Annotated in this window: 62 protein-coding genes and 3 pseudogenes (2 of these 65 only partly in view); 20 read left to right on the top strand and 45 right to left on the bottom strand. The window is 33.7% G+C overall.

Translation table 11 applies throughout. The features are described 5' to 3' along the window. The 3 genes from bla2 to ACXY7N_RS10950 all read right to left on the bottom strand — a co-directional run. On the bottom strand, positions 1-567 hold the 5' portion of the coding sequence (gene bla2, locus ACXY7N_RS10960; RefSeq protein WP_016135049.1) for a BcII family subclass B1 metallo-beta-lactamase. The gene continues 207 nt to the left of window position 1, outside the view; 567 of the gene's 774 nt are visible here — the first part of the coding sequence; the start codon lies at positions 565-567; its stop codon lies off the left edge, out of view. Between the two features lie 137 nt (positions 568-704). Next, positions 705-1,442 (bottom strand): glycoside hydrolase family 25 protein, encoded by a 738-nt coding sequence (locus ACXY7N_RS10955; protein ID WP_098985905.1) that lies wholly within the window; start codon positions 1,440-1,442, stop codon positions 705-707. Positions 1,443-1,476: 34 nt separating this feature from the next. Beyond that, entirely contained in the window at positions 1,477-1,758 is a 282-nt protein-coding gene (locus ACXY7N_RS10950; protein WP_001028127.1) for a MazG nucleotide pyrophosphohydrolase domain-containing protein, read from the bottom strand. 117 nt (positions 1,759-1,875) lie between these two features. Between ACXY7N_RS10950 and ACXY7N_RS10945 the strand changes: the two genes are divergently transcribed. Beyond that, positions 1,876-2,166, top strand: a complete 291-nt coding sequence (locus ACXY7N_RS10945; protein WP_098486115.1) for a DUF3784 domain-containing protein — start codon at positions 1,876-1,878, stop codon at positions 2,164-2,166. Between the two features lie 29 nt (positions 2,167-2,195). Here ACXY7N_RS10945 and ACXY7N_RS10940 read toward each other — a convergent pair whose 3' ends face one another. Then, positions 2,196-2,477 carry a hypothetical protein gene (locus tag ACXY7N_RS10940; RefSeq protein WP_016086961.1) on the bottom strand — a complete coding sequence of 94 codons (282 nt, stop codon included), beginning with the start codon at positions 2,475-2,477 and terminating at the stop codon, positions 2,196-2,198. 133 nt (positions 2,478-2,610) lie between these two features. Here ACXY7N_RS10940 and ACXY7N_RS10935 point away from each other — a divergent pair, with 133 nt between their 5' ends. Beyond that, positions 2,611-2,805: a hypothetical protein gene (locus ACXY7N_RS10935; protein ID WP_000819667.1), complete on the top strand. Its 195-nt coding sequence runs from the start codon at positions 2,611-2,613 to the stop codon at positions 2,803-2,805. Between the two features lie 111 nt (positions 2,806-2,916). Beyond that, positions 2,917-3,940: pseudogene (locus ACXY7N_RS10930) on the top strand (serine hydrolase domain-containing protein). Positions 3,941-3,976: 36 nt separating this feature from the next. On the opposite strand, the gene ACXY7N_RS10925 reads toward ACXY7N_RS10930, so the two are convergent. The 3 genes from ACXY7N_RS10925 to ACXY7N_RS10915 form a co-directional block, all read right to left on the bottom strand. Beyond that, positions 3,977-4,225, bottom strand: coding sequence for a hypothetical protein (locus ACXY7N_RS10925; protein ID WP_000666944.1), 249 nt, complete (start codon positions 4,223-4,225; stop codon positions 3,977-3,979). Positions 4,226-4,614: 389 nt separating this feature from the next. Continuing rightward, on the bottom strand, positions 4,615-4,968 hold the full coding sequence (locus ACXY7N_RS10920; protein WP_088084038.1) for a glyoxalase superfamily protein: 354 nt from the start codon (positions 4,966-4,968) through the stop codon (positions 4,615-4,617). Positions 4,969-4,981: 13 nt separating this feature from the next. Continuing rightward, on the bottom strand, positions 4,982-5,674 hold the full coding sequence (locus ACXY7N_RS10915) for a cyclic nucleotide-binding domain-containing protein (RefSeq protein WP_000754838.1): 693 nt from the start codon (positions 5,672-5,674) through the stop codon (positions 4,982-4,984). A 108-nt stretch (positions 5,675-5,782) separates the two neighbouring features. Between ACXY7N_RS10915 and ACXY7N_RS10910 the strand changes: the two genes are divergently transcribed. From ACXY7N_RS10910 to ACXY7N_RS10900, 3 genes are all read left to right on the top strand, one after another. Further along, positions 5,783-6,229 (top strand): DMT family transporter, encoded by a 447-nt coding sequence (locus ACXY7N_RS10910; protein ID WP_002107980.1) that lies wholly within the window; start codon positions 5,783-5,785, stop codon positions 6,227-6,229. A 13-nt stretch (positions 6,230-6,242) separates the two neighbouring features. Next, a complete protein-coding gene (locus ACXY7N_RS10905) occupies positions 6,243-6,707 on the top strand; it encodes a DMT family transporter (RefSeq protein WP_000965808.1) in 465 nt (154 codons plus the stop codon). Between the two features lie 89 nt (positions 6,708-6,796). Continuing rightward, positions 6,797-7,291 (top strand): hypothetical protein, encoded by a 495-nt coding sequence (locus ACXY7N_RS10900; RefSeq protein WP_116349029.1) that lies wholly within the window; start codon positions 6,797-6,799, stop codon positions 7,289-7,291. Positions 7,292-7,331: 40 nt separating this feature from the next. Here the strand turns inward: ACXY7N_RS10900 and aiiA are convergent, their stop codons facing one another. Beyond that, entirely contained in the window at positions 7,332-8,084 is a 753-nt protein-coding gene (gene aiiA, locus ACXY7N_RS10895) for a quorum-quenching N-acyl homoserine lactonase AiiA (protein WP_098985904.1), read from the bottom strand. A 187-nt stretch (positions 8,085-8,271) separates the two neighbouring features. Here aiiA and ACXY7N_RS10890 point away from each other — a divergent pair, with 187 nt between their 5' ends. After that, on the top strand, positions 8,272-9,291 hold the full coding sequence (locus tag ACXY7N_RS10890) for a zinc-binding alcohol dehydrogenase family protein (RefSeq protein WP_098985903.1): 1,020 nt from the start codon (positions 8,272-8,274) through the stop codon (positions 9,289-9,291). 48 nt (positions 9,292-9,339) lie between these two features. On the opposite strand, the gene ACXY7N_RS10885 is transcribed toward ACXY7N_RS10890, so the two are convergent. From ACXY7N_RS10885 to ACXY7N_RS10865, 5 genes are all read right to left on the bottom strand, one after another. Beyond that, positions 9,340-10,731 carry an amino acid permease gene (locus tag ACXY7N_RS10885; protein ID WP_116349030.1) on the bottom strand — a complete coding sequence of 464 codons (1,392 nt, stop codon included), beginning with the start codon at positions 10,729-10,731 and terminating at the stop codon, positions 9,340-9,342. A gap of 521 nt (positions 10,732-11,252) precedes the next feature. After that, positions 11,253-11,801 (bottom strand): hypothetical protein, encoded by a 549-nt coding sequence (locus ACXY7N_RS10880; protein WP_488592400.1) that lies wholly within the window; start codon positions 11,799-11,801, stop codon positions 11,253-11,255. A gap of 134 nt (positions 11,802-11,935) precedes the next feature. Then, a complete protein-coding gene (locus ACXY7N_RS10875; protein ID WP_367888366.1) occupies positions 11,936-13,036 on the bottom strand; it encodes a DUF456 domain-containing protein in 1,101 nt (366 codons plus the stop codon). A gap of 9 nt (positions 13,037-13,045) precedes the next feature. Continuing rightward, a complete protein-coding gene (locus ACXY7N_RS10870; RefSeq protein ID WP_098985901.1) occupies positions 13,046-13,513 on the bottom strand; it encodes a hypothetical protein in 468 nt (155 codons plus the stop codon). A 243-nt stretch (positions 13,514-13,756) separates the two neighbouring features. Next, positions 13,757-14,956 (bottom strand): multidrug effflux MFS transporter, encoded by a 1,200-nt coding sequence (locus ACXY7N_RS10865; protein WP_098985900.1) that lies wholly within the window; start codon positions 14,954-14,956, stop codon positions 13,757-13,759. Between the two features lie 366 nt (positions 14,957-15,322). On the opposite strand from ACXY7N_RS10865, the gene ACXY7N_RS10860 reads away from it, so the two are divergent. Both ACXY7N_RS10860 and ACXY7N_RS10855 read left to right on the top strand, forming a co-directional pair. Then, complete coding sequence (locus tag ACXY7N_RS10860; RefSeq protein ID WP_098486110.1) at positions 15,323-15,874, top strand: DUF5823 family protein; 552 nt, start codon at positions 15,323-15,325, stop codon at positions 15,872-15,874. A 106-nt stretch (positions 15,875-15,980) separates the two neighbouring features. Continuing rightward, positions 15,981-16,409, top strand: a complete 429-nt coding sequence (locus ACXY7N_RS10855) for a cytidine deaminase (protein ID WP_098985899.1) — start codon at positions 15,981-15,983, stop codon at positions 16,407-16,409. Positions 16,410-16,513: 104 nt separating this feature from the next. Here ACXY7N_RS10855 and bshB2 read toward each other — a convergent pair whose 3' ends face one another. After that, the gene (bshB2, locus tag ACXY7N_RS10850) at positions 16,514-17,176 is read right to left on the bottom strand and encodes a bacillithiol biosynthesis deacetylase BshB2 (protein WP_000439469.1); all 663 of its coding nucleotides are present in this window, start codon (positions 17,174-17,176) and stop codon (positions 16,514-16,516) included. Between the two features lie 15 nt (positions 17,177-17,191). After that, the gene (locus ACXY7N_RS10845) at positions 17,192-17,542 is read right to left on the bottom strand and encodes a YojF family protein (RefSeq protein WP_000407039.1); all 351 of its coding nucleotides are present in this window, start codon (positions 17,540-17,542) and stop codon (positions 17,192-17,194) included. A 251-nt stretch (positions 17,543-17,793) separates the two neighbouring features. On the opposite strand from ACXY7N_RS10845, the gene ACXY7N_RS10840 reads away from it, so the two are divergent. Next, positions 17,794-19,119, top strand: a complete 1,326-nt coding sequence (locus ACXY7N_RS10840; RefSeq protein ID WP_016086947.1) for an ArsB/NhaD family transporter — start codon at positions 17,794-17,796, stop codon at positions 19,117-19,119. Positions 19,120-19,191: 72 nt separating this feature from the next. On the opposite strand, the gene ACXY7N_RS10835 is transcribed toward ACXY7N_RS10840, so the two are convergent. From ACXY7N_RS10835 to ACXY7N_RS10815, 5 genes are all read right to left on the bottom strand, one after another. Then, positions 19,192-19,419 carry a coiled-coil domain-containing protein gene (locus tag ACXY7N_RS10835; protein ID WP_001047523.1) on the bottom strand — a complete coding sequence of 76 codons (228 nt, stop codon included), beginning with the start codon at positions 19,417-19,419 and terminating at the stop codon, positions 19,192-19,194. A 97-nt stretch (positions 19,420-19,516) separates the two neighbouring features. Then, on the bottom strand, positions 19,517-20,068 hold the full coding sequence (locus ACXY7N_RS10830) for a GNAT family N-acetyltransferase (RefSeq protein WP_098560367.1): 552 nt from the start codon (positions 20,066-20,068) through the stop codon (positions 19,517-19,519). Between the two features lie 218 nt (positions 20,069-20,286). Next, the gene (locus ACXY7N_RS10825; RefSeq protein WP_098985898.1) at positions 20,287-21,195 is read right to left on the bottom strand and encodes an iron-hydroxamate ABC transporter substrate-binding protein; all 909 of its coding nucleotides are present in this window, start codon (positions 21,193-21,195) and stop codon (positions 20,287-20,289) included. A gap of 21 nt (positions 21,196-21,216) precedes the next feature. After that, positions 21,217-22,233, bottom strand: coding sequence for a FecCD family ABC transporter permease (locus ACXY7N_RS10820; RefSeq protein WP_488592399.1), 1,017 nt, complete (start codon positions 22,231-22,233; stop codon positions 21,217-21,219). After that, positions 22,234-23,268, bottom strand: coding sequence for a FecCD family ABC transporter permease (locus ACXY7N_RS10815; RefSeq protein ID WP_098985896.1), 1,035 nt, complete (start codon positions 23,266-23,268; stop codon positions 22,234-22,236). A 275-nt stretch (positions 23,269-23,543) separates the two neighbouring features. Between ACXY7N_RS10815 and ACXY7N_RS10810 the strand changes: the two genes are divergently transcribed. After that, a complete protein-coding gene (locus ACXY7N_RS10810) occupies positions 23,544-24,308 on the top strand; it encodes a DUF817 domain-containing protein (RefSeq protein ID WP_016135068.1) in 765 nt (254 codons plus the stop codon). A gap of 127 nt (positions 24,309-24,435) precedes the next feature. Here the strand turns inward: ACXY7N_RS10810 and ACXY7N_RS10805 are convergent, their stop codons facing one another. Then, the gene (locus ACXY7N_RS10805) at positions 24,436-25,422 is read right to left on the bottom strand and encodes a DUF4003 domain-containing protein (RefSeq protein ID WP_488592398.1); all 987 of its coding nucleotides are present in this window, start codon (positions 25,420-25,422) and stop codon (positions 24,436-24,438) included. A 361-nt stretch (positions 25,423-25,783) separates the two neighbouring features. After that, positions 25,784-26,239 (bottom strand): DinB family protein, encoded by a 456-nt coding sequence (locus tag ACXY7N_RS10800; RefSeq protein ID WP_016086940.1) that lies wholly within the window; start codon positions 26,237-26,239, stop codon positions 25,784-25,786. Positions 26,240-26,444: 205 nt separating this feature from the next. On the opposite strand from ACXY7N_RS10800, the gene ACXY7N_RS10795 reads away from it, so the two are divergent. Then, entirely contained in the window at positions 26,445-26,933 is a 489-nt protein-coding gene (locus tag ACXY7N_RS10795) for a DinB family protein (protein WP_016135070.1), read from the top strand. Between the two features lie 204 nt (positions 26,934-27,137). Here the strand turns inward: ACXY7N_RS10795 and ACXY7N_RS10790 are convergent, their stop codons facing one another. Beyond that, positions 27,138-27,899 (bottom strand): CPBP family intramembrane glutamic endopeptidase, encoded by a 762-nt coding sequence (locus ACXY7N_RS10790; RefSeq protein ID WP_098486107.1) that lies wholly within the window; start codon positions 27,897-27,899, stop codon positions 27,138-27,140. 523 nt (positions 27,900-28,422) lie between these two features. Between ACXY7N_RS10790 and ACXY7N_RS10785 the strand changes: the two genes are divergently transcribed. Next, entirely contained in the window at positions 28,423-28,959 is a 537-nt protein-coding gene (locus ACXY7N_RS10785; RefSeq protein WP_001235426.1) for a GNAT family N-acetyltransferase, read from the top strand. A gap of 261 nt (positions 28,960-29,220) precedes the next feature. Here the strand turns inward: ACXY7N_RS10785 and ACXY7N_RS10780 are convergent, their stop codons facing one another. The 3 genes from ACXY7N_RS10780 to ACXY7N_RS10770 form a co-directional block, all read right to left on the bottom strand. After that, complete coding sequence (locus tag ACXY7N_RS10780; RefSeq protein ID WP_016086937.1) at positions 29,221-29,697, bottom strand: DUF2690 domain-containing protein; 477 nt, start codon at positions 29,695-29,697, stop codon at positions 29,221-29,223. 17 nt (positions 29,698-29,714) lie between these two features. Next, positions 29,715-30,227 carry a DUF2690 domain-containing protein gene (locus ACXY7N_RS10775; protein ID WP_016135073.1) on the bottom strand — a complete coding sequence of 171 codons (513 nt, stop codon included), beginning with the start codon at positions 30,225-30,227 and terminating at the stop codon, positions 29,715-29,717. A gap of 304 nt (positions 30,228-30,531) precedes the next feature. Continuing rightward, entirely contained in the window at positions 30,532-31,425 is an 894-nt protein-coding gene (locus ACXY7N_RS10770; RefSeq protein ID WP_016135074.1) for a LysR family transcriptional regulator, read from the bottom strand. A gap of 122 nt (positions 31,426-31,547) precedes the next feature. Here ACXY7N_RS10770 and ACXY7N_RS10765 point away from each other — a divergent pair, with 122 nt between their 5' ends. Beyond that, entirely contained in the window at positions 31,548-32,513 is a 966-nt protein-coding gene (locus ACXY7N_RS10765; RefSeq protein ID WP_353811111.1) for a quinone oxidoreductase family protein, read from the top strand. Between the two features lie 100 nt (positions 32,514-32,613). Here ACXY7N_RS10765 and ACXY7N_RS10760 read toward each other — a convergent pair whose 3' ends face one another. The 6 genes from ACXY7N_RS10760 to amyS all read right to left on the bottom strand — a co-directional run bounded on the left by ACXY7N_RS10760 (position 32,614) and on the right by amyS (position 39,324). Next, entirely contained in the window at positions 32,614-32,871 is a 258-nt protein-coding gene (locus ACXY7N_RS10760) for a hypothetical protein (protein WP_016135076.1), read from the bottom strand. 163 nt (positions 32,872-33,034) lie between these two features. Continuing rightward, on the bottom strand, positions 33,035-33,727 hold the full coding sequence (locus ACXY7N_RS10755; protein WP_016135077.1) for a hypothetical protein: 693 nt from the start codon (positions 33,725-33,727) through the stop codon (positions 33,035-33,037). 256 nt (positions 33,728-33,983) lie between these two features. Continuing rightward, the gene (locus tag ACXY7N_RS10750) at positions 33,984-34,694 is read right to left on the bottom strand and encodes a histidine phosphatase family protein (protein ID WP_353811110.1); all 711 of its coding nucleotides are present in this window, start codon (positions 34,692-34,694) and stop codon (positions 33,984-33,986) included. A 161-nt stretch (positions 34,695-34,855) separates the two neighbouring features. Then, positions 34,856-35,380, bottom strand: coding sequence for a GNAT family N-acetyltransferase (locus ACXY7N_RS10745; RefSeq protein WP_016135079.1), 525 nt, complete (start codon positions 35,378-35,380; stop codon positions 34,856-34,858). Between the two features lie 6 nt (positions 35,381-35,386). Beyond that, entirely contained in the window at positions 35,387-37,288 is a 1,902-nt protein-coding gene (locus ACXY7N_RS10740) for an endonuclease MutS2 (RefSeq protein ID WP_088084053.1), read from the bottom strand. 494 nt (positions 37,289-37,782) lie between these two features. Continuing rightward, positions 37,783-39,324: an alpha-amylase gene (gene amyS / locus ACXY7N_RS10735; protein WP_088084054.1), complete on the bottom strand. Its 1,542-nt coding sequence runs from the start codon at positions 39,322-39,324 to the stop codon at positions 37,783-37,785. A 202-nt stretch (positions 39,325-39,526) separates the two neighbouring features. On the opposite strand from amyS, the gene ACXY7N_RS10730 reads away from it, so the two are divergent. Continuing rightward, complete coding sequence (locus ACXY7N_RS10730) at positions 39,527-40,318, top strand: arylamine N-acetyltransferase family protein (RefSeq protein WP_088084055.1); 792 nt, start codon at positions 39,527-39,529, stop codon at positions 40,316-40,318. Positions 40,319-40,435: 117 nt separating this feature from the next. Continuing rightward, the gene (gene pepF / locus ACXY7N_RS10725) at positions 40,436-42,223 is read left to right on the top strand and encodes an oligoendopeptidase F (protein WP_431153890.1); all 1,788 of its coding nucleotides are present in this window, start codon (positions 40,436-40,438) and stop codon (positions 42,221-42,223) included. A 48-nt stretch (positions 42,224-42,271) separates the two neighbouring features. On the opposite strand, the gene ACXY7N_RS10720 is transcribed toward pepF, so the two are convergent. The 8 genes from ACXY7N_RS10720 to ACXY7N_RS10685 form a co-directional block, all read right to left on the bottom strand. After that, positions 42,272-43,309 (bottom strand): agmatine deiminase family protein, encoded by a 1,038-nt coding sequence (locus ACXY7N_RS10720; protein WP_431153891.1) that lies wholly within the window; start codon positions 43,307-43,309, stop codon positions 42,272-42,274. Positions 43,310-43,416: 107 nt separating this feature from the next. Then, positions 43,417-45,159: an amidohydrolase gene (locus ACXY7N_RS10715; protein WP_431153892.1), complete on the bottom strand. Its 1,743-nt coding sequence runs from the start codon at positions 45,157-45,159 to the stop codon at positions 43,417-43,419. A gap of 81 nt (positions 45,160-45,240) precedes the next feature. Further along, positions 45,241-46,062, bottom strand: a complete 822-nt coding sequence (locus tag ACXY7N_RS10710) for a MerR family transcriptional regulator (RefSeq protein ID WP_488592397.1) — start codon at positions 46,060-46,062, stop codon at positions 45,241-45,243. Between the two features lie 38 nt (positions 46,063-46,100). Further along, complete coding sequence (locus ACXY7N_RS10705; protein WP_431153934.1) at positions 46,101-47,078, bottom strand: agmatine deiminase family protein; 978 nt, start codon at positions 47,076-47,078, stop codon at positions 46,101-46,103. A 255-nt stretch (positions 47,079-47,333) separates the two neighbouring features. Further along, positions 47,334-48,266 carry a bestrophin family protein gene (locus tag ACXY7N_RS10700; protein ID WP_431153893.1) on the bottom strand — a complete coding sequence of 311 codons (933 nt, stop codon included), beginning with the start codon at positions 48,264-48,266 and terminating at the stop codon, positions 47,334-47,336. 177 nt (positions 48,267-48,443) lie between these two features. Next, positions 48,444-48,863, bottom strand: a complete 420-nt coding sequence (gene psiE / locus ACXY7N_RS10695) for a phosphate-starvation-inducible protein PsiE (protein ID WP_016086920.1) — start codon at positions 48,861-48,863, stop codon at positions 48,444-48,446. A 233-nt stretch (positions 48,864-49,096) separates the two neighbouring features. After that, positions 49,097-50,254 (bottom strand): agmatine deiminase family protein, encoded by a 1,158-nt coding sequence (locus tag ACXY7N_RS10690; protein ID WP_431153894.1) that lies wholly within the window; start codon positions 50,252-50,254, stop codon positions 49,097-49,099. A gap of 259 nt (positions 50,255-50,513) precedes the next feature. Further along, positions 50,514-51,641 (bottom strand): serine hydrolase domain-containing protein, encoded by a 1,128-nt coding sequence (locus ACXY7N_RS10685; protein ID WP_431153895.1) that lies wholly within the window; start codon positions 51,639-51,641, stop codon positions 50,514-50,516. 262 nt (positions 51,642-51,903) lie between these two features. On the opposite strand from ACXY7N_RS10685, the gene ACXY7N_RS10680 reads away from it, so the two are divergent. After that, on the top strand, positions 51,904-52,134 hold the full coding sequence (locus tag ACXY7N_RS10680; protein ID WP_488592395.1) for a hypothetical protein: 231 nt from the start codon (positions 51,904-51,906) through the stop codon (positions 52,132-52,134). A 110-nt stretch (positions 52,135-52,244) separates the two neighbouring features. On the opposite strand, the gene ACXY7N_RS10675 is transcribed toward ACXY7N_RS10680, so the two are convergent. After that, positions 52,245-53,453, bottom strand: coding sequence for an MFS transporter (locus ACXY7N_RS10675; RefSeq protein ID WP_488592394.1), 1,209 nt, complete (start codon positions 53,451-53,453; stop codon positions 52,245-52,247). A 109-nt stretch (positions 53,454-53,562) separates the two neighbouring features. Here ACXY7N_RS10675 and ACXY7N_RS10670 point away from each other — a divergent pair, with 109 nt between their 5' ends. The 3 genes from ACXY7N_RS10670 (at position 53,563) to ACXY7N_RS10660 (ending at position 55,688) form a co-directional block, all read left to right on the top strand. Then, positions 53,563-54,405, top strand: a complete 843-nt coding sequence (locus ACXY7N_RS10670) for a LysR family transcriptional regulator (RefSeq protein ID WP_016135087.1) — start codon at positions 53,563-53,565, stop codon at positions 54,403-54,405. 2 nt (positions 54,406-54,407) lie between these two features. Further along, on the top strand, positions 54,408-54,917 hold the full coding sequence (locus tag ACXY7N_RS10665) for a DUF3916 domain-containing protein (protein WP_016086914.1): 510 nt from the start codon (positions 54,408-54,410) through the stop codon (positions 54,915-54,917). Between the two features lie 93 nt (positions 54,918-55,010). Further along, positions 55,011-55,688: a YdcF family protein gene (locus tag ACXY7N_RS10660; RefSeq protein ID WP_488592393.1), complete on the top strand. Its 678-nt coding sequence runs from the start codon at positions 55,011-55,013 to the stop codon at positions 55,686-55,688. Between the two features lie 50 nt (positions 55,689-55,738). On the opposite strand, the pseudogene ACXY7N_RS10655 reads toward ACXY7N_RS10660, so the two are convergent. From ACXY7N_RS10655 to ACXY7N_RS10640, 4 genes and pseudogenes are all read right to left on the bottom strand, one after another. Then, positions 55,739-56,083: pseudogene (locus ACXY7N_RS10655) on the bottom strand (glycerophosphodiester phosphodiesterase family protein); the annotation flags it as partial. Positions 56,084-56,154: 71 nt separating this feature from the next. Continuing rightward, positions 56,155-56,955 (bottom strand): hypothetical protein, encoded by an 801-nt coding sequence (locus tag ACXY7N_RS10650; RefSeq protein ID WP_016086911.1) that lies wholly within the window; start codon positions 56,953-56,955, stop codon positions 56,155-56,157. Continuing rightward, the gene (locus tag ACXY7N_RS10645) at positions 56,930-57,583 is read right to left on the bottom strand and encodes a hypothetical protein (protein WP_016086910.1); all 654 of its coding nucleotides are present in this window, start codon (positions 57,581-57,583) and stop codon (positions 56,930-56,932) included. The genes ACXY7N_RS10650 and ACXY7N_RS10645 overlap by 26 nt, the downstream gene beginning before the upstream one ends. Before the next feature lie 15 nt (positions 57,584-57,598). After that, a pseudogene (locus tag ACXY7N_RS10640) lies at positions 57,599-57,671 on the bottom strand (WXG100 family type VII secretion target); its annotated part runs 275 nt beyond the window's last position; the annotation flags it as partial.

Raw genomic sequence — 57,671 nt, 5'->3', positions numbered from 1 at the left:
CGGTAACCATACAACGATATTATCTTCTGTATGTCCTTTCCCTGGATAAAACGTTTCTACTTTCATATTTCCAAACTTCAAATTCGTAATAGTTTGTAAATCTCCAAGTGGTTCTTCATATCCATTTTTCTTTGCTAGTTCCGCAGTCAATGCTGTACTATGCGCTTTAATGCCTCTTTCTTTCAACGTTTTTATTCCGCCAATTCGATCAGCGTGCGCATGTGTAATAATAACATCCGTTACGCGCTTCTTAAATTTCTTTTCTACCATCTCTATTAATTCCTTCGTTAACTTATCATCCCAAGAAGAATCGACAAGTACTAACCCTTTAGAAGTAGTAAGAACTAGACCGTTCGAAGGAACTGCTTCCCCGTTAAAATAACCTAACTCCGTATGAACCCATACATTTTTGTTTAACTGAGAAATTGAAATGGTTCCTGTCTCATTTTTTATTACGTTTTGCTCTAGCTTTTGTTCCGCTTTCACAGAAGAAATTACACTAACAAATTGAGTTGTTCCTAGTAAACTAACACATACCCCTAATTTTAATAATGTATTCTTTTTCATTTTCTCCACCCTTTCTTTCAAACGAAATAGTTATTACCTATATTAGACAATTCATCTCAAATGTTTGTTCCATCTTTTTTTTACATATTTTTCATACCATTAATAAAAAGCGCACAAAATTTTGTGCGCTTTAAAACTTAACCTTTTATTCCATAATTCTCAAACTCTTCCTCATTCCCATAAAATAAATTCAAATCAATATACTTTTCTTTTCCATTATAACCATTTAATCTCCCGCGATTCGTGTATTGCCAAAACGTCCATTTTCTCTCATCTGATAAACTTGGTTTTGTAAAGACACTACGAATCCATATATCACATTGGGGATACGCATCCTTTATATACAGATCATATGCCTCTTGAGTTGCATACAATATTACTTTCTTGCTGTAATGTTTTTCTAGCATTTCAACCATGACCGACAACTCTTTCGCAACATCTTCACGCTTAGGCGGATTATCTTTTTTATTAGCGTAAAACTCAACATCAATTACGGGTGGCAATGCTTGTTTATATTTTGGAACAGTTCGTATATATTGCTCTGCTTGAGTTTCGCCTTTACTTTCAAAACTAAAAAAATGATACGCTCCGATGCGCATACCTGTCTTATTCGCATTCGTCCAATTTTTCGAAAAGTACTTATCCACAAACGCGCTTCCTTCAGTAGCCTTTATAAACGCAAACTTCATATTTTGCTTTTCCAACTCTCTCCAATCTATATCTCCTTGATATGACGCAACATCTACACCTTTTATTTCATACTTATCCGCACTTATTTGATTCGGAATAAATATGCCTTGAAATACTAAGTAGGCGAAAACACTCATTACACTAATTAAGGTAAAGACTCCTCCTATAATAAGCTTCTTTTTCATTCGTATCCCCCATCTTTACACATTAATATTCCACTTACCATTCACGTTTTTTATTAATCATCATTTTTTCTTCAAATGCCTTATCTAAATCAATTTCTAACTTATTTGCTAAATCACATACATTCCAAATTACATCAAACATTTCTAAACCAATCTCTCTTTTCGAATCTTGTATTTTATCACGCTTTAATATCACTTCCGCTAATTCACCCAATTCCGCCATCGTATACATCGTACGCTCTTCAATGGTTGTATCTTTAAATCCTTTTTCTTTACTGAAATTTGATACATATCTCTGGAATTCCACAATATTCATACTTAATCTCCCTTCATGATAAATACTCCGTTTTTCTATTACACTTAAAATCTATTTTGTTAAATTATAACATTCATACTATAATTTATTTACAGCCCTTTAACGGAGGTGTTTTCAATGACTCTCTTCGCGTATCCATCATTATTCATACTAGCAATCATTTCATTTGCACTAGCCTATTTCATCGGAGTTAAACAATACACTTGGCTCTTATCAGGATTCAATGAACGCCGTGTGCCAGATAAAGGTAAGTTATCAAAAATAGTTGGTCTTTATAATTTAACTGCTGGTATTATCGCCACAATTGGTAGTGTCTTCACTACTCCTAATGTCAAAATCTTATTTCCTATCATTATAATTGGCCACGTTATAATCGCTGCTTATGTAAATACACGTATGGTACAATGAAAAAAGACCATCCAATCGGATGATCTTTTTTATAATTTATCGACATATTGCTTCGCTTCTAGTAAAGAAAACCCAAAAGCCTCTCTTACTCTCTTAACTGCTGTAACTGTTTTACCTTCTTCCGTAAGCTGACGCAACTCTTTATTAATTTCAGGTTCTCTATCTACAATTCCCATTTCTTTCGAAATTAGCTGTAATCTATCTTCCATCCTCTTTAAACGGGCATCATTTTTCTTTTCGATTCTATTTAATTTTTCAGCAATATAAATAAATCCAAAGACTGCTATCGGTATGATCACCCAAAATTCCATGACTATTCCTCCTCATTAGCTTTCATTTGTTTTATTTCACTAACTTATGTAAATTTTACCACAGGACACATTTAATGTATAATAGTAATATACAACACTGTTGATAAAACCTTTTATTTTAGGGGGGCACTTCATGAAAAGATTTTTAAATACGCTACTACAATTTGTAGTTCTTTCAATGGCACTACATTTATTATTTGATATCGTTGGCTGGCTTGTTTTCAATGCGCCAATTCAAAACAAAGAAATCATTATCTCTTTACTAACAACCTCATGGCTTATGTACATGTACCGAGATAAATTTTTTAAAGCATTCACTTCGAATTAACTAAAAGAACTTCATCGATAAAAGATGAAGTTTTTTCTTTTTCTCTCATTCTATCTATTTACTACGGTATAATAGAACTAACATTCTGTCTTTTCAAAGAAAGGAGTCACTATGAAATTAAAAAGTAACGATATATACGAGAAAATGAACCAATATTCTGTTGCAGGTTTAAGCCTTGCCGTTATACGTGATGGCAAACTAGACGAAGCGATTGCCTTTGGAATGCTTGAATCTGGAACAACTAGAACTGTCACTACGGATTCCATATTCAATTCTTGTTCAATTAGTAAATTTATCACTGCAATGCTCGTACTAACGTTATCAGATCAAGAAATCGTACATTTAGATGAAGACGTAAATGATAGACTCACATCTTGGAACATCCCTACCAATCTATTTACTTCACAAAAAAAGGTCACATTGCGAAACTTGTTATGTCACCAATCTGGAATCATTGATCCTCCTTTATCTACTTGCACAAGGGCAACCAAACATGTCTGAACTCCTTGCCGGTAAAACATCATATTGTCCCGTACCGATAGAAATAGCTTATAAACCAGAAAGCGAATTTCACTACTCTGATGCAAACTTTTGTATTATCGAACTACTACTTGAAGATATAACTGGAAAACCATTCACCCTTTTACTTGAAGAATATATCTTTCAGCCACTCCAGCTAAAGAATAGTACGGTATTCTCTCCTGAAGATATAAATAAAATGGAGCCCTTTGCTTGCGGGCATAATAAAGATGGCACCATTACAAATGAGAAGTATCCATTTTATCCATTCGCAGCTGCTTCAGGCATTTGGACAACACCCACTGACTTATCAACTTTAGTAATTGAAATCATTCATTCCTTACAAGGAAAGGGCAAACTAAAACTTTCTCAAATAACAGTACAAGATATGATTTCTCCTCAAGGTTGCTCAAAATGGACTGGACTAGGTGTTTTTCTAGATGATTCTAACGAAGACTTACAAATGTATTCACTTGGCTGGGGCGTGGGATTTCAATGTATGATGGTATGCTATCCATACCGAGGTAATGGTGCCGTTATAATGACGAACGCCGACTTAGGTGTTCATCAAATGGAAGGGATTATTGGTGACGTTTTTAAAACGTTATCCTTATAATGAAAAGAAAGAAGCTGTTCCTTCCAGCTTCTTTCTTTATATTACATTTTTCGCAACAATTTTTATATGTTCTGGTGCGATAATCTCCGTTATACTTTCTTGGAAATCTTCCCGCAACAATTCTTCAATATGTTCTAGCTGCACTTCAACATGTGTGCATTCTAAATTATGTATATTTAATAGTGCATAATGATCTTTTTTCTTAATTACTAAATATTGATTTTCCTCTGTTACAAGTACCGATCCTAATCGGACTCCTAGTAGGCGTTGATCATCAAACTTCACAATCATTTCCCCCTTCCTTAATCCAAAACACGATTACTATGTAATAAAATAACATTTTATGTAATCTATTCTTTATAAACTATATCACAATTTATTAAAATATAAATATCATATTTCCTTTTACTAAAAATCCCTATTCTTTTATATATTTCGATACAAAAAACTTTCTCAACATAAAATTAGAATTTTCAGTTTTTATTCTCATGAAAATCTATTATAATAAAGTTAATAAATGTTTGACCTCTCCTAATTCATGTACATATGGATGATCAGTAGTTGCTGCTACTGATCTATTTTTTTGCTCCATATCTCTAAGAGTAGTTCATTATTTTATTCGCCAAGCCATTCACTCACCAGTTCAATCTAATAGAGGTTTAGTAATGCTAATACTAAACCTTTTCCTCATAAAATATAATTCTATTTGAAAACGGATCAATCACAGTTAATTCCATTGTATCCCACGGTGTGCTCTCTATATCAGGTTTTGAATAAGCATAATCTTTACTTGATAAAATAGCATAATAACTTTTTAAATCCTCTATTTTCACCCGAATCGCACCGCCTGGCGAAGCATCACCATGATGTTCTGATAAATGTATTACAGCATCATGTAACGAAATTTGCATATATAATGGCATATGCTCCTCATACCGATGTTCCCAATCCAGTTTAAATCCTAAAAAATCTATGTAAAATAGCTTTGCTTTTTCAATATCAAAAATTCTAAATATAGGTGTAATCATTTATAATCTCCTCCTATTTATAAACATCTGCCGCCAGTTCCCTCAAAACATCCACATTTACTACTTCAAAGCAACCATTATTTTTCTTTATAATCTCTTTATCACAAAAAATATTTAATGTACGTAATAGGTGCCGATAACTAGTTCCTAACAATTCAGCTGTTTCCGTTAAATTCCCACTAAATACAATTCGATTTCCGTGCTGCACCGCTCGTTCCCCTGCTGCTAACATATAACTCGCAAGTCTATTTTCAAGTGGATATAATAAATTAATTGTACTATTTTTTGAAAGTCGGTTTAATTTATGTGCTAACGATCCACAAATACACCGTAAAAATTTCGCATCATGAAATAGTTGATTTCTCACTTTCCCTAAAGGCAAACCAACACAATATGAATCTGCCATTACTTGTACGTTTGAAGCAGTCTTTTGAGAATGAATTAACTCCACATCTCCTAACAGCTGCAAACTATCATAAAAGCATAGTAATACAGATTTCCCGTTACTTAATGTATTAAACGCTTTCGCTTTTCCCTCAACGAAGAAAAATAAATAATCTATCTCTTCATTTTCTCTACAAATAAACTCATTCTTTTTAAAAAATATTAATTCCATATACGGCTTCATATCATTAGTAAAAAATGCGTCAATATTATTTTGTTTCATATACTCTGCTAATTTAATAGAATTACATACTTTCTTCATAGTCCCCCACCTTTACAACTACTCCCCATTGTAATCAAAATTTTCTTCTTCCACTATGACATATGTCATAGTAATAGACAATTTCAGCATGATACAGTCATTACAAATATGAAATATAAAGGGGATATTACATTGTATAACTTTCTTTCTGTCTTTATTGGTGTGCTTATTGCCATTATGCTCCCATTGAATGGGATTTTATCTGAGTTAATTGGCAAGTATACCGCAAGCGTTGTCATTCACCTTGTCGGTTTAATTGCAGTTATTTTCGTTTTAATCATAAACAAAAATAAAATCCATTTTAATAAAGGGATTCCACTTTTCTTATATAGCGCTGGTGCGATTGGTGTATTCACTGTTCTTTTTAATAATATAAGTTTCTCCGTCCTTGGTGCCTCCATTACAATCGCATTAAGTTTATTCGGTCAATCCATTGCTTCCATCGTTATTGATCATTTTGGCTTATTAGGAATGAAAGTTTCAAAGTTTGAAAAGAAAAAACTAATTGGATTATGTTTCATCTCTTCTGGAATTATAATCATGACAATTTATTAATGGGGGCAAAAAAATGTTATATATTACTATCGCTATTTTAGCTGGTGTTTCTATCGTTGTTGCTAGAATTATTAATGCGAATTTAGCAGCGAAGATTGGAAATTGGGAAGGCACGTTTTTTAATTATATTACTGGATTATTTTTCTCTATGTTATTTTTACTTTTCAGTTCAGATTCATTGTATATTCCAATGCATACATTACAATCTATTCCTATCGCTGTTTACTTAGGCGGATTAGTAGGCGTTATCGTCATCTCATTATCGAACTATATCACTCCTAAAATATCAGCATTTTATTTAACGTTACTCATCTTTATTGGACAGTTATTTGCGGGGACTATCATTGATTTCATTTTGTCACACGAACTCTCAATGGGCAAAGTTGTCGGTGGCATTTTCGTATTAATTGGGCTCACTTACAATTTACTCGTAGATCGTCCGATAAAAACTGTGAAGCATAACCAAGTTCAACTATAATACTTTACGCTTACCTATCATATATTAATAGAAACGCTCTTCATACGAAGTAATAGAGAGGAGAATATTCTATTAAAAAAATCATTTTACTGCTTTGTAGCACATTGATTATTTTTGGTATCTTATGGTTTTTCAACTCAGAAAAATCTATTCAAGACTTCTATACAGCAAATAAGCCAAAGAAGAAAGCTACTATCATTTCAACTCAAAGAGACCCAAATGAGCCCCCTGTCTTTTTAGGAAAACAGGAAATAAAAGATATTCATGTCGAGTCAATTAAAACAAAAAAGGATATCTTTCTCACAAAAACAGATGAATTAAAAACGTTTATTAACAGTATGGATACCGCCAAAAAAGGCAAATTAACATTAGATGAAGAAGGATCAGATTTAATAGATTGTGATATGTGGATTACTTTCGAGGATGGAACTTATAAAAAATATTTCATATGGGTAGTTGATCATCACAGTAGTGAAGTGATGATTGCTCAGCAAGATACTCCCGATGATGTAAACCTTACGTACTATCAATTAAATGAAGATAGTTCAAAAAAAGTTTATAACTTATTCAAAAAAATTATTTAAACGAAAAAGTCATGAGCTCATTCGCCCGTGACTTTTTGCACTATATATATTCCGGGAACACTTTACATCCCTTTTCCTGTTCTATATCATGTCCAAAGAAAACAATCGGCTTCTCTTTTATCACAACTTCTTTTAAACGTTTAATTGAAGATAAAGCTAATTCTGGATCAAATCCAGCAAACGGCACTTCCTCTTCAAAATTCTCTTTCGTATAAGATGCATCAATCGTTAATAATACAGAACCGGATTTTTCCGTCTCAATTAATAGCGATTGATGCCCTGGAGTATGGCCTGGTGTATGCAATAATTGAACTCCTGGTACGACTTCATAATCACCTTCAATGATTTTGTAGTTTAAATTCGGCAATATACATTCTTTCAAATATTCTTCGCTATGCTGCGCCGCCTCATATTCAGCACGCTGTACAATGATTGGTGTATTTATAAAAGCGCCATTTCCTCCTGCATGATCAAAATGCAAGTGAGAACTAATAATATAAAGAAGGTCTTCCGGCTCATAACCAACCCGTTTTAAAATATTCACGATTCTATCTTCTTCAGTCATTTTCGGTAAAACCTGCCCTTCGACAAATGTACCGTTAAAAAGCCCTTCATTATTAACCGCACTTTCTGGCATACCTGTATCTACTAAGATAGGCCCCTCTTCCGTCTCCAAAAGATAACACCATACAGGTAAGTTCAATAGATTCCCCGGTGTGAGCGTACTATTAACAGAAGAATGATCTAACATACAACGACCTGCTGGGATGAAATAAAGCTTCTTTACTGTCATTATGTATCCACCTCTACATTTAATTTGAGATAAAGTAACACAGTAAAAAATTCTGCTTTTTAGAAGCAAACTCCTTCCACACTTTCATACCAGCATAAATAAAAAAGAATGTTCTTTTTTACATAATGGCATTTCACCATCTATAATAAAAGAGAAAATGACTCTTACTTTAATGGAGGGAATAGAAATGAAAGCAATTGGTTTACATGAATACTTACCTATTGAAGAAGAAAACAGTTTAATTGATATTGAAGTTGAAAGACCTGTTGCTACAGGAAGAGATATACTCGTTAAAATTAACGCTATTTCCGTTAACCCAGTTGATACTAAAGTTCGCTCTCCGAAAGATAAAAAAGAAGATGTAGCAAAAATACTCGGCTGGGATGCTAGTGGTGTAGTCGTACAAACAGGCGAAGGTTGTACGTTATTTAAAGAAGGCGACGAAGTGTTTTACGCTGGAAGCATTACGAGACAAGGTACATATAGTGAATATCATTTAGTTGATGAAAGAATCGTTGGTAGAAAACCAAAAACGTTAAGTGATGCTGAATCTGCAGCACTTCCTTTAACAGCTATTACGGCTTGGGAAGGTTTATTCGAACGTTTAGGTATTGATTATAATAAGAAAGATACAAATACATTTAAAAACATTTTAATTATCGGTGGAGCTGGTGGTGTAGGTTCAATTGCAATTCAATTAGCAAAATGGGCTGGATTAAATGTAATCACAACTGCATCCCGCAATGAAACGATACACTGGGTTGAAAAATTCGGTGCCGATTATATTATTAACCATCACCAACCTTTACAAGATCAAATATTAGAATTCGGGATAAAAGATGTAGATTATATTTTCTGCTTAAACAATACAGATCAACATTGGCAAGCAATATGTGACCTCATTAAACCACAAGGAAAAATTTGCTCTATCGTAGAAAATGAGCACCCTCTTGAAATGGGGATTTTAAAAAGTAAAAGTGCTACACTCGTTTGGGAGTTTATGTTCACAAAAGCGATGTATGAAACTGGCGATATGATTACGCAGCACGAACTATTAAATAAAGTAAGCGAACTATTAGATGAAGGTATTTTAAAGACTACTTTAAATGAAACATTCACACCAATTAATGCTGAAAACGTAAAGAAAGTACATGCACTACTTGAAAGTGGGCGTACCATTGGGAAAATCGTTTTAGAGAAATTTTAATAACAAAAAGTCCGATTTCCATATGAGAAATCGGACTTTTTACTATCTTTATTTACTTGAAATCTCTTGATCATTTTGAATATCTAACGGAGGTCGTTTCCCTATTCCGAAAGCATAGAAACTAATTGTTACGATAGCTAAGAAAACAATACCTACAATTAGTGAAATGCGCGTATCATCGTTAAACCACATTCCGATTAATACCATAATTAAAAAGGCAATTGTTAAATAGTTTGTAACAGGAGCAAATGGCATTTTGAACGGATGATCTTTCATCTCTGCTCCTTTTGCTTTTCTAAAATTAATTTGACTAATTAAAATGACGAACCATGGTACCATACCAGGAAGTACACTCGCACTATATACATATACGAATAAGTTTTTCGGTGCGATATAACTTAAAACAACACCAACCGCTAAACCGATAATTACGCCAACTGTACCGAATAAAGGCACACCATTTCCAGAAAGTTTCGTGAAATATTTCGGCGCTTGTCCATTTACACCTAACGTATAAAGCATACGACCCGCACTATAAATACCGCTATTACAACCCGACATTGCCGCTGTAATAACAACGAAGTTAATAAGTCCAGCTGCTGCTGTAATACCAACCTTCGCAAAAGTTGCTACGAACGGACTACCAATTGTACTTAATTGATCCCATGGATACACAGTTACAATAACGAAAATAGCACCAATATAGAATATTAAAATACGCCAAATTGTACTTTGAATCGCTCTTGTAAGTGTCTTTTTCGGATCCTTCGCCTCACCAGCAGTAATCCCGATTAATTCCACACCTTGGTATGCACCAACTACAAGTGATAATGCAAAGAAGAATCCTGAAAAACCACCTGTAAAGAAACCGCCATTTGACCAAAGATTAGATATGCCAATCGCTTCTCCACCGTTACCAATTCCAAAGAAAATAAGTCCAAATCCCGCAATAATCATTAATAGAATCGTAACGATTTTAATCATCGCAAACCAAAATTCAAATTCACCAAATGACTTAACAGAAATTAAGTTAGCTGCGCCTAGAATAACCATCGCGATTACACCTGGTATCCAAGCTGGTAAGTCCGGGAACCAATATTTCATATATGCTCCAACCGCAATAATTTCTGACATCCCAACGATAACCCACTGGAACCAGTTACTCCACGCTGTCATATAGCCAGCTAGCGGATGAATATACTTATGACCGAACGTCGCAAATGAACCTGTACTTGGTTCCATATACAACATTTCACCCATCGCACGCATAATAAAGAAAATAAAAATACCTGCAATTGCATACGCAAGCATTACTGACGGACCTGTCCATTTAATTGTGCTGGCTGACCCCATAAACAAGCCAACACCAATCGTTCCGCCTAAAGCGATCATTTGAATATGACGTGCTTCTAAGCCTCTTTTCAATTCTTTGTTTGCCACTTCACTTCCCCCTCTTAGATGATTCATAGCCGCATTTTAAAACAAGATGCTTTCCCCTAATTCCTTTCGGCCCTGAAAATGATGAAGCAAACGTCATTTTACACTAGCTTTAAAGCTATCCTAAAATCGTTTTTTGCCTCTTACAAAATTCTCAAAACCTTTCATCTTCCAATATTCTATAAATCTTAAAATTACTTACCTTATATTAATTCATTTATCTGAAAAGTTCAATTATTTTTTCGGTAAATCATTATACATAGTCTGATTAATTTTTAACTAAATTAACAATAAAATACATCTATTCAATATGATTCCGGCATGAATATTATTACAATATAAATAACCGAGGAGATCCTATCCTCCTCGGTTATTACACTAATTATAGTTTGTACTGCAATTGTTTACACATGCAATTAACGCACCACGCAGAAATTTAATATATTAATAAAACTACAAAGTCACTGGCTTCTACATCTCTTATTTATTCCATTACCACAGCTAAAAATTTTCTATCCCATCCCCTACTTTAAGAAAAATATAACTACACTTAAAACAATCAACAATACACCGGAAAGTGGAAAACTTTTCTCTTCAGCTTTTATCTTTTCCTTAATAATATCTTTCATTTTTGTCCTTATATCCTCTGGGCATTTTCTAAATAAAATATTAGTTGTATGTAATGGTCTATTCAATATTCGAATTTTAACAGGAGAACCTGATAAATATATATTATTTTTATCCAATGTGAGTTCTATGTTCGCTTTAGTTAACCCTTTTTTCACTAATATATTCACCCGGCTAGAAGGTAGATTGAATACTGTGTAATCGTTAAAAGCTAATCCTCTAATATCAAAATGTGAGTATACAAAAATAAAAGTTATAAGCAACAAACATAATATCAATATAGTTTTCGTTAATGAAAGTTGCTCTAATACGTAGGAAGATGTTGTCATATAAGCGCAAAAGAATGCCATTAAATTACAAAGATAGTGGTTTACAATGAAAGTTTTTCGTATAACTATTATAAATCCGGAAATGGTTAGTAGAATGCATACTAGATTCATTAACATATTTTCACCCTCCCAAAAACTATAACTATACAACTTTGTTATATTTTAACATTATTTACATATTCATAACTATAATTATTTTCATAAAATATAAAAGAGTCTCATTAAAAAATGAGACTCTTTTATAAATAAACTTACGGTTTTTGTAAAAGCAAACTATTTTTTCTATACTCAAGTGCCAAATCATGTACCCTTTCCATATTTTTAAAGTAGAATACATCTTCTTCATTAAGTCCTACTAATGTGTATGCAATTTTCAGTGAGTATGGTGCAATTTTTCTATTTAATTTACTCCCTACATATACTCCAGCTACTACACCTATCACTGTACCGATACCAGGTATTGCTATTGTACCTAGTGACGATCCCACAACACCTAAAATTGTATTGATGCCAAACCTTGAAAACAGAATTAAAGCTTTCACTGCTCCTAGACGTGCTTTGTCAGTAGCTTGTACTTGTTTAAAATCTCTATTCACCGAGGCTAAATCAAAGAGTAGTCTTATCCCTAAAACTATTTCTGTTGAATATGGTGCTAGTGCAAAAACTTCATCTGGTAAATCAATCCCTAAGTTTTCCCTCAATGTTTCCAATCCATCTTGTACATCTTGTGTAAATTCATAACTTGAGATATCGATTGGAATAAATTGTTCCTGTAATTCCGGTTTTGCAGCAAGAATTTTTTCTCGTATTTCTGAACTAGTAGCATAATAAACATCTGGATTAGCTTGCATAATATTAGACAAATGGTTTGCTTGCGCAGTATCCATCATTTTCACCTGAATTAACATTTCTTCCCCGTTTTCTTGGCTAATACCTTTTATATCCCATATAGGTTGGTTGGCACTCTCTGCAATAGTAAAATCATAGTCCGGATATCTTTCTGATAAATTATTTTGGACATAATATTCAAATTGCTTTCCTTTAACCCCATTTACAAAACCAGTAATAGAGCTTTCTCCCTTTTCATAAACTTCTACATACTTTTCATAAAGAGACATACCACTACTAGAAAGTTGTGGGTACTGGGAAGCATATGCATCAAACAACTCATCCGGAACATTCCTTGTTTCAAGTATTTGATAACCTATTATTGATGAATAAATGCCTGCTTGTAGTACAACATCCCTATCTTTTAACGCTTCTAAACGAGAAAACATTTTTTCTTTTGATACATTATTCGATGCTGATTTCGGTATTTTTTTTAACGACTCCAACATTTTATAGGATTCCATACGTACACCTCATAGAATAATTGCAATAATAGATAGTATCATTGCAATTAAAACACCTATATTGACAGCTAAATTCCGGTTATTATTCCCTGTAACTCCTAAATTTTTATTCACTTTTTCCAGAACTTTTTTTACTTCTCTTATCTCTTCCTCTTGATTCATCAACATACTTTTCATTTCACTAATATGTATATCTTGTTCTTCTACTTTAGCAGTTAATTTACTTATTTGTTCCATCCGTTTAGATGATTCGCTTTTTAACTTCTCATGTAAACTACTAATCTCCTCATCATTTTCATCTATGTTTTCTTGGAACAAAGACATAGATATTAAATTTTTATCAAATTGAGCTGCCAAGTCTGTAATCATTTCATGACTTTTCACAACTCTCGGTATTAATTCTTTATTTATTTGATCTTGTTCTTCCCAAAATTTTAATTTCTCTGCTATTTTAATTTCTTTAGATACTTCACTCAAAAAACGTTCGCTCCCTCTAACATATAATAATTCTAATATATTAGTAATTATAATAAAAGAATATCCTCATCACAACTACATTACCCCAAAAATGTTAAACATAGGGATTTATTTGAGTGAAAGAAATATTTTAGATGAAACAAAACAAAAATGCTCTCCAAAAAAATTTGAGAGAGCATTTTTATCTTTATACTTAAGGGTTAATACATTTACACAAAATAATGATTTGTTCCTATTTTATTTTCAAATCATTTTTGAAGTTTGTTTACCTAAAATAAACACTTTAGTAAACACCATCATGATAACTACAATAGCCAGAAAATAAAGTGGCATCACCATCAACGAGCCCGTATGGAGTTGACTCATTCCCCAAACTGTCATCGTTACAATTACATAATAGCCTAAGCTAAACAATGCTCCTGCTGTACCAATAACATCTTGAAAATCTACTAATGCTAAACTTAAACAGTTAGGCAACGCTACTCCAATTCCTAATAGCAATATAAACATCGCTAGTAAAAATCCAATCATATATATTACATTCGGATTTGATCCAACAAACGTAATAACAGATAAAAGGATAGCTCCTCCTGTCATTACAAGACAACCGATATATATAATCTTCTCTGGTTTATACGTAGCAAGTAATCGTTTTGAAACTTTCGCTCCAATAATTGAAGCGGAAGCAACAACAATTCCTAAAAATCCATACATACTAGGCGATAACTGAAAGTATTCAATAAAGATAAACGGCGCTTCTGCATAGTAGCTAAATAAAACACCATTCGCTCCTCCAATTAATAGACCATATGTTACTACTTTCGGATTTGTAATCAATCGTTTTAAAACAGAAAACACATTTATTTTATTCGTTACTGAGTCCGTTTTTGTTTCCGGAAGAGAAACAAACGTATACAGAAAAATTCCGATACTCATAACTACTAAACTTAAAAATACGATTTTAAATCCAAACATTTGATCAAGAAAGCCACCAATTAATGGTCCTATCGCTGGTGTAAAAGCAATGACTGCCGAGATTTGAGCAAACATCACATGCCTCTTATGCCCTTCTACACTTTCACGAAGAATCGTTTGCGTCAAAACTGAGCCAGCACTTGCTCCAAACGCTTGAATAAAACGACTTAGCAATAAAACTTCAATGGAATTTGCAATAAAGCATAAGAAACTTCCTACACCATATATTACAATTCCAAATAACATTGCCGGGCGACGACCGATTATATCGGATAACCATCCAATAAAAAATACACCTAAAGCAAATCCAGCAAAATACACACTAAGTGTTAACTGTACCTCATTATTACTTACATGTAACGCCTTTGAAATATCAGGTAAAGACGGTGTGTAAATCGTTTCACTAATTTGCGGAAATGCTACAAGAATGATCATTAACAAAAGTGATGGTACTGAGACTTTTTTCATTTTTCATACCCTCCTATAACTTTGAAAATCTCAGAAATAAAAAGACTTTCCTTAGCTACGGAACAGGAGGGGCCATTATAGAAATTCGATCATAAAACAACAAAGAAAACACCTCAATTACGTATGTTAATACTTATAGGAGGGTAATATTAACATTGATTTTAAAATATACTTTTTTCAATTATATTACATATTGCGTTTCTTTTTCTAGTGTTGAGTCTTGGAGATTTTGTTAGAAGGGTAACTTGATGCCAACACCTTTTTATGGAATAATTAGGAATAGTTCGAATTGATAGATCTAATTATTAAATGATAGACTAGCATATTTTTAATATCGCAAAGCTTACAAACAGGAGGGCTTTTATAGTGATTGAAATTTTAAGGACAGTAATAAATTTCCTGATTGCGCTATTCTCAGGAGAATTACCAATTGTATATTATGTGTGGATTCTTATCCTATTCCTAATTCAAATAACCCAATCTACTCTGAATTATAAACTCTTTAACAAGAAAGATAATTTCAGCACTTATACATCGGAAGGATTACTTGCTTTTATTATTTTATTATTTGGAGGTATGTTAGTATCTAAGTTACTTGCTTACATAATAGACGATCCTACTATTAGTATGACAAATGTAACACATTATTTTATTTCTCTTATTATATTAACTATATTTGTCGTCATAAGCTGTCTTAAAGATTTTATAGAAACATCTATCAAAAATAAAAATGTGTCTCTTTTTAGCTTTTTAATAGTTTCCTTAATAACAAGTATACTTTCATTCAAGTTTTTATCACCTTTAATCGAAGGTTCTTTTTCTCTTTCTAAATCCTTTATAACCACTTTAATCATTCTTGTAACTATATCAATTCCTCTATTAATTGCCTTAGAGGAAAAGTATGCAGATGAAAAGTAATTCTTGCATTTATAGTTTGAAATTGAGTGTCTATTCTTTTTTAACGGTATTACTAAAAAAATAACAGTCATTAAATCAAAAATTACGTAGAAATGAGGAAATACACTTGAGCGTTGAACAACAATTATATGATGCAGTGAAAAATTTAATTGACCAAAGATATCCGCATAATTGGGGCGGAGCTGCAGCAATTCGTGTAGAAGATGGATCCATTTATACAAGTGTGGCCCCTGATGTAATAAACGCTTCAACAGAACTTTGTATGGAAACAGGTGCTATTTTAGAAGCACATAAATTTCATAAGAAAGTTACACATTCGATTTGTCTTGCAAGAGAAAATGAGCATTCTGAATTAAAAGTATTATCACCTTGTGGTGTATGCCAAGAACGTTTATTTTATTGGGGACCAGAAGTACTATGCGCCATTACAAATTCGAAACAAGATATTATTTTCAAACCGTTAAAAGAATTGCAGCCATACCATTGGAGCGAATCATATCATGATGAATTTGCAAAAGAATGGAGTACGAGATAAAAGTGAAGGTTGCTTGCAAATAGCAGGAGAATAAAGAAAAAAGCACCGTCACAAATGACGGTGCTTTTTTCTATGTAAGAGCTACTAGAAGATATCCTTCTAGCCTACTCCCATTTATAAGTCCAGAATTGTTCAAGTTGCAACCATTTTAATGTTGCAGCATCTTTGTTTTTGATTTTTGCATGCGTTTCTTCTAGCATCGCTTCTGTTTGCGAACGGTGCGCACCTAGTGCAGCTAATTTATGTTCAAATACTTCACTAATATTATTTACAACATCCGGCTCACCTAGTACAGCTTCGCGATTTTTCGTAATCGCAACCGCATGAATAACTGGACGTTCTTCTTTTGACATACGTGATACAGCGCGAACTACAGCGCGGCCAAATGCATCATGATCTGGATGTACGCCGTGCTCTGGATAAAATGTAATAATTCGAGATGGATTTACTTCTTGAATGATTGCTTCAATTTTATCTGCAACGAAATCAACATCTTCAAATTCTAACGTTTTATCATGGAAACCAAGCATTCTTAAGTCTTGAATCCCCATCGCTTCACATGCATCTTTCAATTCTTTTTCACGAATATTTGGAATCGTTTCACGGTTAGCGAATACGTTCTTACCCATGTTACGTCCCATTTGTCCTAGAGTACCGCACGCATACGTTACAGGTACTCCTTGATCTGTTAATAAGCGAATTGTTCCTCCTGCAGCAAATGCTTCATCATCTGGATGCGGAAATACAACAAGTACATGTCTCTCCATAAGTTTCCCTCCTTCTTACTTAAATGGCGTTAAGCTTAACTCAAGCGCTACCGCTAAGCGACCTTGATTATCGTGCCCTGCTAGTAATAAACGCTCTTTATCGTCTACTTCCCAGTGCGTAATACCTTCTGCATATACCCAGCCATGATCCATCTTTAGACCAACTCGGTATGGGTTTGTTCCAGTAATCTTCCCGCGTTCAAAGCGAATAATTGCATTTCGAATGAATGCTCCAACTGTCATCATCTTTTCATTAAAGTGTGACGCATACGCTCCGTTCGTCGTTTCTAAATGAATATATACATCTTTATTTACAAAACGTTCAATTTCATTTTGAATAAGAGAACTATCTTTTACTATTTCCATCGGAATTCACCTCTTTAAACCATTTTACGCAAAAATAATGTAAATTGCTATCTCTATATTAGAGGACAACTCTCACTTTTCCTAATAATTTGCACTGTGTTTCTTTATTTTTTTATATCATATGTAAAAAACACATTTTTTCCTTCACTTTGTTAAATAGTTTTCTTTCTTTTTTGAATTTGCTACAATATAAATTATGCAGAAGGATGCATGTTTACAATTGAATACATACTTTAAAGAAGGTGACATGATTGGAACAATCAGCACATGAAGTAGCAAATTGGCAATATTATTTTGCAATTGCCGTATTTTTAGTCACGTACGGATTTATTATTTCTGAGAAATTGAATCGTGCTGTAATTGCACTATTCGGTGCTGCTATTATGATTATTTTTGGAATTGTAGATTTACATACCGCTTTCACATCACATATTCAATGGGAAACGATCACCCTTTTAATTGGGATGATGATTCTCGTACATATTACGAGTCAATCAGGCGTCTTTGAATTTGTGGCCATTAAAGCGGCAAAAGCAGCTGGCGGAAAACCAATCCGCATTTTATTATTGCTATCCCTATTAACTGCTGTCGGTTCAGCATTTTTGGACAACGTAACAACCGTATTATTAATCGTACCTGTTACACTATCTATTACACGTATTTTAAAAGTAAACCCTGTTCCTTATTTAATTTCAGAAGTACTATTTTCAAATATAGGCGGAACAGCAACATTAATCGGTGATCCACCTAACATTATGATTGGATCAGCAAATAAGCATTTAGATTTTAATGCCTTTTTACTAAACTTAGCTCCAATCGTAATCATTATCTCTATCGTGACACTTGGCATTATTTACTTCCTGTATCGTAACAAACTAAAAACAACACCTGAGCAAATCAAAAAATTAATGGCATTAAATGAAAAAGATTATATTAAAGATCAAAGCCTCCTTTTAAAATCCATTTCGATTTTAGGACTAACTATTTTAGGCTTTGTACTTCATTCGATTATTCATGTAGACGCTGCGGTTATCGCGATGACAGGCGCTACACTTCTTATGTTAATCGGCGTGAAAGAACATGATATTGAAGATGTATTTGCCCACGTTGAATGGGTAACCATTTTCTTCTTCGCCGGACTATTCGTTCTCGTTGGTGGGTTAATAGATATCGGACTTATCTCTTCACTTGCAAAAGAAGTAATCGACGTAACAAACGGTGACATCGGATTCGCAGCTATACTTATTTTATGGGTATCTGGCATCGCATCTGCGACAATCGACAACATCCCATTTGTCGCAACGATGATCCCTCTTATTCAAGACTTAGCTACAGGACTCGGACTATCTGTCGATTCTCCGCAAATCGAAGTACTATGGTGGGCGTTATCTCTTGGAGCTTGCTTAGGAGGAAACGGAACATTAATCGGAGCATCCGCAAACGTAGTCGTTGCTGGTATTGCAAAACGTGAAGGACATGCTTTCTCATATATGGACTTTTTAAAAATTGGGTTACCGTTAACAATCATTGCGCTATTATTATCACATGCTTACATATATTTACGTTATTTAATGTAGAAATTGTATTGCATGAAATTATATCGTCAAATACAAAAGGTTTGCAGCACTATGCTGCAAACCTTTTTTCCATCACCAAAATATACCGATAATTGCTAATCCACCTAATATCATACCACCAATTTGTCCAACGATTGCTGGCGATAATTGAACACCTTTCCTCACTTCAACAACCGGTCTTTCGTGCCTTAGTTGCTGCACTTCACTTTGAAGTTGATGTACACTTCCGTGTAATTCTTTAATTAGTTCCTTTAATTCAGCGACCTCTTCATTTACTGGTTTACTTTTTTCTAAATTCATTTTGCATAACTCCTTATAAATTCAATCAGTACACTGTAAATTTTCGCCAATTATCATTGCATCTCCTGCATACTATATATAATATCGAATGTATTCTCTAATCCTGCAGCTCTATCCATTCATTCCGCAATATCCCCATAATAATACGATCAAAACACTTCCCATCTCTTTGAACTGCTTCTCTCATACAACCTTCTAACTGAAAACCCATCTTTTTATACAACTCAATAGCAGCTTTATTATAAGAAATAACATCAAGGCCGACGCGATGCAAATTCAATTCATAGAAAGCATACTTTAAGATAAGATGGATTGCTTCTCTTCCATATCCCTTTCCTCTATCATTTGCATCTCCTATACCAATAGCTAACAAACCCGTTCTGTTATTCCACTCTACGCCATGAATTGCCACAAAACCAATTAAGCGATCTTCTTGAACTGTCCTTACCATGAAAGAAACACTGTTGGATCTCCGTCCTTTTAATAGCCCATCACTTGCTATTTCTTGTATCGATTGCGGGAATGCCAAATCTGTATCGACATTCCTTAAATACTCACTATCTTCTTGCCACATAGCCATTACTTCAGCATCCGCTTCTCTAATAGCTGATAATTTAATCGTTTTATTTTGAAAAAGATTCATTGTCATTTCAAACTCCCCCTTTATTAAATAACAGGGATACTTATTTTAGCCTATTTATCCCCTTGTTCCATAAACTGCTTTATAAACGGGATACTTACAATAAGCGCTGACATTGGCACATCTCCTTTGAATTCAATTAAATTCATTGTATAATTTTTTATTTATTCTAACAATAACAAAAAGGCCCCAAAATTTAGAGGGCCTTTCTTAATAGCAAAACTATATTATTTCGTAAACATTTTCTCCGCTTCGTCCATTGCCATTTTGTTACCTAAAGCAGAATAGTCAAGCCATGGTTGGTCATTGATAATGTATACGTGCTTGCCTTTAACTGCTTTTAAGTCTTTCCAGATTGGTGTTTCTTGAAGTTGTTTAAATGCCGCTTTTGCCTTATCGTCTCTATTTACAACAACGAAAATAGCATCTGCATCAAAGTCAGGTAATACTTCTTGTGAAATGACTTCGAAAGGACGGTTTCCATCAATTTTCTCTACACCATTTGCAGGTTGTAATCCTAAGTCTTGGAATAAAATTGGTCCCATCGGTCTTTTCGTACTAAATACTCGTAATTCTTTTGCAGTAACGCGAATTGCCATTACTTTTTCGTTATTACCTAACTCTTTATCTATTAAACTTTTTACTCGTTTTGATTGCTCTTCGTAATTTTGAATATATGTATCCGCTTCTTTCTCACGGTTTACAAGTTTACCAACTTGTTTTAACTGATCTCTCCACGTACCTTCATCTAAGTTGAAAGAATGTGTTTTTGCAATTTTTTCGTATTTCGCTAAATCTTTGCCCGCGTATTTTTCATCAACATAAATGTCAGTTGGCTTTAATTGAAGTAACGCTTCCATGTTTGGATCTGTTACAACACCAAGTTTCTTCGTATCTTTCAACTGCTCTTTTGCGTGTGGTAAGAAATCTTTTAAATCTCCACCAATAACAGAACCTACTGGTGTAATTCCTAATGCAAGTAAATTATTCGTTAAGTGAATGGACATAGAGGCGATTTTTGGATCATTACTTTTTTCCGTTTTTTTCGTTGCCTCTTCATTGGATTTCGTTTGACCACATGCTGCTAATACTAAAATACACATCATGCTAAATAAAATAGTAAGTTTCTTTTTCATATGTTCTCCTCTTTGAAGTATTTATTTTGTTTTTGTAAGTAAATAAAGAAAATACGGTGCTCCTAAAGCCGCCACTACTACACCAGCTGGAATAGAGTTTGGCTCAAATATAGAGCGACCTATCGTATCCGCTAGTACTAAAATAATCATTCCAATAATGCCAGCTAGCGGAAGGAAATGCTGATAGGTAGTACCCACTAACTTTCTTGCAATATGCGGAGCAACTAAACCGATAAAACCAATCCCTCCTGCCATCGATACACTCGCACAAGATAATCCAACCGCTGTAGCTAAAAGTAATAACCGTTCCTTTTGAACTGAAACACCAAGTCCTGCTGCCACACTATCACCTAGTGACAATGCATTTAACGTTTTAGATTTTAGCCATGCATATGGAGTTAGTATGAAAATCCAAGGTAATAATGCAAGGACATGAATCCAATCCCTTCCCCATACGTTACCAACTAACCACCTAGAAGCGAATGTATACGTCTCATCATTTAACTTGAGAGAGAAAAATAACGAAATCGCACTAAATCCAGCCGAAACAGCAATACCAACGAGAATAAGTCTAATAGGAAGTAAACCTTTTGACCAGTCACTCGCAAGTATAATAATTAAAAATGCAGCTAGTACTCCCCCGCCAAATGTAAATAACGGTATTAAAATCGATGCATTCTCATTAATAGAATGAAAGAAAGTAACGAATATAATTAGCCCGAAAGATGCACCTGCATGTAATCCTAAAATACCAGGGTCTGCAAGTGCATTACGTGATAACCCTTGCAAAATCGCACCGGAAATCCCAAGGCCAATACCCGCTAACATTGTAATTATAATTCTTGGCATACGATAATCATATAGCACGGTTGCACTCTCAAAATCACCATAACCGAAAAGTGTTTGAATTACTTTAAGTGGCGCTATGCTCAGTGTCCCTGTATTTAAACTAATTAAAATGACAGCGATACTCATACAACCAAAAAGTGTAGTTACAGTAATGGCTCTCTTTTTATCTGTGTTCAAAAGATCCTTCACTTATAGCTCCCTCCCAACTTTACGTGCTATATAGAGGAAGAACGGAACTCCAACAAGAGCTACCATAATTCCTATCGCAAGTTCTTTAGGAGGGTTTACTGTTCTTGCCCCTAAGTCAGCTAAAACTAATAACATAGCTCCTAAAAATGCTGACATAGGAATAATGAGTCGATAATTCACACCAACTAATTTTCTAGCAATATGCGGGATAACTAGTCCTACAAACCCAATAGAGCCAACAGCTGAAACAGATACACCAGCAAGAATGACTACTATAATCATCCCTAGTATTCTCGTTCGGTTCGTTTTTACTCCTAAATTCGTAGCAACATCATCCCCCATTGATATGAGTGAAATAGATCGCCCTAACACTGTCGCAAAAACAATCGTTATGAGAATAATAGGAACTAAAAATTTCAAGTGTTCCCACTTAACCCCTGCAACACCACCAGCGTACCAAAATGCTAAATCTTGACTTAAATCATAATAAATTGCAACACCTGAACTTAACGAATGCAAAAGCGCTGCCATAACTGCTCCAGCAATCGTTAACCTCATCGGTGTTAATCCGCCTGATGTTGCCGATCCGATAATAAAGATGAGTACTGTACTTAAGACTGCTCCAATAAAGGAAACAATCATCAAATAGGAATACGGCATATGCGGGAAAAAGGCAAAACTAAGTGCTACTACAAACATCGCACCTGCATTTATGCCAAGCACACCTGCATCCGCTAAAGGATTTCGTGTTACTCCTTGCATAACAGCGCCAGCCACCGCAAAAGCAGCTCCCACAACTGCTGCGCCTATTACCCTTGGGAGCCTTAATTCATAAATAATTTGGTGCTGCGTTAATTTCGGATTATAATCAAAAACCGCTGCCCATACTGTTTGCAAATGAATATCCTTTGCACCAAATGCAACGGCCAAAAATATAGACCCAATTAAACATAAAATTGTTAAGCTCATGAAACATATGAACTTAATATGTATCCAGCGATTATTGCTAGCATATACAGCGGGCTTATGTAACATGTTTCATTTCATCCTTTATATTCAGTTGTTTTTTATAATTATTTTTTATTTGTAATTATTGTTGATAATAATTATCATTTTCATTTAGATATTATATCTCCACTCTTTTTAAATAGCAAACTATTTTTTACTTTGCTACAATATTAAAATAATTATTACAATTCCCTTCCAAAACTTACAAATACACGCCAAATAGACTACTAGCTTATTTTTAAAATTGTAGTATACTTAGTCATTATTTTGAGTTTTCAAATAAAAATATCGAAGGTGACACAATGTTATATATAAAACAACTACTATACTTCACTTACGAGCAAGCATTATCTTGCTTATTCCCAGTCGTTATTTTCTTAACACTAGCCCTTTCAAAAATCATTTCTATCCCAGGGTTATACCGCTACGATTTCATACTCATCGTATGTCTTCTTATGCAGTGGTTTATGTATAAAACTGGACTTGAGACGAAAGACGAATTAAAAGTAATTACCGTCTTCCACCTCATCGGCCTTTTACTAGAAATATATAAAGTACATTTCGGTTCATGGAGTTATCCGGAAGAGGCATATTCAAAGGTTTTTGGAGTTCCACTTTACAGCGGCTTTATGTATGCAAGTGTTGCAAGTTACATATGCCAAGCGTGGAGAAGATTGCATTTGCAAATGCATCATTGGCCGAAAGCTATTTTTGCAATACCTCTAGGAGCAATGATTTACTTCAATTTTTTCACACACCACTTTACATACGACTTTAGATGGATATTAACTTTACTACTATTCATTGTTTTCTCTCGCACATTTGTAGAATTTTCATTACAAGGCGTTACATATAAAATGCCACTCGTTCTCTCCTTCTTCCTTATCGGTTTCTTCATTTGGATTGCAGAGAACATCGCAACATTTTTCGGAGCATGGCAATATCCAAATCAACGGGAAGCGTGGAATCTCGTTCACTTAAGCAAAATTAGCTCATGGTTTTTACTCGTTGTTATTAGCATTATGATTGTTACACAACTCAAATATTTGAAGGAATCGAAAAGATAATGCTGATTATGTAAAAACAGTTAGCCCATCACTCATTAGAGAGTGATGGGCTTTTTTAATAATATTTTTTAAACCGCCCTTATCAAAGGAGTTATGAATTACAAGAGCATAAGCCATTCGTTGCACATTATGAACTACTACTAGCAGAAGATGTTGCTGCAGATGAAGCGGCAATCGTTGCCATCATAGCTGCTTGTTGTGCTTGTATAAGGACTTCTATCATAGTTTGTAAACCTGTGTTGGTAGCTTTACTTTCCTCACCTTTCTGACTTACGAACAGCTGAATAGCAATAAGAATATTTGTATCTGTATGCCAACGGAACAATTTCTCTCCCTGCAATTTTTCAATAAATGCTTTAATAGAATGAATCTCTTTTTCTCCATCCTCAAGTAACGCTAGTAGCCCGATAGCTGGATAATGCATCTGTTTCACTTTTACCTTTTCTTGTTTTAACAAATTCCATATGTTTGTACATGTTGCAACTAACATTTCTTCACGGACATCCTTCTTTAGTGAAAGAATGTGACTTAAAAATTGAAGATCATTACCCTTACGCAAACCCGCTTTCGCTAGTTTCTGATACAGACGTTCTACACGGTCCATAAGTGTTTCTACATTCTCTGATTGTCCTGCTAATAAAACCGCGAGCGGATAATCGTTAGTACCTGTAAGAAAAAGATGATCCTCTTTCATGCGTTTATATACTTGCATCGAACGCTGAACGTGCGTGCCATGCTGTTCATTTTCTTCTGTTAAAAGCACAGCTGCTGCGAGATAAGTAAATATACTTCGGCTAAAACCACCAGCGACTAATTGTTCATATAAATCTAAAAACCTCCGAAAAGCTTCCTTGTAATCTGTAAAGTGAATATCTAATGTTGCGGCCACCACAAAGCGATGATAAGACTTTAAGTATGAAAACATCCCTACCTGATTCTTAATATAACTACTAATTTCTAAAAAACGTCCGAGATCAAGCAATTTATCACTACCTGCATACATAGCAGCAATCATCATACCTGTTCGAGAATCACTCGTTTTCCATTTCAGTTCGCCCTTTAACTGTGCATATGTATGTGTGTATTGCTCCAACTTTTGTTCTAATGTAATCATAGTATTCACCCCTATTTCTAGTCTTCTCTATTATTATACGTATATTCCATATTTAGGAACACCCTATTTCATACGGATTTTGCAACCTTATTTCTGTATGATCTTCAATATTTTTCTATTATGTAAAACAAAAAATAATAACTATTCCTACTTCATCAGTATCACGATGGTAAGCGTTCATAATCCTTCAAGAAGTTCAACAACAAAAAAAGATAGATAATAAATTATCTACCCTTTTTGTTTATATATTATTTCACATTACACCTGTATTGTGAAAAATAAGGTTGTAACTACTTACACCTCAATTTTGACAAAACATTTGTAATTTCGTTTTTTATATGCAATTAAACTTTACCAAAAACTAAAGAGCCTTAATAATACGTTCCATCGCCTTCATTTGCCCAATATGATCTGCTTCATGATAAAGCATCATACCGTATAGCTCCCCTACTGTTTCCAATCCTAGGAATAGCTCTGGAAGTTTATTTTCAAATGCTTCTGCTGGAATTTCGTTAATACGTTTTGCTTGTTCTTTTAATTGGGCCGTTAATACTTCTAATGACGGTCCTTCTGTTTTCCATTTAGACGGTCTTGATCCATATCCAAACATACCTGGATATTCCGTTGGTAATTGTTTAAACTCTCTTCCAAACATGAATGTTTCCGCTGCTGTTAACACATGACCAATGTGCCAACGAATTGTATTATTAAATCCCTCTGGCTGCGTATCCGCAGTTTTATCATCTAACGTTTCCATAAATTTAAGTAATGCACCGCGCGTTATTTCAAATTGTTTTAAACCAACTAGTCTATTCATTTTATCGTTCTCCTTCTTGATGTACAATTTATTATGAACTAAAAATGTTCAATGTATTAAAGTTTCACCTTGTTTAATCTATCAGAAACAATGAAGAAATACATCTAATATGCTTAGTAAAAATAATAAAAAGGTTCACCTCTCGTATATATAGAATTACTTACTACACAAATAGTTTAGTAAATAAAAGAGGAGTGTTAATTTCATGTTACATGTGTTAAAACAACAATATAATCTTATTAGCTCTACAAGAGAAACTCTATTTACATTTTTGGGAGAAATCCCACTAGAAAAATTACATAGCACTGTTCCAAATTTCGGAAGCGGTAGCATTATAAAGACGCATATTCATGTAGCCGATTGCTACCGATACTGGCTTGGATCATTCGCATTCAAGCAAAAACGGGCAGATTTTTCATTTGCTAGTGATTATGAAATTGAGCATGCAGATATCGAGAAAGTCCGTGATAGATTTAAGTTAGTAGATGAGGTTGTAATACGTTTTTTAGATGAATACAATGACCGGTGGCTCGAAAATATAGCAAATGAAGTGAAATGGCAAAAAGAGCCTTGGAGCACAACTCCGCTATGGCTTTTAACTCATACAGAGACTCATGAGTTTCACCATAAAGGACAAATTGTATCAATGACTCGTCATCTTGGATACACTCCTCCTGATACAGATCTTAGTTAATTCTAACAACTCAACTACTATAACTGTCGTTAGCATTGTTTATATACGAAAAGGCTCTTCATTCTTTTTGATGTTGTTTATAGTTCTGCAATTTTTTTGCGGCACAAACTTGTATGTTATTTTAATTATGTTTGTGTCGTGTTCTTATTGATTAGTTTCATATCCATAAAAAATATATTAATATTTTTCCTTTTATTATTTGAGTTACTTAATCAATAAAAGGTTCTTTCTTTTTATTACGACTTTATACACCATAAAAACGAAAATTCCGAAAATTAAAGTTGGAATTGCTGGTAACACTTTATCATTTGGCACGTACACACTCCAAAAAGAATTAAGAAGCGCATGAAAAATTAGACACATAAAAATACTTTTAGTTACGTTAAAAATTGTAGTAAGTAAGAAAGACACAGCAATTGTCGTAATTATGAAGGCTATAAAATCCCTTTGAGTTTGATTCGTGCCTGGAATAAACCATAACGGCCAGTGCCAAATTGCCCATATAAAGCTCACAATAACCGTACTAAAAAATGCCGAAAATCTTTTCTGAAGGGCAGGTTGTAAGAATCCTCTCCATCCAATTTCTTCAAGACCACCACCAACGATCATTATTGGAAAACTAAGTAATGCCACGTATAATGGTTTTTGCACCTTTTCTCCACCAAATATTGTTGGAAGATAACAGCTAATAAAAGCTAGAATAATGATTAGAATATACCATGCAAAGTGATGTTTAGGATTTACAATATTTTTAATGAAACTTCTAAACTCCTCTTGTGATCCATATTTTTTCTTTAGACTAATCGCAATGATTGCCGGCATAATCCCACCGAAAACAAATAGTATCATCGCTAGCGGTGTACCAAATGTCGTAATGTTTAATCTTATCAAGCTAATTAATAACCCCCAAAGTGTCCATGTAAATATTAAAGTACATATTACATATCGTTTAATCTCATTCCCCATTTACTTAGCTCCTTTGTTTTAATTACAGCATAAATTTGGATAAAAGAAAATATTTCATGTTAAATTATCCCAAAAACACTAAAGGAACATCCATACTAAAATCAGGCTTTTATGAGTGAGCCCACTTCCACCTACCTACTTTGCTTCATTCGCAATTCGAATGTGGAGTCTTACTATTCGTAAAGGAAGAATAAATAACAAAAAGAAAGGGCTTATTTTGAAAAACGATAAAAACATGCGCTTTTAAAGTGACGATAAAATAATTTAATTCTTGTTGAACTACGATGCAGATTAATGGTACATGCTTGTTTTCAGCTTAAAATATCTATAAAAAACTCGTGGATGCATTTTGTTATGTATAAAACTTTTATTATTTGTTTTAGGTATACCATATCATTATAAAATTCATGTAACATCAAAGTAAGACACATACTTTTCAAACAATACACAAAATAAAACTCTTCTTCCATGTAGAGCAAAAATATTTATATACTCTATCACCAAACTTAAGGAGAAAATTATAATGAGATTAGAGAGTGAAAGAATTTATTTAAGACCTCTTTGCGAACTAGATGCCCCAATTATATTAGAAAGTACGATGGATACAGAGATACGTTATATGACTGGAACCAAACCTACTTTTTCATTGGAACAAATAAAGACACATATAGCTCATATAAATAATGATTCGAGTCGCTACGATTTTGCTATTTGTTTACAAAGCAATGACGAAATGATTGGAGAGTTGTCGATTTTAGATATCGATGAGGGTAACAAAAGAGCAGGCTTCCGAATATCGATGCTTTCTATGTCATTAACAGGAAAAGGCTATGGAACTGAAGCTATTAAAATAGTTTTAAGTTTTGTTTTTGAACAACTATCATTAAATCGTTTACAGTTAGAAGTGTTTAGCCATAATTTACGCGGAATTAGAGCTTATGAAAAAGTTGGGTTTGTAAAAGAAGGAACCTTACGTCAATCTTTATTTTATAACGATACATACTCGGATGAAATTATTATGGCAATACTTAAAAGTGATTATAAAGATATATCATTGTAAATAACTGTTCTTAAACTATTAAACAACTTTAAAGAACCTTACCACAATAAAGTGAAACTTTAATCAGTGGGGGCTTTGTTCATCCCCCACTGATTATTAGTTGAACCAATCGGGCTTTTACGGGCAGTTGATCCCCCATCTAACTTCTTTGCTTTCGCTGAATTTTGAGGTGGGGGTCTTACTGCCCGTTAATGCGGGATAAAATGCAGTAAGGCTCTTTCATTTTTATATCAAATAATAGCTCTTAACACATGTATTATATTAATACCAAATTGTCTCCGCATAATTATATGCATCACTATTCGGAATAGCATGTTTCCCTTGCGCTTGTGCCTTTCTTGGATCTAAATCATATACCATTGGTGTATAGCATGATGTTTGCCCTTTATTTACAACACCATTTCCTCCAGCACTTCCGCAAGTATATGCCTTTCCATCTGTTTTTCTAACAATCCTTGCATCAGCTTCATTATTATAAACTGCTGGGCGGGTTACAGTAACTTTTGCCCATGCTGTCTTACACGTCGTGCTAAATTTTAATTCTACATAAGAATTTGAATCAATCCACTTCTTTTCTTTCGTTACTGCTGATTGATCACAACTATTATAGTAAGGACTTTTCCCATCATACGAATGGTCTTCTGCATATGCTTTATCGCTACTGGTCGTACTAAACATACTTGTTAAAACGAACACAGATAGAAAAAGAAATGCGCCCACATTTTTAAAAAGTTTCATAGAATTCCACTCCTTTATTAATAACGTCCAGTTTTCCCGTAACCATTATTAATCGTCACCGCTTCAGCATCAGCTGTATAACCAAAATCAGCAGTTAAATCAAATACCATTCCTGTATACGTACTCGTTTGACCTGTTTTAATTGCTCCATTACCACTATTAGAGTCTACTGATTTTTGAAATACACCGTTTTTATATTTATTAATAACAGCGTAAGCATATATCCCTCCAGAAACAGAAGGGGCTGGTTGATCTAAAACAAGCTTAGACCATGCTGCGTGACATTTATTACTGTAACGTAAATATACTGTCCCTACTTTTTTACTACCTTCGTACACCGCTGTAGACTTTGCATTAAATCCATCTGCATCACACGTTGTACTGCCTCCGTATACTTTCGTTGTTGCTGGATTTTTCCCGTCATAATAACTACTAAGATCGGTAGCTGCAAATGTACTTCCTTGAAAACTAAATAATACCCCTACACTAGCTATACTTAACACACATACTTTCATTAGCTTTTTAAACATTGTAAATCTCCTCCCTCAAAATAAGTACGTATAATAAAGACAATCTATCCCCTATGTACGCCCCTCCTTTCATTCCACCTAGAGGCATCTTACAGAAACGAATAAACGTTGTAAATTCCCTTATGGTTATTGGAATATACGAAGAAATTTACTTATCCTTGTAAGAAAAAAAGTTGAGAAATACACATTTTATAGCATTCTTTATTTAAAACATAAAAGAACCGATACTTGTTACATGCAAGCATCGGTTCTCTCTATGCAAAAGTGCCATTTTTTCTTTTATATAAAATAAATATTTCTCCACTTAATCCGTTGTAAAAAACTCCCTTGTTACATCAATAAATTGTTGTAACGGTGCTGTCATCCATTTATCTTTATGCCAAGCAATTTGTGTAAAAATTGGATTGATAGTATTTTCTAGTTGCAACTCTTTTATCGTTCCCTCTCGTATATCTTTTTCTACTACTATTGCTGGTAAAACTGCTATACCTAAATCCGCAATGACACATTGTTTAATTGCCTCGACACTTACAAACTCAATCTTATTCGCTGGATACACATCTTCTGTACGAAACAGCTCTTCAAATAAAGTCCGGTATGAGCACCCTAGTTCTGTTAACAAAAGAGTTTCCTTCTCTAAATCTTTTATAGAAACGGAAGGTCGCTCGAGTAAACGATGCCCTGGAGCAGCTACTACTTTTAATTCTTCTTTCATAAGTGGCTCCACATGCAAAGCATCTTCCGTTTTACATTCATCCAAAATAAATGCAAGATCAACTTTCCCCTCCATCAATTGTTCCTTCGCATCTTTATTGGAATGCGCTGGTTTAAAGATAAGTTTGATTTGTGGAAATTGTGCTTTAAACCTCTTTAATATAGATGGGAGCCTATATGTACATTGACTTTCTTGCGCACCGATTATTAACGTACCTGCTATTTCTTCATCATCTTTCACAGCCATTTTCGCTTCATTACTGAGTGCAATCATCTTATCAGCATATAATTGAAACTTCCTTCCTGCTTCAGTTAAAAAAAGACGTTTCCCTAATCTTTCAAATAACGGCGTACCGAGCTCAGCTTCTAACGTTTTAATTTGCGCCGTTACGCTCGATTGAGCAAAGTTTAATTTCTTCGCAGTTTGGGTAAAGTTCAAAGTCTCTGCCGCTACTTTAAATGTAATTAATTGTTTTATCTCCATTTATCATCCCTCTTTTCAATCGGTATTTCCGATTGATTTCATCGAAATAATCCTCTTTGTCTATTGATATTTATATTGTATGATAAAGAGCATCGACAAACAATATAATGGAGGTATTCCATATGAAAGCACTTTGTTTCGAACAGTTTGGAAGTCCAGATGTACTACAATATAAAGAAATACACGATCCAATCATAAATCCAAATGAAATTCTTATCCGTACGAAAGCAATCGGTTTAAATTTTGCTGATATTTATAGACGCCGCGGTGATTATCATCTCGCTGGCAACCCACCTTATATATTAGGTTATGAAGGGGCTGGGATTGTTGAAAAAGTAGGAGCTGACGTTACTACTATCAATGCTGGAGACCATATTGCATTTGCTGACGTTCCATTCGCAAATGCAGAATTAGTTGCCGTTCCATCTGAAAAAGCAATCCCGCTTCCAGATTCTATCTCTTTTGAAACAGCTGCTTCTGTCTTATTGCAAGGTCTAACAGCACACTATTTAACGAAAGATAGCTATCAAATAAAACAAGGTGATATAGCTTTAGTTCATGCCGCAGCTGGTGGCGTTGGGCAACTTCTTATTCAAATGATTAAACTACTGGGTGGAAAGGTAATCGGCCTAACGTCATCAAAAGAAAAAGCACAGATAGCTACATTAGCTGGTGCCAATCAAGTATTTTTATATACTGACGCATGGCATACCAAGGTACTTGAAATAACTCACGGTGCTGGAGTAAATGTTGTATATGAATCAGTAGGCTCTACACTTGAGGAAAGTTTTAACGCTACTAAAATTGGTGGTACTGTCATATTTTTCGGAATGGCTGGCGGTAATCCTGCACCCGTTGATCCGCGTATGCTTATGGATACTTCAAAAACTTTAACTGGCGGAGACCTGTGGAACGTGCTTACTACTTTTGAAGAACGTAAGCAGCGCTCTACTCAATTATTTGATTGGATCGCTAGTGGAAAATTAAACATCGCGAGTCCTACTACATTCTCTTTACAAGACGGTGCCCGTGCCCATGAATTATTAGAGAGCAGAAAAAGTACAGGGAAGATTTTATTAATCCCATAATCGTTCCAATAAAAAAAGGAAGCTAGAATGTATTTCTTTGCTTCCTTTTTTAATGCTATTAATGTTCAATTTCGTTTCTTTTCAATTATATTTTTTCTGTCTATACTTCTCTTTCTAGGCCCCTCATTTTTAAGTTTATAAAATAAATGAATCTAAATATTAAAGGAAAGAACAAACCTCCCGATATCAACGATCCAATAAATACAGTATCAATAAAAGAAAAAATCCCAAAGAATATCATTCCAAAAAAATAAAATACAACTGCACTCCAATAAATAAAACGTGGAAACTTAGTTTGGAACGAATCACCTTTTTCACACGGTTTTCCAAATAACAAATGAACGAATTTAATCAACATAATCACTTCTCCATATAATTGTTAATATTCTTTTCTTCTTAGAACTGAGCATAAATCACATACTATGTATCATTTTCTTTACATTTTCCGACACTTAAGTTGTTAACTATTTCGAATACAGTAGCCTTTTACTCATACATTTCGCAAAGACAACAATATATTTTTATTTCAATACAAATCGTCTATCCCCATTATCATGTTGCAATTCAAACAATACTGGATTACTAACAAATCTTTTTAGCAAAACATGCGCCTCATGATCATTTATGTCATTAGGAATATTAATTCCACTAAATGATGTTGAGGAAATTAGTGTATGAAAATCATATTTAAATTCATAATCACCAATATACGCTAGTGCCAATTTCCCTTTCCATTCAATTTGATATGTCTGCCCTTCTAATCTAGTAAACTTAATATTATGAAAGGCTGACGCATCATGTCCAAGTAAATAAACGTCAAATGCAGTTAACTCTAAATCTAAGTCCTTCTGCTCATCCTCGGATAAAAAATCAATTGCAAATCTCTTTCCATTTAGCATATCCAAATCAAAAGGCACCTCATCACTTCCTACACGAAACCCTTTAAAATCCCATTCTTCTGATGACAAAGTACAGCTATGGAAATTGTTCCATACAATCTTCGCGTGCCAATCATCTTCTTCCTCATTCTCTTCATCTTCTTCATCCAAATCTTCCTCATCATAATCCGCAGTCTCTAAATGCAAATCAAAATACAAACCAGCTACACCATTTAACTCTTCTTCCTCTGCATATTTAAAATGTGCACTCCACTTAAAATTAACAATTCGATGACCATTAGGCCACGGGTTGTCCACAAAATATATTCGATCCATATTCACACGTTCCTTACTATGTTTTATTTCTCGTAAACTTACTTAAATTTCGAGATAAAATGTAAGACTAGACTAATACCCCTTCAATAGGCTGCAAAACAATTTGTTATTCCTACTCTCTAACTATACCATCACAATAATTTTCACGGTGCATTTTTAACGGAATATTCCGATTTTAATTAACAAATGATATACTGAAAAATAAAAAGAAGCTAGATTTCTCTACCTTCCTTTTCTTATTTCTATATGAAAGTTTTTATATTTCCACACTTTCTTTCCCTTTTGCAACATAACTCATATCTCCAACCGACTCGACTGTGTATGTTCCATCTTGATATACAATCTTCGTCACACTAGCATTTTCCACTCCAAGTTTTGTTTTGCTACTATCTAACATTTCTATTAAGGTAGTAATCAAAAGCCCATGAACGACAACTAAAACGTTACCGCCACTGTTTTTAGCAGCTTCCTCACTAATTTTATCAATCTCTGCTTTTATACGAGTAGAAAATAATTCCCAATCTTCCGCCTCTTTCGTAGGATCTGCTGCTCTAATAAGATTAATCACTTCTTGAATAGAAAACTTCATAAGTTCTTCTGGTGATGCAACGCCCGCAGCTTTTCCAACCGCATCCCACATATTTTCAAGCTTTTCACCTTCAAAAATACCGAAATTTAATTCTCGTAAAGCTTTTCTTTGCTCAAGTTTCAATTTTGATTGCTCACTATATTTTAATACTAAATTAGCAGTTTCAATCGCGCGGCCACTATCACTACTATACACAGTAGTAAAATGAATATCTTTTAATCCTATTCCTAAATTTGTGGCAACTTCCACACCTTTTTCTACTAACGGAGAGTCTGCCCAACCTTGCGCGCGATGGTTCGTATTTAATATTGTTTTACCGTGTCTTGTAACATATAACGTAACTACATTCTCATTGCTATCGGTTTCTCGCTTATTCATCATATTCTCTCCCTTTACATTTCTATATCAATTTTACCATCTTAATTATTCATTGAGCAAAATATACGTAAGTAAATATTCTTAATAAAAAAACGCTACCTTTCTGTATATCCCAACAAAAAGATAGCATCTTTTATGATTACATTTCTTAACCGATACTCCTACTCAGCAAAAGCACTCGAATATTGTACAATTCCTTCTACACCTTCAAGAGCATTCTCCCTTAATTCCATCGCCATAAACACTTCATCTGGCACTTCAAATGGTGCCTGTATATTCCATTCACTTGCTTTCTTAAAACCAAATTTCGGGTAGTATTCTGGATGTCCTAACACTACAACTGACCCGTATCCAAGTTCTTTCGCCTTTTCTAAAGCAACTGCGATTAGTTTTCCGCCAATCCCTTTCTTCTGATGCCCCCTAGCAACTGATACTGGCGCAAGCGCTAATGAATCTACAGAAGCTCCATCCTTTTCTATCGTGATTTTCGATAACATAATGTGACCGACTATTTCCTCATCTATCGCAACGATAGATAACTCAGGAACAAACGCGTCACATTCTCTAATACGCTTTACAAGTTCATGTTCCTTTTTATCACTAAATTCTTCATTTAAAAATGCTTGTTGTACAACTTCTTCTGTTTTTCTATAATCATTTTGTTGTTCTTGTCTAATCGTTACCATTTTAACTTATCCTCTGTTCTTTCTTATTTCTTTTTCAATTTTACGAAGCGCTTTTTTCGATCCGCGCTCAATATCATGCTGCATTTTTCTTTCTTTATAATCGACAAATAGTGTATTTAAATCGTATCCCTCTGGGTATAATTCTTTTGCTGCTACCTCTAAAGTAATACGTTTTACATTTACTTCAACGAATTCACCATTATAATATACAACGACGTTATAAAAATTATCTATTTCCTTATAGATGATACCAAAATCATCATAATCTAATAAGTTTACACGATCGCCGATTTTATACTCGTAATGATTTTCGCTTTTTTCTTGCACGAATTTCGGTTTTCTAATTTTGCTTTCATTCAGTTTTTCAAAACGATATTCTTTATTCCCCATATACTCTTTCGCTCTTTTTAGTACATGTTCTCTTACATTCATTTTATTTGCAATCCAAAGTGCATTACTTTCACCTGATTTACCGATTACTAATTTATAAAGTGGTTCTAGCGTCTCACTATTAAATTGCATCGCTGCATTCATAAAATCATCGTGCATTTCTGAGAAGCGTTTAATTTCACCGTAATGCGTACTCGCAACTGTAATACATCCCGCAAGATAAAACTCCTCTAAAATAGAAATTGCAAGCGCTGCCCCTTCATTCGGTTCAGTCCCACTTCCTATTTCATCAAATAATAGCAACGTATTATTATTTGACATCCTCATAATCTCAGATAAGTTTTTCATATGAGATGAAAATGTACTGAGTGCATTTTCGATACTTTGATTATCACCAATATCTACAAATACATTTTCGAAAATAGCAATTTCTGTTTCTTTATCTGCAGCAATATGCAGACCTGACATTGTCGCTAATGTTAGTAGTCCGATTGTTTTTAGCACAATCGTTTTTCCGCCTGCATTTGGTCCTGTAATAATTAAACTACGATAGTTTTGACCGATTTTAAAGTTTAACGGTACAACTTGCCCTGTTAAAAGCGGATGCTTACAATTTACTAAATGAACGTAGCCATGATCATTTAATTTCGGCTCTATTCCATCGATTGATTTACTAAACTTCGCTTTCGCAAATACCATATCATATTGGCTAATCAATTCCATATTAATTTTTATATGATAAATATTTTCTACTACCATTCCTGATAAAGTCGCTAAAATCTGATACTCTTCCATCGCTTCTTCTGCTTTCAAACTTGCGAGTTCTGCATTTAACTTTGTAACCGTATGCGGTTCTATAAATACAGTAGAACCTTTAGCGGACGCTTCAACTATACTTCCCGCAACTTGATTTTTATAAGAAGATTTAATTGGAATCGTATACCTATCATCCTTCTTACTAATAAAGAATTCCTGAATATACTTCTTATTTGTACTACTATTTAAAAACTTCGTTAAACGTTCTTTTATTTTCCCATCTACGGAATCAATACTATTTCGAATTCGTTTTAACTCTTTACTCGCCGCTGCATCAATGCTATTTCCTTTAATCGAAAAGTTAATTTCCTCTTCAATACTTTTAAATTCAGTCATTGAATTTGCATAAGAAGCTAATACTGGCGCAAAAAATTCTTTATCTAACATAAATTTTTTAATCTTTCTACATCCACGTAAAAAGTCTGAAACACTTACTAATTCTTCTGGATCTAAAATCATCCCTTTTTCTAATTTTTGAATTGTACTCGCGATATTGGATATTCCAAAAAAAGGCACATGTCCTTCTGCATCTACTATCGCTCGTGCTTCTGTCGTTTCATTCAATCGATTCCTCACTACTTTTATACTCGTACTCGGCTCTAATTTGTTTAATAATTCCTTACCTAATCCACTTACGCAATAAGATTTCACTATATCCTTTAATTCGTTATATTGTAACTTTTCAAAAGTCATCGTATTCATTTTGTTTCTCCTCACTATGATTGATTTTTATCATAAATGAAGATACCTACTCATTAGATTCCAATGAGTTCTACATTATTAAATTACCATTTTTATACATTAAAAATATATACAAAAAAGCTGCGGGGATACCGCAGCTTTTACATTTACAAGGCATGTGTAATAACATATGAGGAAATAAACCATAAAAAACGGATGGCAATCCTCCTATTACACGCTTTATAAAGTATTGTAGGTATCTTCATAGGTATCGAAATAAATCCATGACAAAATTAGGGGTATGATATACATAAAAATCCCCTGGTCTTATCCGATTTATTTCATTAAATTTTTCCTATTTAGTACCTACCGCACTCACAAAAAAGCACCTCTCATTAATTTATATTATAGTCATTGAAATCTAATTTACTGAAATCATCATACTATATGTTTTCTGAGAAGTAAAGGTGTCATACCTTTATAACTATGCAGCATGTAAAAAAGAAGGGGGAAACCTACCGCTGAACATATATGGAAACTGATCCTCCACTTACTTGGAACTGTCCCCAACCATCCTTATTAATTGTTACAGTATTTGTTTGATTACCCGTAATATCGTACCATACTTCCCCTGCATTATTCTTTCCAACATCCATCCACTTTGACCCTCCTGGTCCATCAGAGATTAATGTTGCTAAACCAGAATTAGCATGTACACTATCACCTTCTCTTGTCCAGCCAATCACATCTGGATGATCAAAATAATCATGCTGCGTACCATATGCAAAGTTTTTTCGTGCCGTCAAAATCGGATCAATTTTTTCCTTTAACGCTGGAATTTCATAGTTACTATTTCCTTTTGTACCATAATAATCACCATAGAAAACAGAAGGATATCCCTCTGCACGCGTTAAAATAAATGCATATGCCAACGGTTTGAACCAAGAGCTCACTACAGATTCCAATGACTGACCAGGCTGTGAATCATGATTTTCAACTAGAGTAACCGCAAGTGTAGGATGATTCGCAACTACCGTTCCTTTTAAAATATTTCTCATATCATAATTTCCATTTCCTGTTGAAGCATAATGAAAATTATAATGAAGTGGTGCATCGAACACAGATTGATTATAATTGACCTTCGCTAAATAATTATTTAAAGTCTGGATATCATTTTGCCAATATTCAGCTACTGTAAACATCTCTTTCCCCGTTTGCTGTCTAACATGATTTACCCAATCGCGCAAATATTCATGATCAATATGTTTAACAGCATCTAAACGAAAACCATCTAAATTTAATTCCTTCGCATACCACGTTCCCCATTTTTTCATTTCATTCGCAACATCTGGATGATCAAAATCAAGATCCGCATACATCAAATAATCATAATTCCCATTCTCGCTAGACACTTCCCAGTCCCACGCTTTACCTATGCCCCTAAATTTATAAATTCGGTTTAATTTCCTTCCTTCATCCCAATCCGTTCCGTCAAAATGATACCATTTCCATTTGAAATTAGAATAAGAATCTCCACGCCCTGGAAAGTTAAATCCCGTCCACGCACTAATTTCATAATCACCTGATACTTCAACATTTCGATTGCTCGGGTCTACCTCAACTGCTGTGACAGTTTCCGTATAATCAGCCCCACCTTTATGATTCATAACCACATCACCGTATACATCGATGTTTTTCTTATGTAAAGCGTCAATTGCAGATTTCAATTGTGCTTTCGTCCCATATTTCGTCCGCACTGTTCCCTTTTGATTGAATTCCCCCAAATCATATAAATCATATGCTCCATATCCTACGTCATTTTGCGTAGTTCCTTTATATGCAGGGGGTATCCAAACAGATGTAATTCCTTTTTGAGCTAAATTTTCAGCATCAGTACGCAAACGATTCCAATGATTCCCATCATTCGGAGCGTACCACTCAAAATATTGCATTAACGTTCCATTGTTAACTGTATCTGCATACGCCTTACTCTCCCCATATATACCAGGTAAAAACAAAACAACTGACAATCCGACTATTGTTATTCTTTTCAACATCTGTACACCATCCCCCCTAAGAAAACGTTTGCATAGTTTATCAGAATCATTATAATATTCGTTCCACTGTTAGTAAAGTAGCAATCTCTCACTCTCCCACATTATTTTTAGTCTCACTTCAAATATTCAACGTAGTTTTAATTTCACATCCTATTCAAGATTGTTTACAATTTACCTATAAAAGCATAACGGAGGGATTTCTATGACCGACTTTCAAAAACAATTTTTTGCAAGATTACATATAGAAGAAAAACACAAAGTTTCATTTGAAGATTTATCTAACATTATGTACGCAATGGCACAAACTGTTCCTTTTGAAAACTTAAATATTCTCGAAAAGAATTTTAAAGAAATATCAAAAGAAAATTTGAAAGAGAAAATTTTAGTAAACAGCCGTGGTGGTCTTTGTTATGAACTCAATCCTACTATGTATTACTTCCTTAAAGACGCTGGATTTGATGTTCATCTCGTTTCAGGAACAGTGTACAATGCTGCAAATTCTATATGGGCTGTTGATTCTGGCCATATCGCAACCGTTTTAACACATCATAATGAATTTTATTTAATTGAGGTTGGATTCGGATCATACTTACCTCTTGCACCTGTCCCTTTCTCAGGTGAAGTCATTCACTCCGTTACAGGAGATTATCGCATTCGTAAAGAAATGACCGAAAAGGGAAACTATATTTTAGAGATGCGTAAAAACAATGAGTTTTTGGATCAATCTTCTGCTGATGATTGGACGTTAGGCTATGCATTTTATATAGAAGAAGTGGCTGAAGAAAAAGCAAATGCAGCACAAAAAATTATTGTTGAGCATGAGGGCTCACCATTTAACAAAGTACCTCTTATCGTAAAACTAACTGAAAATGGACATGCATCTTTAACAAAGGATAGTCTGACAATAGCAAAAAACGGTAAAAAAACGAAAGAAAACGTTACAGATGTGCAATATAGGAATCTTTTACATTCAAAATTCGGAATTACATTATGATTTTTTAAGCCTTGCCATTTTAGCAAGGCTTTTCAATTTTCAGCAGGGATTTTTTGCAATTTGTTGTATTTCATAGTTATATAGGAATATAACTACATATTTAGAAAGGAAATGATTATGACTGAACTTAAAGCTCGACTACAAGTAGATGATAAAGAGAAGTGGGATTTAACGGATATTTACCATACAATTGAAGATTGGGAAAGTGATTTTCATAAAATTGAAGTATTAACGAAAGAATTACACGAGTTTAATGGAAATATTTACGATGGTAATAGCTTATTAGCTTATTTAACAAAGAGTGAAGAAATTTCTAGCATAATATCTTTAATGTTCGCTTATGCACGGTTACAATCTGATCTTGATACGCGCGATACTGACGCCCAATCTCTTGTCGATAAAGTGTCACAATTACACGTGAAAGTAAGTGCGGCTAAATCTTTCTTTTCCCCATTCTTACTTAGCGTAGATGAAAACACATTGCACGCGTACATAGAAGAAGCAGAAGGTTTACAATACTATAAAGAAGACTTATTTGAATTATACCGTTATAAAAAACACGTATTGAATAAGGACCAGGAAGAGATTTTATCACAAATGGGCGAAGCACTCTCCTCCCCGCAGCATACTTTTGGTATGTTAAATAATGCTGATATCCTATTTGGTGAAATTACGACTGATGATGGAGAAAAAGTTACTTTAACGCGCGGAATGTATGCAAAGTTAATTGAAGATGAGAACCGCGAAAAACGTAAAGAAGCCTATAAAGCTTATTACAAGCCATACGTTCAATTAAAGAATTCTATCTCTTCTACTTTATCTGCTGCGATTAAAAATAATGTTACTGTTTCAAAGCTAAGAAACTATCCATCAGCTTTAGAAAAATCGTTATTTGGCGACATGGTCCCGAAAGAAGTTTATGAAAATTTAATTGATACGACCAAGAAAAACATTCAATCACTACATACCTATAATGAATTTCGAAAAGAAAAATTAAATGTAGATGAACTACGCCAATACGACATGAGCGTTGATTTAGTAGCGGGTGTAAAACAAGACATTCCATATGACAAAGCGTTTGACATAATGATTGAATCACTAGCTCCTTTAGGTGAAGAGTATATCGAAACATTAAAAAGCTTTAAAGATAAACGTTATATCGACGTGAGAGAAACGCCAGGAAAACGTTCCGGCGCTTATAACTTTGGTGTATATGGTGTTCATCCTTTCATTCTTTTAAATCATCACGATGATTTAAATAGTCTTTTCACTCTTACTCACGAATGTGGTCACGGTATGCATACGCATTATTCACACGGATACCAACCAAGAATTTCTGCACACTATACTATCTTTGTCGCAGAAGTCGCTTCTACAGTAAATGAAGTGCTATTAATTCATCATTTATTAAAAGAAGCAAAAGATGCTGATGTACGCAACCATTTAGTAAACCATTTCATCGAGAAATTTAAAGGCACTTTCTTTACACAAATCATGTTCGCTGAGTTTGAAAAAATCACACATGAAATGGCACAGCAAGGCAAACCATTAAATGCCCAAGTCTTTAGCGAAGTTTATGAAAACTTGTTCAGAGAGTATAATGGTGACTCCCTCGTATTTGACGAAGAAGTAAAATACGGCTGGGCTAGAATACCTCATTTCTACCGTCCGTTTTACGTGTACAAATACGCAACTGGATTCGCTTCTGCAATCCAAATTGCCGACAAATTATTAAGCGGTGATCCAAATGCTCAAAAACATTATATTGAGTTCCTTAAAGGTGGAAGTTCTGACTATCCATTAAACTTACTGAAAAAAGCTGGTGTTGATTTAACTACACCAGAACCGATTGAAAGTGCACTAAATCGTTTTAGCTCACTTGTTGAAGAGTTTTCAGCATTATAAAAAGCATGCAGAGTATATACTCTGCATGCTTTTTTCATTTTGGTTACTTTATGCTAAATGTTGCTGCGTTACGCAATGAATCATGCCACCATATGCAAACAGTTCATTTACATAAATGCCGACAATTCTTCTTCCCGGAAACTGCCCTTCAATGATTTGAAGCCCTAACTTGTCATGCTCATCGCCATATATAGGAACTAATACAACTTCATTTCCAATATAAAAATTTAAATATGAGCCCTTACAGTCTGCTTCTTTTACCACTTTTCTTGTCACCGGTACTGGTATGAGCTGAAATGGCTTTCCATCCATATTTCTTGCCTGTCGCAATTCTTGATAATGCTTTTCGTACGCTTCCAAAAGGTATGATTCACCTTCCCCGAAAGGATCATATTCATAAAGAATCGTATTTTCATTTACAAAACGTGCTGCACCATCAATATGATAATCTGTATCTTCATCATAATTATCCTCACCGCGAATGCCCGTTATCCATATAAAATTCGTGACCCCCAAATGCTTCGTTAACTCTATTTCAATCTCTTCCTGACTGAGTGTAGGATTTCGATTTTCATTTATAATAGAAGTTTTTGCTGCCATTAAGGTTCCATTTCCGTTTATCTCTATTCCTCCACCTTCTAGACAGACACTAGCATTAACTTTTGGAATGCTATACGTTTCACTTATTTTTGCCGGAATAACAGCATCATTTTCATACGGATATTTCTCACCCCACCCATTAAAAATCCAGTGTGTTAAGCAAAGATCGCCTTCCTTATCTTTTACAAAGATCGGTCCATTATCTCTTATCCAAATATCATCCGTTTCTTCAATTAAAAAATCAATTTTATCCATATCCACTTTCGCTTCCATTAACTTCGATTGGACATGTACTTTTTCTTTCTCATCATATACAACAATATGCACAGTTTCTCCATAATGAAGTTCCTTTGCCATCGCTACCCAAATATCATCTAGCTTAGCTCTGTAACCTTCACCTCTATGCGTTTTATTATGAGGCCATTGGAGCCATGTCCCCTCATGTTTCTCCCACTCAGCAGGCATATAAAATAAACTTTTTGTCATACCTGTTCACCCCTTCTTCGAATGTAAGTTCAGTCTAAACTTTGACATCGTGTTAAGGTCAACAGAAATATTTTCATTTTCTTGAAGCACCTTCATAAAACAACTCTTTATTTCTCCTTGTGATACACTAGTTCTCCTTGTAAAACCGTCACCAAAACTTTCGCATTCGGAATCTTATCAGCACTCATTTTAGTAATATCTTCATCTAGTAATACCATATCAGCCGATTTCCCTACTTCAATCGAACCAGTGATATTATCAAGGCCTAATGCTTTTGCTGGCTTAATTGTATAAGCATCAATAGCTGCATATACATCAGATAAACCCTTTTCATCAATATTTAATGCATTTGAAATCGTCACAAGTGGATTCAGTTCGTTTACATCCCAATCGCTACTAAGCGATACATTTGCACCTGTTTTCCAAATTCGCCCTAACGGCATAATTCGTTTCATCTGTTGATCTGAAAAATACGTACTTGCCCAGCTTTGTTTAGGATCTTCTGCAAAATCATGACCTACTTGGAAATCAGCGCTAATACCTAATTTAGCAAAACGTTTTATATCACTATCTTCTACCATTTCCACGTGCGTAAGCGTATAAGGCTGATTCGCCCCTTCTTTTTTCGCTGCTTCAATCGCATTTAAACTCTCTCTTACTCCACCATCCCCAATTGTGTGGATGAGTGCACCGTAACCAATTTTATTAAGCTCCGTCAACCACCATTTCATTTTTTCTTCCGGAATATAGTTCAAACCATACGGTGTTCCCTTAAACCACTCAAATTTATATTTTTCTAGTATTTTAGCTGTACTGTTAATGCTAATTCCATCACTATACATTTTCACTTGATTAATAAGCATTCGAGATGATATATCATCTCGCTTAATTTTTTTGAAATACTCCATTTGTTCTGCTTCATTTAAATTCGGATATACCCATGGACGAAGTACTACTCGCGTTGTTAGTTTTTTTTCGTCATTTACTTTATTCCAAACGTCTAACCAGCCTCGCTTCCAATAAAGACGGCCATCGCCAACTGTAGTAATACCATTCTTCGCAACCTCATTTAATCCATCCAGCAAACCTTCATAATTTTTTTCAAAGAGTTTCGGCTGGGAATTCCATGCTTTTTCCATCACGATATCTCCTGCTGTATCATAAAGAATCCCAAACGGTTCTCCTGTCTCTGGATCCCGAATGATTCTTCCGCCTTGTGGATCTTTCGTATCTTTATTTATTCCCGCTAACTCGAGTGCCTTTGAGTTAACCCATACAGAATGAGAGGTTCTTTCCATAATTAATACTGGATTATTAGGAAATAACTCATTTAGAACTTGTAATGGAGTTTGTTGTTCTGATTTTTCGTCCATATCTTTTAACAGCTCTTCTAAACTAAATCCAGTTCCGCTTATCCATTCCCCTGTCTTTACATCTTTTTTACACGCTTTTAAATACGAGCGTTGTTCTTGCAGCGAAGCATCTGGTGAGACACTACAATTCCCTGCTGCTGGTGATTTCGCTTCAAATATATGATTATGAATGTCCACAAAACCAGGGAGGACAAAACGCCCTTGTAAATCCACCACTTTCGTATCTTCATTTATAAATCCCTCTACATCCTTGTTTGAACCAACAAATGTAATTTTCCCTTCTTTAACGGCTACAGCCTCTACGATGTCTTGCTTTCCATTTGAAGTATAGATTGTACCATTTTTAAATACTACATTTTTAGGTAACTGATTAGGTAGAACAGCGCTACCATTCTCCCCTTCTCCTACTCCAGGAGTACATGCCGAAATCCATACCATACTTAGAATCAGACAAATAAGTAAAATTTTTCTTTTCATACTCTTTCCCCTTTTTATTATGATAAATTACTTTCGTATATAGAATAAGGATTGACATAATGTTAATGTCAATCCTTATTCTCATTCTATTTTCGTAACTAAAAAACAAATTTGTGTCACATACTCTTCTACTAAACAATCACATTCAGGCCCTTTTATATAAACTTCATATGGATGACCATCTATTATATAACCGTTCCTTTCTATCCACTCTTCTAATGCCATATAAGCATAACCTATATAGTCGTAGCTACCATAATGCATAGTAGTAACAATTTGATGCTGATTTAGCTTGTTTATTTCACATTCTTGTAATACACCTTTATTATCCTCATCCATAATCGGAATTCTTAATTCAATATCACTATGATTTGGAATATACTCTTCATCATAAAAGACTGTAGAGGGCGAACCGACTATTTGAAAGTTATTCTTTTGTATATTTTCATATAAGTCATAAAAATAATCATCCATATCCTCTATATCTATTTGTAATCTTTGAGCAATTACCGTTATTTCATTTCTCATTCCAATTAATATATCGTAACTTCTATGACGAGCGATATTTAAACCATTGTTCATACTTACCATTTCATTCATTTCAGAAATAACCTGTAAATTTTGTTTCACCTCATGAGACAACTCTATAATTTGCGCTTGCATATGTTTAATAAATGAATCTTGATCTGATGACTGAAGAATTATTTTAATTTTCGGTAGAGGGAACTTATACTCTCTTAGCCTTTTAATTTTTAACGCTATTTCTAACTGCCCTTGTTCATAATATCTATACCCATTTTTCGGGTTCACATATGCCGGTTTTAATATTTCCTCTTTGTCATAATGTCTTAGCATCCGTGTACTCATTTTACAAATCCGCGAAAATTCAGTAATTGTATACATATACTTACCCCTTGAATATATTTTCTTATAAGCTTATTTTAAAACCAATCAAAAATCTTCCTAACTGAAAAATCCTCATTCTGATTTTTCAATCTCTTCATATTTGAAGGTAACAAATGAAGTGGACAGTACCACGTTAAACAATTCATTGCGCCTCCCATTGTCGATATTTCTCCCACATGAATTTGAATAGCTTCCTTCTCCGTATACTGTTGAATATATCGTAATACTTCTTTATCTTTAGCTAGTCCAAACTTAGGAACGTAAAGCGTATCACATGTTTCTAACATATTTATATATAAACCTTTTGCCGATGCTATTTCTTGATCATATTGCCCCTTTTCTGTATATGATGAAGGAACAACTATAAATTCAGCTTCTGGCATTTGCTCTTGAATAATCTCTTGAACACTATATCTAAATTCACGATCCCCAAGAAAATCACTAATAAACATTGTATGTTCATCAATAAATTTAACCATTCCGTCTGCGTGTGCAAGTACATCTCCTTCTTCAGCAGGAATAATAATAACTCGACTCACATCTAAATCCCATTCCAGTTGCTCTATAATTTCTTCTTCCGTCCAATCATAATTATCATCAAATATGCGTTCTGTTAATATAACAGTATCTTTTTTATTCCAAATCAAATTTCCACCATCTAATATCAATGGAGATTTTACATATTCAAAGTCATTCTTTTTCAACCATTTATTAAATTGTTGATCTAAATATCGCCCTTGATCTTTCGGTAAATAATTTGGGCGATATTTAAATTTAACTAGATGACTTGTTACAACTGGCGCAACATCTCTTAGCCAAATATCATCATACTCAAAAGAGCTTGTATGAAAGCCTTGCTCCTCAACAGATAAAGATATAAGTTGATCAGTAAATGCTTTATTTTCATTTAAATATTCATTAAAATAAATTAGATCTTCATAAAATGGGCGATAATATTCATTCGATTTATCTGGTATTGCAGTAAAAATAATTCCATTATATTTTTGTTCCATATTATTTACCTCGCTTTTTAATAATGATTGAATAACTGTTTTCAATCATCCAACTCTTCCCCAATTCATTTCTCTTTTCAGTACAATTTTTGAAACGTGCACATTTCATGAATGGATTATAGCACGGAGAAATATTATATATTTATATAAAAAATATAAAGCCGTCGTTAAGCCGTAAACTGACTCTTGACAAGATTTTAAAACACTGTATTTCATGACCACATTAAAAATACAATCGTCATACACAATAAAGGATTAGATGATTTTTTTATCATGTTCCAAATCCGCGAACTCTAATAGAGCGTTTTGATTATATAAATTCACTAAATTCGTCTCTACCCCTATGCAAATTGCTTCAAGCGGAAGATCGTTTGGATCTTGACCAAATGGATCCTCAATTTCAACTCCTATCGCTTCAATACCAATAAACGCAAAACTGATAAACATAGTTGCAAGTACTGTAACCCAGCCAAGACTATCAACAAGACCAATCGGTAAAGTCCCGCAAAATATGAGCAATAAAATTTTTATATGCGCAAAATAGGCAAAAGGAATAGGTGTCGTTTTGATACGATCACATCCCCCCACAGCCGTAAGCAGATTATTCAAATCAGTTTCCATATTAATTATTGCATTTGGATGAATTTGACCCGTTTTCAAACCTTTTGATAGTATAGTTTTTAACATAAAAACTATACTAATCGGTAAATGAATAGACTCAGCCAAAATTTCTCTTTCCTTCTCAGAACAAATATCAAGCAATGATTTTATTTCAGATAAATCTTTTTCATCTCTCAAATGTCCTTTCGCTAACTTTGGAAAAGCAATTAATAAATGTAAAAATTTTAGTTTTTCCTTATCCGTATGTTCCTCTTTAGACTCCCAATAACATAAAAAACTAACTGCTAAATTTCTACTACAAGCACCAATTGTGCCAAATAACTTTCTACCTTCCCAATATCTATCATAAGCAGTGTTAGTACGAAAAACTAACAGTAGACCTAAAGCCCCTCCAACAATTACCCAAGGCGTTTGATTCATTTTTATTTCTACATAATAATAATGAATCACAGTTACTATCGTTGAAACGCATATATATAATAAAATTTGCGGGAAAATATCTCTTATAACTGTCCCCTTTAATGTAAATATTTGATGTAAACTATTTTGATTATTGTAATGTACCATATTTACAAAATCCTCTTCCTTTTTTACTTTTTATCCTTTTAAATTATGAAAGTATACAATTGAATAATAGAATCATAAACCCTATCATTAGACAACTGGTTAAAATTATTTCTTTCAATACGGTTACTCCTTTTTACGAAAAGATAAAACATCTTTTTTGATTTAAACAACAAATGTTCACTCTTCTAAATCACGACGCATTATTTTAGAATTTGCAATGAATAAAGCACTAATTAATACAAGAATCGCGCAGGCATATAACAACGAATCCATTGGGCTATCATGGTCTATAATAATGAGACGAACAATAGCCGTAATACCTATATATATAAAATAACGTAATGGAAAGTGAAAATTCATTTGAAAATACTTTATAATCATTACGATGAATTCAAAATATAAAAAGAATACGACAATACTATCAATTAAATGATAACTTGATTCCTCACCACTCAATTTCAATTCTTGTATAAATTGAAAGACTTCTTTCATAAGAAACACACTTAAAACAATTCCCAAACAGATCAAAGCTACATTTATAATGTACTGTAGAACGATAGGGAAAAACGAAAATACTATTTTTAAATTCTTTAACACAAACCTTTTTCTCCTTTTTATATAAAGTGAAACTTTAATTAGTGGGAGGTATCCATCCCACACTGATTATTTGTCGAACCAGTCGAGCATTAACAAAAAGTGACTTTAAAATCCTTTTATCATTACATTAAAACATTTTGTATTTCACTCTTGTTATAAATCATACAGCTGAACAAAATAAGTGAAGGGAATATTTCACCTATTTTGTTCAAAAGATTATAAATTCCAATCCATTATTTCAAACTAATAGGCTGCTGCTGTGTAACACAATGAATCATGCCACCATTTTTATAAAGCTCTCTCACATCAATGCCAACTACTTTACGATCCGGGTATAACTTCTGAATCGTATCGTTTGCGATTTTATCATTCGGATCATTATAATTAGGAACCAATACTACTGTATTCCCAATATAATAATTGATATACGATCCTTTATAATCGAGAGTTTTTCCATTTTCTAAAGCAACTTTATCTTTACTAAGCGGTAAGTATTCATACTTATATTTCTTTCCTAAAGCATTTTTTGCATCTAACAATGTATCCATATCTTTGTTTGACAAACCCCATTCGGCTAGGTCATCTTCTTTCATCGTTACAATCGTAGATTTACCATGGAATTTAGCAAATCCATCAATATGAAAGTCAGTAATATCTAAATTAGGCACTCCGTCTAACCAAATAAAGTTTGTTACCCCAAGATCCCTAATATATGTTTCAATGTCCTTTTCTGATAAATCAGGATTTCTATTTTTATTCGTCACAGCACTCCGGGTTAATAAAGCAGTCCCATTACTGTCTAATTCAATTGCACCACCTTCAAGGACAAACTTTCCCCAATCAATTCTTTCAATCCCTGATTGTTTACTAACATTCTCACGTATACGAGCATCATTTTTATAAGGAGTTTTCTTCCCCCAACCATTAAATGCTGGATCTAATATTTTGAGATTTTTATTATTGTCATAAACAAAAATTGGTCCACTATCCCTTGCCCATACATCATCAGTAGGCGAGATAAAGAAATCAATTTTATCCATATTCAGTCCTTTATCTATCAAAAGCTTATTAATGCGCTCTTTCTCCTCCTCATCGTATGCAACAATGTGGACTTTTTCACCTTCAGTTAATGCACTTGCCATCTTAATCCAAATCGGTTCCACTTCCTGCTTATACTCTTCACCATATGTGTATTCATGTGGCCATTGTAACCATGTACCTTCATGTTTATCTTTTTCATCTGGCATCGTATATTTCCCAACTTTTTTCTGTACCTCTACCTTTTCACTCTCTTTCCCTTTTGCATTTTCATTACCACCTTCAAAAGAACATCCACTAATAATCGTTGTAGATAATGTAGCAATTAAACAAAACTTTACTGCTTTTTTCACTTTTTCATCCTCCTGTTCTTACCTCCAATAATGTAAAGCTTCACATAGTGTGAAGCTCAAGCTTTTTCAGTGATGTAAAAATTACCAATTATTCTTTTACATATAATCACATAGATTTCATTCAAATAGATAACATTAATATCATTTAACTACCTATATAGATTTATTCAAATATCACCTACTTAGTCAGCAAATAGAACATGGCTAAATAAAAAAATCGGTATTGATAATTACATATCAATACCGATTTTTAAAATTATTATTTTCCTTCTATTAAATCATTCGCCATTTTCCTAAACTCCTGATTAAACGTATCATTCATACCATTTTGTACGTTAGAGAATAATATTACAAACGTTCGTTTATCCCAGTTAAAATTATTAAATGTATTCCAACCAGCTAATACACCATGATTATGATAATAATCTGGATTAGTATAAAAACTAAATCCATATTTTCTTACAGGTGATGCAGTAAACATATCTGATACACTTTGTTTAGAAATCAACTTTCCATCCATAATAGCCTCATCTAATCTTTTCATATCTTCAACAGTCGTATACATTTCACCACACCCATACAGCCAATTCATTTTTAACCGAGGTGCAGCTATTAACCCATTATCTTTTTTCGTATAACCTTCTGCTAAGAAAATATCTTCAGGGAGAGTTGCACCCATTCCAGATTCATGCATTTCAACAGGCGTAAAAATATTTTCTTTCACATATTCAGCGAGCGGTTTATTCGATATCTTTTCTACAATATACGCAAGCACCATATAATTATAATCTGTATATTTCCACCCCGTCCCTGCAGGAAATTGCAATTTTTGTGCACCAATCCACGTTACTAACTTTAATCGTGACGCCACATCAACCCTACCTTGTCCCTGATCTGGCAACCCAGACGTATGTGTTAACAAATTTCGTAACGTAATGTTTTTATCTGCCGGAAATGAAGGAATATACTTATTTACATTGTCTTCAATGTTTAATTTCCCTTTTTCTTTTAGTTGCATAATAGATATCGCAACTACTGTTTTCGTAATAGAACCAATACGATATTTCGTTCTTGGCGTCGTTACTACTTGATCTTTCACATTCGCATATCCATAACCTTTTCGTAAAATCACATGATCTTTACTAGCTACAAGAACACTCCCATTAAATCCTTTATCTTTTAAATATTGATCTAGTTTTCCGGCTACAACTTCATAGCGCTTTTTCTCATTCGCATCAACTTCTTGCATATCGCTCTTTTGCTTACTATTTAGATTAGAAAATGCCTTTATATCATATTTCTTACCTTTATTTGCATGGATTAGTGTAACGACACTCCCACAAAAAATAGCAAAAATAAAGAAAACGACTAACCATTTCTTTAGCATAATAGGAACCCTCTTTTATCTAGTTTCACTTAACATGCATCCATTCTATTCTATATCTTTTGATTTTCAAATATTTCATAATATTATCTATCTGTTATTCACCTAAGTCAACTAAATTCCTTTTTCTCATATTCAGTTTTTGGCTACTCTCTATTGTATTTCTTTCTTGCAAAATTTCCACCTTACAATCGTATGCACCCTACTATAATTTCAACATCTTATGTAACATTTGTTACATATCATAAAGAACGGAGTGGTAAACATGAAAAACATTGATAAACGCAATCGTTTAGATGATATGATGTTTCATTATCGGGTAACAAAAAATAATATGGTTTTAATCGAATATTACGGAAAACAAATAATGATATTAAAAGGTACTGATGCTGAAAAATTTCTAAACAAAATACATCATGCAAATAACGATAAAGAAAAACAACTAATAATGGCTAAAATTACAGGCAATTTCAAAAGAGGAAATGAACGTTATTGAAAATGAATCTCATTTACTTTTTGATTATACAACATATTAAAAAGTAAATGTCGCTCATTCGGCATTTCTTTAGATTTTCTTCATATAGAATTTACATTGCTAACTTTCTTTTATTTTTTGCTTTTACTATATAAACTCATTGCCGAGATACTTAGTAATACCACTATACATAACCACGCATACGTATACCCTTTTTTATCTACAATATAACCAAATAAAACAGGTGCAACAATAATAGCAATTTGATTTAATGTAAGTGCCAAACTAACTGTTATTCCAACAGATTCTTCATTTGCCAATTCAGCAACTTCGACGATAAAAAGACTAAACCATCCAATTGAAAAGAAGCCTAACAGTGCGCTTACACCATACAATACTCCACTCGTTACTGTATGTATACTCATGACTAACAATAGAATCAAACCGATAGAAGCACAGACCGCTATCAATAAAGGCATGCGCCGATTCCCCTTATAAAACGCATCACTAATAGCTGCTAATACAATACGGCCAATCATTCCAGAAAAAAACATAACTGAAAATACTGTTCCGGCTATAATAGATGTAATTGATTGTTCCCTTACTAAAAATTTCATGAAGTGTCCAACTAACACCATTTGTAATGAAATCATGCCAATACCAGTTATATAAATTGGATACAACTCTTTTTTACATATAACTACTTTTAGCTCAGTCCAAAAAGAAATTTTAATATGTTCTTTCCTTGCTTCCGCCTGAACATATGGTTCTTTATAAAATACGAAAAATAATAGTCCTCCAATTATACAAATGCATGCAATACTATTTATCGCGTAAGCCACATTATATTGTATTGTAAGAAACGGGATTAGCGCTCCCGCTAACGCACCACCAATCGGTATACCGGCTTGCCTTATTCCCATCGCTAATCCACGATTTTCTTTTGGGAACCACTTTAAAATCACTTTACTTCCTCCTGGCTGAGAAACACTATAAAACATTCCTATTAATAAAAGCACAAACAACAACCCATTAAATCCACTTATCCCATTAGTTAGTAAAAGCGAACTCCCTAGCAAAAATGAACTTATAGAAATTAACAATTTTTCATTATATTGATCAAGTAGCCGCCCAACAAAAAGTATACAAAATAATGGTCCGACATTTACAACACTTACTAACAATCCACTCTCCATATTCGTAAGCGCATATTCTTCTTTCCAAAATAAAGCGAAAGCTCCTACACCATACGTTATAAGTGTCGCTGTTGTTTGAGCAATCGTCGCAATAATTAACATCATCCACTTATAAGTACTATTCACACCCTTTTCCATTAACATTACAATCCCTCCATCCCCTTACATTGTATGAAAGTTCTGATATCATATAAAATAAAGATTCATCATATAATCCATCAAAAAAAATGATACCTTTTCGGAGGGATGATACGTGGACATAAAAGATTTAACTGTATTTTACGAAGTTGCGAAGGAAAATAATATTTCTCACGCAGCTAAAAATTTGAACTATGTACAATCAGGCGTAACAATGCGTATGAAACAACTAGAAAATGAATTAGGTGTGCCTTTATTTTACCGAAACGGAAAAGGTGTAACTTTAACCTCTAACGGTGAAATTTTATTAACATACGCCAAACAAATTATCCACTTAATGGATCAATCAATAAAAGCAGTTCAAAATAATGGAACCGAGCCAAAAGGCACTTTAAAAATTGGATGTACAGAATCTACAACTGCGGTAAGACTCCCCTCTATATTAACGGCTTACTATGAGAAATACCCAAAAGTCGAATTGATTTTAGAAACAAATACGACCAAACAACTAATTAGGCTTGTATTAGAACGAAAACTAGACGGAGCGTTTATAGCTGGCTCTACTCAGCATACTGAACTTCATACAAGTGTATTTCGTGAAGAAGAATTAGTTCTCATTAGTAAAAAACCTTTATCCTCTCTTAAAGACATAGAAGACATGAATTTACTCGCTTTTAGTCACGGTTGCTATTATAGAAAGTTATTAGAAGACTGGCTTCAAGAAGAAGGGATCTCGCCTAAACGAGTATTAGAATTTGGAACAATCGAAGCGATACTTGCATGTGTAAAATCTGGCATGGGCGTAGCAATTATGCTGAAATCTATTTTAAATGGTCATGCACATAACGTATCATTCAATCCTTTACCAAATAGATTCAAAAAAGTTCCTACTACTTTTATTACTAGAAAAGATATATTTCACTCAGCTGCATTACAAAAATTTATGGAGATGATTTAACAATGCGTGAAAAGAAAATACGTGGTATGAAGCGTAAAACTAACACGATGATAAAGCGAATTGAAGAACATTCAAAAACGTTCCCTTCTGCTTTCTATAACGATGAATATTGGTATATGACTTTACCAGTTTCGCAAGATTTTATCGATTCTCGTAAAACACCTAGGAAAGTAAAACGATTGTGTATACAAACTTTATTAAATCAAGCAAACCATTTAATAAAAATGAAACCGAGCGATACACATACATATCGAGTTGTTGTTTTGATTTCTATAGAAAATTTATGGAGCTCTCAAATCATCATATTTAAAAATGATGACTACTTTCATAATTTTTTTAATAGAAATAGTGAATTTCAAAAATGGATTCTTCTTTCAAATAAACCTGATTTTTGGAAAACATGGGGAATTTCAATTTATCCCACTTTCCAAAGGTTGCACTTTCAAGAAATCATTTATGATGAGGGTGCAATCTATGAAAAACAGATTTTGTTTGTTGGAGAGTTATCTTAAAAGGGGAACTTTCAAAATAAAAGCTTCCCTTTTTTCATTTAACAAAATCGCTATATAATGAATTTAGAATTTCACTATATAGGAGGTTTTCAAATGGTAATCCCGAAATATCCTGATGTCCCTACCCTTACGAAAAAAAAAATCGATCAAATTACAGAAATCACTTTTTTAAAAGAAATAGCACCACAAAAATGTGATGCAATTTTCGTTTTCGGCGGTTCTCATCCTGGCAATTGGCAAACTCCTCTAGAAGCTTATCGACAAGGTTTAGGAAATCAAATTATCGTTACAGGTGGTACTAGTTTACATGGTATGAAACATCCAAGTTGGAATTATGGGAATTTGTCAGAAGCAGAAGTAATTGTAAATAAATTAATTGAACATGGTGTACCAAAAGATGCTATCATTTTCGAGACAAACTCCCTCCATTCTATCGCTAATGTAATGGAAGCGAAAAAGATTTTTGATTTCACAAAGATTAACCGGTTGCTATTTGTATGCAAAAGCTTAGGCGCTGGTCGGCAATATAGAGTATTAAAAAAACATTTACCTAAAACTATTACTTGTATCCCATATACATTTGATACCAGTTTCGATGGTGAGTTTATAATTAATAGATATAATTGGATGGAAAATGAGAAAAGCCGCTCTATGATTTTTGGAGAATACTTGAGAAATGTTTGCTACGGCAGAAAAGGTGGTATTGAGCCACCTGAAAAAGAGGTTCATGGTCTAGAAGAATATGTATCCTATTACTATAATCTAGCATAATAGAAAAAAGGTATACCTAAAACGCCGGTATACCTTTTATGCTATTTCACTTATTTTTCTTTTAATACACTATGTAACCGATCTGAATAATTTGTAAACATTCCTGTAGCACCCCATTTAATTAACAATCTCATATCTGGTTTCTCATTAATTGTATACGGATGAATTAACAGTCTATTTTTCCGAGCCATTTTTATATATGACTCATCAATAATTAGTTCTCCGTTGTCATTACGTAAGTTTGGCCCAATACCGACTGCATACTTTTTAATTTCTTGAAAATCTTCATTCGTTACACTTTTCGGCTCATGTGTAATGCCAGACCATTCAACAATCTCATTGTTTTCATTCGGATAATACCAAAGTAGTTGAACTAATGGAATATTTTCATTCATACGAAATAAAATTCTATTGTGATTCTTTATAGTAATTGTCATTTGACGTGATATTTACGTAAATCTAGATTTTACTTAATTATATTTCGTATGCCCTTTCTTGCAAGTTTAGGTTTCTTTTGAGAATGTGGTATATTTACCTGCCCTGAAGTAGGCGTGGATTGTCTCCTTTCCTTCCTTGACAGTTTAGGCTTCTTTTGAGAATGTAATTCCTTTAAATGTCCCGAAGTAATACCTTGTTTTCTAAAATCAAAGTAAAAATACAAATGTGTACTTAGGGCTAAGAACACAACGGAAAAAAATGAGGCGAGAAGGATTAATAAAATGGACATAGCTTTTTGGCTCAACATTCCAATACTAACTTGACCGATCATATAACCTAAACTTGAAAAAAATACAATTCTAGGAATTTTCACATCTTGATTAGTTGTCCCCCTTAAGCGGGCTGTAAAATATTTAATCCAAAATAATTCAGATTTATAAACAATTAAACTATATGCAATAAGCGATAAAATAAAAAATAAAGGGGACTCTATTTCTACGAATTCGTAAGCTAACTTTTGCACAGCTATAAAACTACAAAATGAAATACTTAATGAAACAAATCCAGAATATAATAAATGTTGCAATTGAGGCTGCCGAGGCTTATAAATAGAAACCCAAATTCCCCATAGATTACATATCACATAAAATGGTAAAGCTACGTAAGAGTATATATTGTACGGTGGAAATATAAATAAAATGATAAGTAGAAGAAAATTCATGAAAACCCACATAAACGCCCCTACAACATTCCTTATATCAAATGGTATTAATATTCGCATGCAATCAACTATGTTGTTGCCATTATATTTGTCCATTATGCATCCCATCCATTTCCTTCCTCTTCAAATCAATATATACCCATATATACACTCCAGATATACTAAGCACAACAGCCAATAAAGAAAAGACTAAAATTAAGACCGTCGCTAAAGCATTTTGTGATAATGAACCTATACATATCTGTCCAATAATATATCCCAATCCTGAAAAATAAACAATTGGAGAAATTTTTATATTGTCATTTTCTTCATTGTTTAATCGCTTTAAAAAACTTTTCATTCCAATAGAAATCAATTTATAAATTGTAAAAATGTAAAGCACAAAAGTAACAATAAAAAATAGAGGCGTTTCAATTTTAATAAAAGTATATGCAATCTTTTGAATCACTATAAAGCTTCCAAAGGAAAAAGTTATTCCCATAAATCCATTATATAAAATGTGTACCAACCTTAGCTCATTTGGTTTACAAAAAAATACCCATACCCCCCATATATTAGCAGTCAAAAGAAAAGGTAAAATTATATATAAGTATATAGTAAAGGTTGGAGGAAATAAAAATGGGGTTAAAATCATAAAATTAATAACTACCCACACCATAACGACACTCGATTTTACACTGTCAGGCATCAATTTCCGAATAATTTGTTCTGTGCTTTTTCCGTGGTATTTTTCCATATTAATCTCCCAAAACTAAAAAATTTTATCTAAAGCTGCTCCGATTCCAGATTTAACTCTATCTTTTATCGAATCCTGTTTACCATCA

This window comes from Bacillus sp. 5w2, from assembly GCF_054353775.1.
Note: the sequence above shows the minus strand (reverse complement) of the source record. Positions and strands in the feature narration are given on the sequence as shown.

Excerpts from the sequence above, each read along its gene's own strand:
- ACXY7N_RS10650 (WP_016086911.1), bottom strand. The coding sequence starts at position 56,955 with ATGGGATGCATAATGGACAAATATAATGGCAACAACATAGTTGATTGC.
- ACXY7N_RS10765 (WP_353811111.1), top strand. The coding sequence starts at position 31,548 with ATGAAAGCACTTTGTTTCGAACAGTTTGGAAGTCCAGATGTACTACAA.
- ACXY7N_RS10730 (WP_088084055.1), top strand. The coding sequence starts at position 39,527 with ATGACCGACTTTCAAAAACAATTTTTTGCAAGATTACATATAGAAGAA.
- ACXY7N_RS10955 (WP_098985905.1), bottom strand. The coding sequence starts at position 1,442 with ATGAAAAAGAAGCTTATTATAGGAGGAGTCTTTACCTTAATTAGTGTA.
- ACXY7N_RS10755 (WP_016135077.1), bottom strand. The coding sequence starts at position 33,727 with ATGGATCGAATATATTTTGTGGACAACCCGTGGCCTAATGGTCATCGA.
- ACXY7N_RS10825 (WP_098985898.1), bottom strand. The coding sequence starts at position 21,195 with ATGAAAAAGAAACTTACTATTTTATTTAGCATGATGTGTATTTTAGTA.
- ACXY7N_RS10675 (WP_488592394.1), bottom strand. The coding sequence starts at position 53,453 with ATGTTAATGGAAAAGGGTGTGAATAGTACTTATAAGTGGATGATGTTA.
- ACXY7N_RS10740 (WP_088084053.1), bottom strand. The coding sequence starts at position 37,288 with ATGAATACGATGACTTTTGAAAAGTTACAATATAACGAATTAAAGGAT.
- ACXY7N_RS10760 (WP_016135076.1), bottom strand. The coding sequence starts at position 32,871 with ATGTTGATTAAATTCGTTCATTTGTTATTTGGAAAACCGTGTGAAAAA.
- aiiA (WP_098985904.1), bottom strand. The coding sequence starts at position 8,084 with ATGACAGTAAAGAAGCTTTATTTCATCCCAGCAGGTCGTTGTATGTTA.
- ACXY7N_RS10680 (WP_488592395.1), top strand. The coding sequence starts at position 51,904 with ATGAAAAACATTGATAAACGCAATCGTTTAGATGATATGATGTTTCAT.
- ACXY7N_RS10710 (WP_488592397.1), bottom strand. The coding sequence starts at position 46,062 with ATGTATACAATTACTGAATTTTCGCGGATTTGTAAAATGAGTACACGG.
- ACXY7N_RS10700 (WP_431153893.1), bottom strand. The coding sequence starts at position 48,266 with ATGGTACATTACAATAATCAAAATAGTTTACATCAAATATTTACATTA.
- ACXY7N_RS10795 (WP_016135070.1), top strand. The coding sequence starts at position 26,445 with ATGTTACATGTGTTAAAACAACAATATAATCTTATTAGCTCTACAAGA.
- ACXY7N_RS10915 (WP_000754838.1), bottom strand. The coding sequence starts at position 5,674 with ATGAAGAAAGTATGTAATTCTATTAAATTAGCAGAGTATATGAAACAA.
- amyS (WP_088084054.1), bottom strand. The coding sequence starts at position 39,324 with ATGTTGAAAAGAATAACAATAGTCGGATTGTCAGTTGTTTTGTTTTTA.
- ACXY7N_RS10685 (WP_431153895.1), bottom strand. The coding sequence starts at position 51,641 with ATGCTAAAGAAATGGTTAGTCGTTTTCTTTATTTTTGCTATTTTTTGT.
- ACXY7N_RS10770 (WP_016135074.1), bottom strand. The coding sequence starts at position 31,425 with ATGGAGATAAAACAATTAATTACATTTAAAGTAGCGGCAGAGACTTTG.
- ACXY7N_RS10950 (WP_001028127.1), bottom strand. The coding sequence starts at position 1,758 with ATGAATATTGTGGAATTCCAGAGATATGTATCAAATTTCAGTAAAGAA.
- ACXY7N_RS10665 (WP_016086914.1), top strand. The coding sequence starts at position 54,408 with ATGCGTGAAAAGAAAATACGTGGTATGAAGCGTAAAACTAACACGATG.
- ACXY7N_RS10830 (WP_098560367.1), bottom strand. The coding sequence starts at position 20,068 with ATGACAATGAATCTTTTTCAAAATAAAACGATTAAATTATCAGCTATT.
- bshB2 (WP_000439469.1), bottom strand. The coding sequence starts at position 17,176 with ATGGAGAGACATGTACTTGTTGTATTTCCGCATCCAGATGATGAAGCA.
- ACXY7N_RS10790 (WP_098486107.1), bottom strand. The coding sequence starts at position 27,899 with ATGGGGAATGAGATTAAACGATATGTAATATGTACTTTAATATTTACA.
- ACXY7N_RS10780 (WP_016086937.1), bottom strand. The coding sequence starts at position 29,697 with ATGAAACTTTTTAAAAATGTGGGCGCATTTCTTTTTCTATCTGTGTTC.
- ACXY7N_RS10845 (WP_000407039.1), bottom strand. The coding sequence starts at position 17,542 with ATGGAAATAGTAAAAGATAGTTCTCTTATTCAAAATGAAATTGAACGT.
- ACXY7N_RS10785 (WP_001235426.1), top strand. The coding sequence starts at position 28,423 with ATGAGATTAGAGAGTGAAAGAATTTATTTAAGACCTCTTTGCGAACTA.
- ACXY7N_RS10745 (WP_016135079.1), bottom strand. The coding sequence starts at position 35,380 with ATGGTAACGATTAGACAAGAACAACAAAATGATTATAGAAAAACAGAA.
- ACXY7N_RS10750 (WP_353811110.1), bottom strand. The coding sequence starts at position 34,694 with ATGAATAAGCGAGAAACCGATAGCAATGAGAATGTAGTTACGTTATAT.
- ACXY7N_RS10660 (WP_488592393.1), top strand. The coding sequence starts at position 55,011 with ATGGTAATCCCGAAATATCCTGATGTCCCTACCCTTACGAAAAAAAAA.
- ACXY7N_RS10775 (WP_016135073.1), bottom strand. The coding sequence starts at position 30,227 with ATGTTTAAAAAGCTAATGAAAGTATGTGTGTTAAGTATAGCTAGTGTA.
- ACXY7N_RS10945 (WP_098486115.1), top strand. The coding sequence starts at position 1,876 with ATGACTCTCTTCGCGTATCCATCATTATTCATACTAGCAATCATTTCA.
- ACXY7N_RS10880 (WP_488592400.1), bottom strand. The coding sequence starts at position 11,801 with ATGTTAATGAATCTAGTATGCATTCTACTAACCATTTCCGGATTTATA.
- ACXY7N_RS10720 (WP_431153891.1), bottom strand. The coding sequence starts at position 43,309 with ATGACAAAAAGTTTATTTTATATGCCTGCTGAGTGGGAGAAACATGAG.
- ACXY7N_RS10810 (WP_016135068.1), top strand. The coding sequence starts at position 23,544 with ATGTTATATATAAAACAACTACTATACTTCACTTACGAGCAAGCATTA.
- pepF (WP_431153890.1), top strand. The coding sequence starts at position 40,436 with ATGACTGAACTTAAAGCTCGACTACAAGTAGATGATAAAGAGAAGTGG.
- ACXY7N_RS10645 (WP_016086910.1), bottom strand. The coding sequence starts at position 57,583 with ATGGAAAAATACCACGGAAAAAGCACAGAACAAATTATTCGGAAATTG.
- ACXY7N_RS10910 (WP_002107980.1), top strand. The coding sequence starts at position 5,783 with ATGAAATATAAAGGGGATATTACATTGTATAACTTTCTTTCTGTCTTT.
- ACXY7N_RS10940 (WP_016086961.1), bottom strand. The coding sequence starts at position 2,477 with ATGGAATTTTGGGTGATCATACCGATAGCAGTCTTTGGATTTATTTAT.
- ACXY7N_RS10805 (WP_488592398.1), bottom strand. The coding sequence starts at position 25,422 with ATGATTACATTAGAACAAAAGTTGGAGCAATACACACATACATATGCA.
- ACXY7N_RS10865 (WP_098985900.1), bottom strand. The coding sequence starts at position 14,956 with ATGAAAAAAGTCTCAGTACCATCACTTTTGTTAATGATCATTCTTGTA.
- ACXY7N_RS10815 (WP_098985896.1), bottom strand. The coding sequence starts at position 23,268 with ATGTTACATAAGCCCGCTGTATATGCTAGCAATAATCGCTGGATACAT.
- ACXY7N_RS10905 (WP_000965808.1), top strand. The coding sequence starts at position 6,243 with ATGTTATATATTACTATCGCTATTTTAGCTGGTGTTTCTATCGTTGTT.
- ACXY7N_RS10890 (WP_098985903.1), top strand. The coding sequence starts at position 8,272 with ATGAAAGCAATTGGTTTACATGAATACTTACCTATTGAAGAAGAAAAC.
- ACXY7N_RS10715 (WP_431153892.1), bottom strand. The coding sequence starts at position 45,159 with ATGAAAAGAAAAATTTTACTTATTTGTCTGATTCTAAGTATGGTATGG.
- ACXY7N_RS10835 (WP_001047523.1), bottom strand. The coding sequence starts at position 19,419 with ATGAATTTAGAAAAAAGTAAACCAGTAAATGAAGAGGTCGCTGAATTA.
- ACXY7N_RS10935 (WP_000819667.1), top strand. The coding sequence starts at position 2,611 with ATGAAAAGATTTTTAAATACGCTACTACAATTTGTAGTTCTTTCAATG.
- ACXY7N_RS10705 (WP_431153934.1), bottom strand. The coding sequence starts at position 47,078 with ATGGAACAAAAATATAATGGAATTATTTTTACTGCAATACCAGATAAA.
- ACXY7N_RS10920 (WP_088084038.1), bottom strand. The coding sequence starts at position 4,968 with ATGATTACACCTATATTTAGAATTTTTGATATTGAAAAAGCAAAGCTA.
- ACXY7N_RS10800 (WP_016086940.1), bottom strand. The coding sequence starts at position 26,239 with ATGAATAGACTAGTTGGTTTAAAACAATTTGAAATAACGCGCGGTGCA.
- ACXY7N_RS10875 (WP_367888366.1), bottom strand. The coding sequence starts at position 13,036 with ATGGAATCCTATAAAATGTTGGAGTCGTTAAAAAAAATACCGAAATCA.